General features: G+C 73.6%; 51 protein-coding genes, 1 pseudogene and 2 riboswitches (2 of these 54 running past the window's edge). Of the genes and pseudogenes, 16 read left to right on the forward strand and 36 right to left on the reverse strand.

Features of this window, described 5'->3' with window-relative positions:
- The 5 genes and pseudogenes from proB to ACRYM6_RS02625 all read right to left on the reverse strand — a co-directional run.
- Positions 1-1,029, reverse strand: partial view of a glutamate 5-kinase gene (gene proB / locus ACRYM6_RS02605; RefSeq protein ID WP_432540931.1) — the 5' portion only. Its footprint begins 117 nt before the window's first position; only the first 1,029 of its 1,146 coding nucleotides appear in the window; the start codon lies at positions 1,027-1,029; its stop codon lies beyond the left edge, outside the window.
- On the reverse strand, positions 1,026-2,540 hold the full coding sequence (gene obgE, locus ACRYM6_RS02610) for a GTPase ObgE (RefSeq protein ID WP_432540932.1): 1,515 nt from the start codon (positions 2,538-2,540) through the stop codon (positions 1,026-1,028). The genes proB and obgE overlap by 4 nt, the downstream gene beginning before the upstream one ends.
- 141 nt (positions 2,541-2,681) lie before the next feature.
- A complete protein-coding gene (gene rpmA, locus ACRYM6_RS02615) occupies positions 2,682-2,936 on the reverse strand; it encodes a 50S ribosomal protein L27 (RefSeq protein ID WP_106207788.1) in 255 nt (84 codons plus the stop codon).
- Between the two features lie 6 nt (positions 2,937-2,942).
- Positions 2,943-3,254 carry a 50S ribosomal protein L21 gene (rplU, locus tag ACRYM6_RS02620; RefSeq protein WP_106207786.1) on the reverse strand — a complete coding sequence of 104 codons (312 nt, stop codon included), beginning with the start codon at positions 3,252-3,254 and terminating at the stop codon, positions 2,943-2,945.
- Positions 3,255-3,728: 474 nt separating this feature from the next.
- Positions 3,729-5,435, reverse strand: a pseudogene (locus tag ACRYM6_RS02625) (Rne/Rng family ribonuclease); the annotation flags it as partial.
- A gap of 1,425 nt (positions 5,436-6,860) precedes the next feature.
- A riboswitch (SAM riboswitch) is annotated at positions 6,861-6,951 on the forward strand.
- A gap of 222 nt (positions 6,952-7,173) precedes the next feature.
- On the opposite strand from ACRYM6_RS02625, the gene ACRYM6_RS02630 reads away from it, so the two are divergent.
- The 6 genes from ACRYM6_RS02630 to ACRYM6_RS02655 are packed head-to-tail and all read left to right on the forward strand — an operon-like array spanning position 7,174 to position 14,086.
- Entirely contained in the window at positions 7,174-8,550 is a 1,377-nt protein-coding gene (locus ACRYM6_RS02630) for an ABC transporter substrate-binding protein (protein ID WP_432540934.1), read from the forward strand.
- Positions 8,547-9,500, forward strand: a complete 954-nt coding sequence (locus ACRYM6_RS02635) for a carbohydrate ABC transporter permease (RefSeq protein WP_432540935.1) — start codon at positions 8,547-8,549, stop codon at positions 9,498-9,500. Before ACRYM6_RS02630 ends, ACRYM6_RS02635 begins: the two co-directional genes overlap by 4 nt.
- Positions 9,497-10,315 carry a carbohydrate ABC transporter permease gene (locus ACRYM6_RS02640; protein ID WP_432540937.1) on the forward strand — a complete coding sequence of 273 codons (819 nt, stop codon included), beginning with the start codon at positions 9,497-9,499 and terminating at the stop codon, positions 10,313-10,315. Before ACRYM6_RS02635 ends, ACRYM6_RS02640 begins: the two co-directional genes overlap by 4 nt.
- Positions 10,316-10,341: 26 nt before the next feature.
- Entirely contained in the window at positions 10,342-11,721 is a 1,380-nt protein-coding gene (locus ACRYM6_RS02645; RefSeq protein WP_432540938.1) for an LLM class flavin-dependent oxidoreductase, read from the forward strand.
- Positions 11,718-12,914 carry an SfnB family sulfur acquisition oxidoreductase gene (locus ACRYM6_RS02650; RefSeq protein ID WP_432540939.1) on the forward strand — a complete coding sequence of 399 codons (1,197 nt, stop codon included), beginning with the start codon at positions 11,718-11,720 and terminating at the stop codon, positions 12,912-12,914. The genes ACRYM6_RS02645 and ACRYM6_RS02650 overlap by 4 nt, the downstream gene beginning before the upstream one ends.
- Positions 12,915-12,922: 8 nt before the next feature.
- On the forward strand, positions 12,923-14,086 hold the full coding sequence (locus tag ACRYM6_RS02655) for an acyl-CoA dehydrogenase family protein (RefSeq protein ID WP_432540941.1): 1,164 nt from the start codon (positions 12,923-12,925) through the stop codon (positions 14,084-14,086).
- Positions 14,087-14,138: 52 nt separating this feature from the next.
- Here the strand turns inward: ACRYM6_RS02655 and ACRYM6_RS02660 are convergent, their stop codons facing one another.
- Together ACRYM6_RS02660 and melA are read right to left on the reverse strand one after the other, a co-directional pair.
- Positions 14,139-15,377 (reverse strand): glycoside hydrolase family 27 protein, encoded by a 1,239-nt coding sequence (locus ACRYM6_RS02660; protein WP_432541016.1) that lies wholly within the window; start codon positions 15,375-15,377, stop codon positions 14,139-14,141.
- 26 nt (positions 15,378-15,403) lie between these two features.
- Positions 15,404-16,774, reverse strand: a complete 1,371-nt coding sequence (gene melA / locus ACRYM6_RS02665) for an alpha-glucosidase/alpha-galactosidase (RefSeq protein WP_432540942.1) — start codon at positions 16,772-16,774, stop codon at positions 15,404-15,406.
- Positions 16,775-16,857: 83 nt separating this feature from the next.
- Between melA and ACRYM6_RS02670 the strand changes: the two genes are divergently transcribed.
- Positions 16,858-17,676, forward strand: a complete 819-nt coding sequence (locus tag ACRYM6_RS02670) for a helix-turn-helix domain-containing protein (protein WP_432540943.1) — start codon at positions 16,858-16,860, stop codon at positions 17,674-17,676.
- Here the strand turns inward: ACRYM6_RS02670 and ACRYM6_RS02675 are convergent.
- The 3 genes from ACRYM6_RS02675 to ACRYM6_RS02685 are packed head-to-tail and all read right to left on the reverse strand — an operon-like array spanning position 17,657 to position 20,950.
- Entirely contained in the window at positions 17,657-19,024 is a 1,368-nt protein-coding gene (locus ACRYM6_RS02675; RefSeq protein ID WP_432540944.1) for an ABC transporter substrate-binding protein, read from the reverse strand. The genes ACRYM6_RS02670 and ACRYM6_RS02675 overlap by 20 nt on opposite strands.
- Before the next feature lie 8 nt (positions 19,025-19,032).
- Complete coding sequence (locus ACRYM6_RS02680; protein WP_432540946.1) at positions 19,033-19,977, reverse strand: carbohydrate ABC transporter permease; 945 nt, start codon at positions 19,975-19,977, stop codon at positions 19,033-19,035.
- A 25-nt stretch (positions 19,978-20,002) separates the two neighbouring features.
- Positions 20,003-20,950 (reverse strand): carbohydrate ABC transporter permease, encoded by a 948-nt coding sequence (locus tag ACRYM6_RS02685; protein ID WP_432540948.1) that lies wholly within the window; start codon positions 20,948-20,950, stop codon positions 20,003-20,005.
- A 262-nt stretch (positions 20,951-21,212) separates the two neighbouring features.
- Here ACRYM6_RS02685 and ACRYM6_RS02690 point away from each other — a divergent pair, with 262 nt between their 5' ends.
- Positions 21,213-22,379, forward strand: a complete 1,167-nt coding sequence (locus ACRYM6_RS02690; protein ID WP_432540950.1) for an ROK family protein — start codon at positions 21,213-21,215, stop codon at positions 22,377-22,379.
- Between the two features lie 24 nt (positions 22,380-22,403).
- On the opposite strand, the gene ACRYM6_RS02695 is transcribed toward ACRYM6_RS02690, so the two are convergent.
- The 5 genes from ACRYM6_RS02695 to ACRYM6_RS02715 form a co-directional block, all read right to left on the reverse strand.
- Positions 22,404-25,322, reverse strand: coding sequence for a glycoside hydrolase family 2 TIM barrel-domain containing protein (locus tag ACRYM6_RS02695; protein WP_432540951.1), 2,919 nt, complete (start codon positions 25,320-25,322; stop codon positions 22,404-22,406).
- On the reverse strand, positions 25,319-26,236 hold the full coding sequence (locus tag ACRYM6_RS02700; RefSeq protein ID WP_432540953.1) for a carbohydrate ABC transporter permease: 918 nt from the start codon (positions 26,234-26,236) through the stop codon (positions 25,319-25,321). The genes ACRYM6_RS02695 and ACRYM6_RS02700 overlap by 4 nt, the downstream gene beginning before the upstream one ends.
- On the reverse strand, positions 26,233-27,198 hold the full coding sequence (locus ACRYM6_RS02705; protein ID WP_432540955.1) for a carbohydrate ABC transporter permease: 966 nt from the start codon (positions 27,196-27,198) through the stop codon (positions 26,233-26,235). The genes ACRYM6_RS02700 and ACRYM6_RS02705 overlap by 4 nt, the downstream gene beginning before the upstream one ends.
- A gap of 10 nt (positions 27,199-27,208) precedes the next feature.
- The gene (locus ACRYM6_RS02710; RefSeq protein WP_432540956.1) at positions 27,209-28,549 is read right to left on the reverse strand and encodes an ABC transporter substrate-binding protein; all 1,341 of its coding nucleotides are present in this window, start codon (positions 28,547-28,549) and stop codon (positions 27,209-27,211) included.
- Positions 28,550-28,757: 208 nt separating this feature from the next.
- Positions 28,758-30,959, reverse strand: a complete 2,202-nt coding sequence (locus tag ACRYM6_RS02715; RefSeq protein WP_432540958.1) for an alpha-galactosidase — start codon at positions 30,957-30,959, stop codon at positions 28,758-28,760.
- A gap of 258 nt (positions 30,960-31,217) precedes the next feature.
- Between ACRYM6_RS02715 and ACRYM6_RS02720 the strand changes: the two genes are divergently transcribed.
- A complete protein-coding gene (locus ACRYM6_RS02720) occupies positions 31,218-32,327 on the forward strand; it encodes an ROK family protein (protein ID WP_432540960.1) in 1,110 nt (369 codons plus the stop codon).
- 27 nt (positions 32,328-32,354) lie between these two features.
- On the opposite strand, the gene ACRYM6_RS02725 is transcribed toward ACRYM6_RS02720, so the two are convergent.
- The 9 genes from ACRYM6_RS02725 to ACRYM6_RS02765 all read right to left on the reverse strand — a co-directional run bounded on the left by ACRYM6_RS02725 (position 32,355) and on the right by ACRYM6_RS02765 (position 39,400).
- Positions 32,355-33,149 (reverse strand): class I SAM-dependent methyltransferase, encoded by a 795-nt coding sequence (locus tag ACRYM6_RS02725; protein WP_432540962.1) that lies wholly within the window; start codon positions 33,147-33,149, stop codon positions 32,355-32,357.
- A 4-nt stretch (positions 33,150-33,153) separates the two neighbouring features.
- Positions 33,154-34,374 carry a cobalamin-independent methionine synthase II family protein gene (locus ACRYM6_RS02730; protein ID WP_432540964.1) on the reverse strand — a complete coding sequence of 407 codons (1,221 nt, stop codon included), beginning with the start codon at positions 34,372-34,374 and terminating at the stop codon, positions 33,154-33,156.
- A gap of 18 nt (positions 34,375-34,392) precedes the next feature.
- Positions 34,393-35,577, reverse strand: a complete 1,185-nt coding sequence (locus ACRYM6_RS02735) for an O-succinylhomoserine sulfhydrylase (RefSeq protein ID WP_432540965.1) — start codon at positions 35,575-35,577, stop codon at positions 34,393-34,395.
- Positions 35,574-35,972: a rhodanese-like domain-containing protein gene (locus tag ACRYM6_RS02740; protein WP_432541017.1), complete on the reverse strand. Its 399-nt coding sequence runs from the start codon at positions 35,970-35,972 to the stop codon at positions 35,574-35,576. Before ACRYM6_RS02740 ends, ACRYM6_RS02735 begins: the two co-directional genes overlap by 4 nt.
- Before the next feature lie 5 nt (positions 35,973-35,977).
- A riboswitch (SAM riboswitch) is annotated at positions 35,978-36,063 on the reverse strand.
- A gap of 74 nt (positions 36,064-36,137) precedes the next feature.
- Positions 36,138-36,635: a GNAT family N-acetyltransferase gene (locus ACRYM6_RS02745; RefSeq protein WP_432540967.1), complete on the reverse strand. Its 498-nt coding sequence runs from the start codon at positions 36,633-36,635 to the stop codon at positions 36,138-36,140.
- Positions 36,632-37,060, reverse strand: coding sequence for a Fe-S cluster assembly sulfur transfer protein SufU (gene sufU, locus ACRYM6_RS02750; RefSeq protein WP_432540969.1), 429 nt, complete (start codon positions 37,058-37,060; stop codon positions 36,632-36,634). Before sufU ends, ACRYM6_RS02745 begins: the two co-directional genes overlap by 4 nt.
- A 13-nt stretch (positions 37,061-37,073) precedes the next feature.
- Positions 37,074-38,399 carry a SufS family cysteine desulfurase gene (locus tag ACRYM6_RS02755; protein ID WP_432540971.1) on the reverse strand — a complete coding sequence of 442 codons (1,326 nt, stop codon included), beginning with the start codon at positions 38,397-38,399 and terminating at the stop codon, positions 37,074-37,076.
- Positions 38,396-39,172, reverse strand: a complete 777-nt coding sequence (locus ACRYM6_RS02760; RefSeq protein WP_432540973.1) for a DUF1684 domain-containing protein — start codon at positions 39,170-39,172, stop codon at positions 38,396-38,398. The genes ACRYM6_RS02755 and ACRYM6_RS02760 overlap by 4 nt, the downstream gene beginning before the upstream one ends.
- A gap of 120 nt (positions 39,173-39,292) precedes the next feature.
- A complete protein-coding gene (locus tag ACRYM6_RS02765; protein ID WP_432540974.1) occupies positions 39,293-39,400 on the reverse strand; it encodes a putative leader peptide in 108 nt (35 codons plus the stop codon).
- Positions 39,401-39,489: 89 nt separating this feature from the next.
- Here ACRYM6_RS02765 and acs point away from each other — a divergent pair, with 89 nt between their 5' ends.
- Positions 39,490-41,451: an acetate--CoA ligase gene (gene acs / locus ACRYM6_RS02770; RefSeq protein ID WP_432540976.1), complete on the forward strand. Its 1,962-nt coding sequence runs from the start codon at positions 39,490-39,492 to the stop codon at positions 41,449-41,451.
- Positions 41,452-41,517: 66 nt separating this feature from the next.
- Here acs and ACRYM6_RS02775 read toward each other — a convergent pair whose 3' ends face one another.
- From ACRYM6_RS02775 to ACRYM6_RS02795, 5 genes are all read right to left on the reverse strand, one after another.
- Positions 41,518-42,651 (reverse strand): NAD(P)/FAD-dependent oxidoreductase, encoded by a 1,134-nt coding sequence (locus ACRYM6_RS02775; protein WP_432540977.1) that lies wholly within the window; start codon positions 42,649-42,651, stop codon positions 41,518-41,520.
- A gap of 76 nt (positions 42,652-42,727) precedes the next feature.
- On the reverse strand, positions 42,728-43,747 hold the full coding sequence (locus tag ACRYM6_RS02780) for a Gfo/Idh/MocA family protein (protein ID WP_432540978.1): 1,020 nt from the start codon (positions 43,745-43,747) through the stop codon (positions 42,728-42,730).
- Positions 43,744-44,502: an amino acid ABC transporter ATP-binding protein gene (locus ACRYM6_RS02785; protein WP_432541019.1), complete on the reverse strand. Its 759-nt coding sequence runs from the start codon at positions 44,500-44,502 to the stop codon at positions 43,744-43,746. Before ACRYM6_RS02785 ends, ACRYM6_RS02780 begins: the two co-directional genes overlap by 4 nt.
- 53 nt (positions 44,503-44,555) lie before the next feature.
- Complete coding sequence (locus ACRYM6_RS02790) at positions 44,556-45,347, reverse strand: amino acid ABC transporter permease (RefSeq protein ID WP_432540979.1); 792 nt, start codon at positions 45,345-45,347, stop codon at positions 44,556-44,558.
- A gap of 12 nt (positions 45,348-45,359) precedes the next feature.
- Complete coding sequence (locus ACRYM6_RS02795) at positions 45,360-46,244, reverse strand: ABC transporter substrate-binding protein (protein WP_432540980.1); 885 nt, start codon at positions 46,242-46,244, stop codon at positions 45,360-45,362.
- A 175-nt stretch (positions 46,245-46,419) separates the two neighbouring features.
- On the opposite strand from ACRYM6_RS02795, the gene ACRYM6_RS02800 reads away from it, so the two are divergent.
- Entirely contained in the window at positions 46,420-47,508 is a 1,089-nt protein-coding gene (locus tag ACRYM6_RS02800; protein WP_432540981.1) for a LacI family DNA-binding transcriptional regulator, read from the forward strand.
- A 31-nt stretch (positions 47,509-47,539) separates the two neighbouring features.
- On the opposite strand, the gene ACRYM6_RS02805 is transcribed toward ACRYM6_RS02800, so the two are convergent.
- Positions 47,540-47,959: a VOC family protein gene (locus tag ACRYM6_RS02805; RefSeq protein WP_432540982.1), complete on the reverse strand. Its 420-nt coding sequence runs from the start codon at positions 47,957-47,959 to the stop codon at positions 47,540-47,542.
- Positions 47,960-48,037: 78 nt separating this feature from the next.
- On the reverse strand, positions 48,038-48,463 hold the full coding sequence (gene ndk, locus ACRYM6_RS02810; protein ID WP_432540984.1) for a nucleoside-diphosphate kinase: 426 nt from the start codon (positions 48,461-48,463) through the stop codon (positions 48,038-48,040).
- A gap of 51 nt (positions 48,464-48,514) precedes the next feature.
- Here ndk and ACRYM6_RS02815 point away from each other — a divergent pair, with 51 nt between their 5' ends.
- Positions 48,515-49,237 carry a helix-turn-helix domain-containing protein gene (locus ACRYM6_RS02815; RefSeq protein WP_432540985.1) on the forward strand — a complete coding sequence of 241 codons (723 nt, stop codon included), beginning with the start codon at positions 48,515-48,517 and terminating at the stop codon, positions 49,235-49,237.
- Here ACRYM6_RS02815 and ACRYM6_RS02820 read toward each other — a convergent pair.
- A complete protein-coding gene (locus ACRYM6_RS02820; RefSeq protein WP_432541020.1) occupies positions 49,177-49,542 on the reverse strand; it encodes a VOC family protein in 366 nt (121 codons plus the stop codon). The two genes, ACRYM6_RS02815 and ACRYM6_RS02820, sit on opposite strands and share 61 nt — an antisense overlap.
- A 90-nt stretch (positions 49,543-49,632) precedes the next feature.
- On the opposite strand from ACRYM6_RS02820, the gene ACRYM6_RS02825 reads away from it, so the two are divergent.
- Positions 49,633-49,881 carry a hypothetical protein gene (locus ACRYM6_RS02825; protein ID WP_432540987.1) on the forward strand — a complete coding sequence of 83 codons (249 nt, stop codon included), beginning with the start codon at positions 49,633-49,635 and terminating at the stop codon, positions 49,879-49,881.
- A gap of 144 nt (positions 49,882-50,025) precedes the next feature.
- Positions 50,026-51,483, forward strand: a complete 1,458-nt coding sequence (locus ACRYM6_RS02830) for a sugar porter family MFS transporter (RefSeq protein ID WP_432540988.1) — start codon at positions 50,026-50,028, stop codon at positions 51,481-51,483.
- 75 nt (positions 51,484-51,558) lie between these two features.
- On the opposite strand, the gene ACRYM6_RS02835 is transcribed toward ACRYM6_RS02830, so the two are convergent.
- Genes ACRYM6_RS02835 through ACRYM6_RS02850 form a run of 4 tightly spaced genes read right to left on the reverse strand, consistent with a single transcriptional unit; the run spans position 51,559 to position 55,096 of the window.
- Positions 51,559-53,064 (reverse strand): tripartite tricarboxylate transporter permease, encoded by a 1,506-nt coding sequence (locus ACRYM6_RS02835; protein WP_432540990.1) that lies wholly within the window; start codon positions 53,062-53,064, stop codon positions 51,559-51,561.
- Positions 53,064-53,633: a tripartite tricarboxylate transporter TctB family protein gene (locus tag ACRYM6_RS02840; protein WP_432540991.1), complete on the reverse strand. Its 570-nt coding sequence runs from the start codon at positions 53,631-53,633 to the stop codon at positions 53,064-53,066. The genes ACRYM6_RS02835 and ACRYM6_RS02840 overlap by 1 nt, the downstream gene beginning before the upstream one ends.
- Complete coding sequence (locus tag ACRYM6_RS02845; RefSeq protein WP_432540993.1) at positions 53,630-54,010, reverse strand: universal stress protein; 381 nt, start codon at positions 54,008-54,010, stop codon at positions 53,630-53,632. Before ACRYM6_RS02845 ends, ACRYM6_RS02840 begins: the two co-directional genes overlap by 4 nt.
- A gap of 54 nt (positions 54,011-54,064) precedes the next feature.
- Positions 54,065-55,096 carry a tripartite tricarboxylate transporter substrate binding protein gene (locus ACRYM6_RS02850; protein WP_432540994.1) on the reverse strand — a complete coding sequence of 344 codons (1,032 nt, stop codon included), beginning with the start codon at positions 55,094-55,096 and terminating at the stop codon, positions 54,065-54,067.
- A gap of 138 nt (positions 55,097-55,234) precedes the next feature.
- On the opposite strand from ACRYM6_RS02850, the gene ACRYM6_RS02855 reads away from it, so the two are divergent.
- Both ACRYM6_RS02855 and ACRYM6_RS02860 read left to right on the forward strand, forming a co-directional pair.
- On the forward strand, positions 55,235-56,317 hold the full coding sequence (locus tag ACRYM6_RS02855; protein WP_432541022.1) for an isocitrate/isopropylmalate dehydrogenase family protein: 1,083 nt from the start codon (positions 55,235-55,237) through the stop codon (positions 56,315-56,317).
- A 59-nt stretch (positions 56,318-56,376) separates the two neighbouring features.
- Positions 56,377-56,632: the start of a GntR family transcriptional regulator gene (locus tag ACRYM6_RS02860; protein WP_432540995.1), read on the forward strand. Its footprint extends 428 nt past the window's final position; the window shows 256 of its 684 coding nt (coding positions 1-256); it begins with the start codon at positions 56,377-56,379; the stop codon falls past the right edge of the window.

Raw genomic sequence — 56,632 nt, forward strand, 5'->3', positions numbered from 1 at the left:
GGAGTAGTTCACCAGCCCGCGCGCCCACGCGTGGCCGTTTCCGTCGACCAGGTCGACCGGGTCCCCGGCGCGGAAGCGGCCCGCCAGCCCCACGACCCCGGCCGGCAGCAGCGAGGACCGGTTCGTGCGGACGGCGCGCACCGCCCCCTCGTCCAGCACCAGCCGGCCGGCCGGGGCCGCCGCGTGCGCCAGCCACAGCTGGCGGGTGCTGCGCCGGGCCCGCCGTGAGGCCGGGACGGAGAACCACGTCCCCACGTCCCGCCCCTCCAGGGCCTCGGCCGCCCGCGCCGCCGAGGTCACCAGCGTCGGCACCCCGGCCGCCACCGCGATGCCGGCGGCCTCGATCTTCGTCGTCATCCCGCCGGTGCCCACGGCCGAACCCGCCGAGCCGACGCTCACCCCCGCCAGGTCCTCCGGGCCGCGCACCGACGCGATCCGCCGCGCGCCCGGCGTCGAGGGGGGCGCGGTGTGCAGCGCGTCGACGTCGGACAGCAGCACGAGCGCGTCGGCCCGCACCAGGTGCGCCACCAGCGCCGCCAGCCGGTCGTTGTCCCCGAAGCGGATCTCGTGGGTCGCCACGGTGTCGTTCTCGTTGACGACCGGCACGACGCCCAGGCTCAGCAGCCGCTCCAGCGTGCGCTGGGCGTTGCCGTAGTGGGTGCGCCGCACGACGTCCTCGGCCGTCAGCAGCACCTGCCCCACCGTCAGGCCCGCGTGCGCGAACGCGCGCGCGTACTCGGCCAGCAGCAGCCCCTGCCCCACGCTGGCGGCGGCCTGCTGGCTGGCCAGGTCCCGGGGCCGCTTGGGCAGGCCCAGCGGCGCCAGACCGGCCGCGATGGCCCCGGAGGAGACCAGGACGACGTCCGCACCGCCGGTGCGGCGGCGGGCCAGGACGTCCACCAGCGCGTCCAGGCGCGCGGCGTCCAGCCCGCCGGCCGCGGTGGTCAGCGACGACGACCCGACCTTGACGACGACGCGGCGCGCCCGCGCGAGGTCCTCGCGCCGCGCGACGGGGGACGTGCCGGTCATTCGCTCTCGTCGTCCGCGGTCCAGTGCCCGGCCAGGCGCTCGGCCTCCAGCTCCCCGCGCGCGGCGGCCTTGGCCGCCCGGCGCTCGCGCTCCTGCCGGCGCTTGACCTCGCGGGTGGGCCGGGAGTGGTCCTCCAGGCGCAGGTCCGAGCCGCGCTGGCCCAGGACCTCGGCGCCGGCGACCATCGTCGGCTCCCAGTCGAAGACGACGGCGTTCGCGTCGTCGCCGATGACGACCTCCGCGCCGGGGGTGGCCCCGGCCTTGAAGAGCTCGTCCTCCACGCCCAGCCGGGCGAGCCGGTCGGCGAGGTAGCCGACGGCCTCGTCGTTGGTGAAGTCGGTCTGCCGCACCCAGCGGCGGGGCTTCTCGCCGCGCACGCGGAACCGCACCTGGTCGTCGCCGTACTCCTCGCGCGTGACGCGGAAGCCGGACTCGTCGACGGCGGGCGGGTTCAGGACGATGCGCTGCGGCACCGCGGCCGGTTCGGCCGCGCGGGAGGCGGCGACGAGCTCGGCCATCGCGAACGACAGCTCCCGCAGGCCGGTGCGCGCGACGGCGGAGACGACGAACACGGGGTCGCCGCGCTTCTCGAGGTCCTCGCGGACGATGTCGGCCATGTCCCGCGCGTCGGGCACGTCGGCCTTGTTGATGACGATGATGCGCGGGCGGTCCTGCAGCGGGACGGTCCCGTCGTCGACGGTGTAGGCCGCGAGCTCCTTCTCGATGGCCTCCAGGTCGGAGACCGGGTCGCGGTCGGACTCCAGGTTCGCGCCGTCCAGGACGTGCACCAGGGCGACGCAGCGCTCGACGTGGCGCAGGAAGTCCAGCCCCAGCCCGCGGCCCTCGCTGGCGCCGGGGATGAGCCCGGGCACGTCGGCGACGGTGAACCGCGTCGAGCCGGCCTCCACGACCCCGAGGTTCGGCACCAGGGTGGTGAAGGGGTAGTCGGCGATCTTGGGCCGGGCCGCGGACAGCGCCGCGACCAGGCTGGACTTGCCGGCGCTGGGGAAGCCCACCAGCGCGATGTCGGCGAGGGTCTTCAGCTCGAGGGTGACGTCGACGACCTCACCGGGCTCGCCGAGGAGGGCGAACCCGGGGGCCTTGCGCTTGGTGGTGGCCAGCGCCGCGTTCCCGAGGCCGCCGCGGCCGCCGGGGGCGACCACGTACCGCGTCCCGGCACCGACCATGTCGGCGAGCAGGTCGCCCTTGGCGGAGCGGACGATCGTGCCGTCGGGCACGCCGATGACCAGGTCCTCGCCCTCACCGCCGTTGCGGTGGTCACCCATGCCGAAGCGGCCGTCGGGCGCGCTGCGGTGCGGCCGGCGGTGCAGGTCGAGCAGGGTCGTGACCTGGGGGTCGACCTCGAGGACCACGTCGCCGCCGCGGCCGCCGTTGCCGCCGTCGGGCCCGCCGAGCGGCTTGAACTTCTCGCGGTGCACCGAAGCGCAGCCGTTGCCGCCGTCACCTCCGGACGCGTGCAGGACGACACGGTCGACGAAGTGGGTCGACATCTCTCTCAGGACTCCTCGGCGGTGATCGTGCGGTGGAACCCAGCAAGATCACCGATTGCGGGGCAGGTCGAGGGGTGGAACGGACGAGGGGCGGACCGGATCAGATCCGGTCCGCCCCTCGTGTTCACGACTGGTGCGTCGTCACTCGCCTGCGACGATGTTGACGACCTTGCGACCACGACGGGTGCCGAACTCGACGGCGCCCGGGATCAGCGCGAACAGCGTGTCGTCGCCGCCGCGGCCCACACCCGCACCGGGGTGGAAGTGGGTGCCGCGCTGACGGACGAGGATCTCGCCCGCGCTGACGACCTGACCGCCGAAGCGCTTCACACCGAGGCGCTGAGCGGCGGAGTCACGACCGTTGCGCGAGGAGCTCGCGCCCTTCTTGTGTGCCATCTGACGTCACGCCCCGATGCTGGTGATCTTGACGCGGGTGAGCTTCGCGCGGTGACCCTGACGCTTGCGGTACCCGGTCTTGTTCTTGTACTTGAGGATGGTGATCTTGGGGCCCTTGGCCTCCTCGACCACCTCGGCGACGACCTTCACACCCGCGAGCGCCGAAGCGTCGTGGGTGACGGTCTCACCGTCGACGAGGAGGAGGGGCTGCAGCTGCAGCGTCTCCCCGCTGGCCACGGGGACCCGGTCGATGGTCAGCACGTCGCCGACCGCGACCTTCTCCTGCCGGCCGCCGGCGCGGACGATGGCGTACACCACAACGAACCCGTTTCTCTCGTCAACAACTGGAACGCCACCGAGCTGCGGATGCAGCTGGAGGCTCGCGCACGACGGCGCACCAAGGGGTAAGCGTACGGAAGGACGACCCCCGGGGTCAAAACGACGCGCTCACCCCTCCACCGCGGAGGGCTCGGCCGCGCCGGTCCCCCGTTCGGCGGCCTCGCGCTCGCGCCGGCCGGCCGCCGCGACCGCCGCGATGGCCGCCAGCACCGCGGCGTCCTTCCCGGGCTCGGACGGCTCCTGGGCGGGCTCCGCGCCGTTCTCCGGCGTCGCCGGGGCCTCCTCGGCCGCCGCGCGGTCGCGACCGCGCCCGCGCCGGCTGCGGGACTTGCCCGACCCGCCGCCCGACCCGTTCGCCGAGCCGCCGCCCGACCCTCCCGACCCGCCCCCGGAGCCGTTCTGCTGGGCCGGGGACGGCTGCGGCGCCGGGTTGGCGTCCGCGGCCGCGTCGAGCTCCTCGAGCACGGCCGCCAGGCCCTGCCCGGTGCGCTTGCGCGTCATCTGCACCAGGCCCAGGGAGGTGACCTCGGCGACCTGGTGCTTGGTCCGGTCCCGGCCCAGGCACTCCACGAGCCGGCGCAGGACCAGGTCGCGGTTGGACTCCAGGACCATGTCGATGAAGTCGATCACGATGATCCCGCCGATGTCCCGCAGCCGCAGCTGCCGCACGATCTCCTCGGCGGCCTCCAGGTTGTTGCGGGTGACCGTCTCCTCCAGGGTGCCGCCGGCACCGGTGAACTTGCCGGTGTTCACGTCGATGACGTGCATCGCCTCGGTCGGGTCGATGACCAGCGACCCGCCCGAGGGCAGCCACACCTTCCGGCCCAGGGCCTTGGCGAGCTGCTCGTCGACGCGGTGGCTCTCGAAGACGTCCCGGCCGTCGTGCTCGGCGTCCTCCCAGCGCTCCAGCCGGTCGGCGAGGTCGGGGGCGACGTCGGAGACGTACCCGTGGACGGCGTCCCACGCCTGGTCCCCGGAGACCACGACCCGGCTGAAGTCCTCGTTGAAGACGTCGCGCACCACCCGGACGGTGAGGTCCGGCTCGCCGTGCAGCAGCAGGGGGGCGTTCTTGCTCTGCGACTTGGCCTGGATGGACTCCCAGGTCGCCTGCAGCCGCTGGACGTCGGCGCGCAGCTCCTCCTCGGAGACGCCCTCGGCGGCCGTGCGGACGATGACGCCCGCGCCCGCGGGCACGACCTCCTTGAGGACCTTCTTCAGCCGCGCGCGCTCGGTGTCGGGCAGCTTGCGGGAGATGCCCGTCATCGACCCCCGCGGCACGTACACGAGGTAGCGGCCCGGCAGCGAGACCTGGCTGGTCAGCCGGGCGCCCTTGTGCCCCACGGGGTCCTTGGTGACCTGCACGAGCACGGGGTCGCCGGACTTCAGCGCGGCCTCGATGCGCCGCGGCTGCCCCTCGAGCCCGGCGGCGTCCCAGTTGACCTCGCCGGCGTACAGGACGGCGTTGCGCCCCTTGCCCACGTCGACGAACGCGGCCTCCATGCTCGGCAGCACGTTCTGCACGCGGCCGAGGTAGACGTTGCCGACCATCGTCGTCTGGGTCTGCTTGGCGCCGTAGTGCTCGACGAGGATCCCGTCCTCCAGGACGCCGATCTGGGTCGTGTCGGCCCGCTGGCGCACGACCATGACGCGCTCGACCGACTCGCGCCGGGCCAGGAACTCGGCCTCGGTGAGGATGGCGCGCTTGCGGCCGGCCTCCCGGCCCTCCCGGCGGCGCTGCTTCTTCGCCTCCAGGCGGGTGGAGCCGCGCAGCGCGGTGATCTCGTCCTCGCCGGTCCCGCGGGGGCGGCGCGGTTCGCGCACCCGGGTCACGGTGTTCGGCGGATCGTCGGTGGAGGCCTCCTCGACCTCGCCGGACCCGCCGCGGCGGCGGCGGCGGCGACGGCGGCGCGAGGAGCCGGAGGACTCCTCGGCGTCGTCGGCCTCCTCGCCCCCGTCGTCGGTGCCCTCGTCGTCGGCGTCGTCGCGCGGCCCGGCGTCCTCGCCGGAGTCGTCCCGGACCTCGTCGTCGGCGTCGTCGCCGTCCTCGGCGTCCCGGCCCCGGCTGCGCCGGCCCCGTCCGCCGCGGCGGCGACGGCGGCGCGGGCCGCCGTCCTCCTCGCGGGCGTCGTCCTCGGTGGTGTCGTCCTCGCCCTGGTCCTCCGCCTCGAGGTCGGTCGGGTCGACGTCGTCCAGGCCCTCCGGGCCGAACTCCTCGCGCTCGTCCTCGCGCTCGTCCGCGGGCCCGCTCTGGGCGGGCGGCGGGCCGGCCGGGGCCGAGGCGCGGCGACGGCGGGTGGGCGTCTCGGCGGCGGGCGCCTGGAAGAACAGGGCCGTGGCGCGGGCGGCGGCGTCGGAGAAGGACTCCTCGACGGGCTCGGCCGCCGGCGCGCGGCGGCGGCCGCGGCGGGCCAGCCCGGCGGCGCGGACCAGCACCGGGTCGTCCATGAGGTCGGTGGCGTCGGCTGGCGCGGGGTCAGCGGCGGGCTGGACGGTGGGCTCGGCGGCGGGCTCGGTGGTGGGCTCGGCGACGGGCTCGGTGGGCGCCTCGACCGGGGCCTCCTCGACGGGGGCGTCTTCGGCGGCGGCCTGCGCCACCGCGTCCGCCGGCGCGGGCTCGCCCGCTCCCGGCACCTCGGCGGCCGGCTCGGCCACGGGCTCGGCGGCAGACCCGGTCACGGGCTCGACGACCGGCTCGACGACGGGCTCGGCCACCTCGGCGGCGGGCGCGGCGACCTTGCGGGCGCGGCGGCGGCGGGGCGGAGCGACCGGCTCGGCCACCTCGGCCACGGGCTCGGCCACCTCGGCGGCGGGTTCCGGCGCGGCCTGCGGGGCGGGTGCCACCTCCTCGAGGGCCGGGGCCGGCTCGGGCGTGGTCACCGTGCGGGTCGCGCGGCGGGTCCGGCGCCGCGGCGCGACGACCGGCTCGGGCTCCACCGCGACCGGCTCGGCGACCGGCTCGGCGACCGGCTCGGCGACCGGCTCGGCGACCGGCTCGGCGACCGGCTCGGGCTCCACGGCGACCGGCTCGACGGCGGGCTCGGGCTCGGTGGGCGCCGCGACGGGCGCGGGCTCGGCGACCGGCTCGACGCGGGTGGGCGGGCCGGCGGGGCGGCTGGCGGCGCGGCGGCGGCGCGGCCGCGTCGTCGCGCCGGTCGTCGTGCCGTCGTTCTCGGGGGTCTCTTCGGGTGTCGTCGTCACGGGGTGCTCCGCATCGCCCGCAGCGTCCGCTCCACCGGTGAACCCCGCGGACGCTCGGGCGTCCTGGTCGGAATCGCCGGGCGGGTCGTCCCACGCCCGACGGAAGTCCTCGGTGCACCGGAGAGGTCGCGCGACGCGTGCTCCCCCCGGAGCCACCGTCGTCGTCGTCCGGTGAACGGGCCGGGGCGCCTGCGAGGTCCTTCCACCAGACCGCGGCGCTGCCCGGGACCCGCGCGCTGGGCGGCGGTCTCGACGGCGGACCGTGCGCCCGGTGTCGGGGAACGCTCGGCCTCGCCCAGTGTCGCACAGCCCCACCGAGGTGACCCTGCGCACTCGCCGCGGGCGTTCCATCGCCAGCGGCACCCCTCGTCCGCTACATTCGGATCAACACCATCCAGAGTGGCCGAGAGACCTGGCTCGTTGACGCCACAGCAACCACCGCGCGAGCGGCAGGTGCTCCCGCCAGGGGCGATGGAGGACTCGCAGTGGACAGCTGTACCCAGCTCACCCGGCGCTACCACGTCGACCTCGCGCGCACGGCCTCGATGGCCTGTCACCGCGGCGGGTCGATGCGCCCGGGGACGTCGCGCGCGGCCTGACCGGCCCGCGCCACCTCCCCCGAGTCCTCGAGCGAGCGCGCCGCCTCCTGCGCGCACCCCCCGACGGACGTCGCACGTCCGCCTACCCCCGGAGCACACCCATGTCCGCGCCCCGCCGCACCCCCCCGCCCACGAGCACCCAGCGCCTGCTCGCCTCGCGCCGCCGCGTCCTGTCCGGCGCCCTCGGCGTCAGCGCCCTGGCCGCCACCGGTTCCCTCGCCGCCTGCGGGGAGGGTTCCGCCGGAGCGGGCCTGGCCGCCGGGGAGGCGGTCGACCTGCGGGGCAAGACGCTCAAGCTGATGGTCAACCAGCCGCACGTGCTGGCCTTCACCGACCTGCTGGGCAAGAAGTTCGCCGAGGAGTTCGGCGGCGAGCTGCAGGTCACCGCGATCCCCTACGACCAGCTGACGAGCAAGCAGATCCTGGACGTCCAGGGCGGCGACGGCGAGTTCGACGTCTTCGACTACTTCTACTTCGGCCTCGGCGAGCTGGTCGCGGCCGACGCGCTGGTGGACCTGACCGACTGGATCGGCGCGAACACCGACATCGCCACCGACGACTTCCTGCCGTCGATCTACGACCCGTACACGCTGCTCGACGGCAAGCGCTACGGCCTGCCCTTCGACGGCGACACGCACGTCCTCTACTACAACGCCGAGGTCTTCGACCGGTACGGCGTGCAGCCGCCCACGACGTGGGACGAGTACGACGCGGCCGCGGCGAAGATCACGCAGGACTCCGGCGGCAGCGTCTACGGGGCGATCGTCGAGGCCCAGCAGGTGCCGATGATCCTGGGCTGCTCCTTCATCAACCGCCTCGCCGGCTACGGCGGGACGCTGGTGGACGGCGACGGGAAGCCCGCGTTCGCCGGCGAGGAGGGGCTGGCGGCCCTGCAGCACCTCATCGACGTCTCCCCGCACGCGCTGCCGACCCCGCTGCAGACCGGCTTCGACCAGGCCAACTCCGCCTTCCTGGCCGGTCAGGGCGCCATGCTCGACACCTGGACCGACCTCGGCCTGAAGGCCCAGGACCCGGCCAGCTCCAAGATCGTCGACAAGTGGGGCGTCGTGACGCTGCCGGTCGGGGGGGAGAACACGACGCCGCGCACGGCGCTGGACGCCGGTTTCGGCCTGGGTGTCTCCTCGGCGGGCAAGCAGCAGGACGTCGCCGCCGCCTTCGTGAAGTGGGCGACGAACGAGGAGAACAACTTCCTGCTCGCCTCCACGGCCGGCTCGGGCATCGACCCGGCCCGCAAGACGGTGCTGGACTCCGCCGAGTACGCGGCGGCGGCGGGGAAGGCGACCGACGTCATCCGCGAGGGCCTGGACGGCGACCCGCTGGCGTGGCCGTCGCAGCAGGGCTCCCCCAAGGCCCTGCAGGACCTCGTGGACCAGCTCGCGCTGGCGATCCAGGGCGAGACCGAGCCGCAGGCCGCGCTGGACCGGGCCGCGGAGAACTGGGAGAGGGCCCTCGGATGACCCAGCTCCTCGACGACCGGGGGACGCTGCCGCGCCAGCGCGGCCGCGGCGCGGCGCGGCGGGCGGTCCCGGGGCGGCACCGCCCCGGGCACGTCTCGACGTGGCTGGCGGCACCGAGCCTGGCCGGGCTGGCGCTGATGCTCGTCTACCCCACGCTGTTCGTCGTGGCGCTGGCGGTCACCAAGTCCTCCCTGGCCCGGCCGCTGCAGCGCTTCACCGGCACCGACAACCTCGTGGAGGCGTGGGAGTCCCTCGCCTTCGCCGGGTCACTGGTCCGCTCGGTCGTGTTCGCCGTCGTCGCGGCCCTGGCGGCGACGGCCCTGGGCGTGCTCCTGGCGCTGCTGCTGCACGCCCGGGGCACCCGCTTCGGGGTCGTCGGGACGATCCTGCTGCTCCCGCTGGTCACCCCGCCCGTCATGGTCGGGGTGGCGTGGAAGCTCATGCTCGCCCCGGTGGGCGGGGCGTTCGGCGGGTTGTTCTCCGTCCTCGGCTTCCCGGGGGCCAACCCGCTGGGTGACGGCGTGGGGGCCTTCTCCGCGCTGGTCGTCATGCACGTGTGGCAGTGGACGCCGCTGGTGACGCTGCTGGTGTTCGCCGCGCTGCTGGGGGTCCCCGAGGAGCTGCGCGAGGCCGCGGCGCTCGACGGGGCCGGGTCGCTGCGCGCGTTCACGAACGTGGTGTGGCCGGTCATCGCCCCGAACGTGTTCTCGGTGCTGCTGCTCGAGCTCGTCATCGGGTTGAAGGTGTTCGACCTGGTGACGGTCGTGACGCAGGGCGGTCCGGGGGTGTCCACCATCGTCAGCAGCTTCGAGATCTTCCGCACGGGCATGCGCGGCAGCTACGAGATCGGCACGGCGGCGGCCGAGACCCTGGTGTTCGGCCTGGTCGTGGGGGTCCTGACCACGGTCGTGACGCTGCTGCGGGCACGCGCCGTGAGGGCCGACCAGTGAGCGCCGGGGCGCTGCACCGCGCCGGGGTGCGCGTGGTCCTGGCCGCCGTCGCGTTCGTCGCGCTGCTGCCGCTGCTGTTCCTCGTGTCGCTGTCGCTGCGCAGCGTCGACGACATCGCCAACGGCGGCTGGCTGCCGAGCGTGTTCGTGTGGTCGAACTTCGCGAAGGCGTTCGCGACGGTGCCGCTGTCGACGATGCTGGTGAACTCGTGGGTCGTGGCGATCGGCGCGACCGTCCTGACCTCGCTGATCGCGGTGCCCGCCGCGTACGTGACGGCCCGCGCGGGGGCGCGCGGGGAACGGCTGCAGACGGTGCTGCTGGCCAGCTACTGCGCGCCGCCGATCGTCGCGGTGCTGCCGCTGTACTACCTGCTGAAGCAGGCGGACCTGACGAACTCCGCGCTCGGGCTGGTCCTGGTCAACGGGCTCGCGAACGTCCCGGTCGCGGTGTGGCTGCTGGACGGTTTCGTGCGCCGCATCCCGGTCGAGATCGAGGAGGCCGGCTGGGTCGACGGGCTGTCGACGACCGGTGGGCTGCGGCGGATCGTGCTGCCGCTGCTGGCCCCCGGCCTGGTCGCGGCGCTGCTGATCTGCCTGTTCCTGTCGTACAACGAGTTCCTGTTCGCGGTGTCGTTCTCGCAGAGCACCTCCAGCCAGACGCTGCCCGTCGGCCTGTCGCTGTTCCAGGGCGACCGCACCGTGCAGTTCGGCCAGCAGGCCGCCGCCTCGCTCGTCGGGATCGTCCCGATGTACGTGCTCGCGGTGGTGGCCCAGAAGTGGCTCGTCGGCGGCCTGTCCGCCGGGGCCGTCAAGTGACGTCCAGGAAGTTGGAGGGGAATCCCGTGACCGAGGCCCGCAGAGTGCACCTCAACGCGTTCGACATGACCTGCGTGGGGCACCAGTCCCCCGGCCTGTGGCGGCACCCGGACGACCAGTCGCACCGGTTCGACGACATCCGGTACTGGACCGAGCTGGCGAAGCTGCTCGAGCGCGGGAAGTTCGACTCGCTGTTCATCGCCGACGTCCTGGGGATCTACGACGTCTACAAGGGCGGCCCGGAGACGGCGCTGCGGGAGTCCACGCAGGTGCCGGTCGGGGACCCGATGCTGGCCGTCTCGGCCATGGGCGCGGTCACCGAGCACCTCGGGTTCGGGGTCACCGTCTCGCTGACGTACGAGCAGCCGTACTCCTTCGCCCGCAAGATGGCGACGCTGGACCACTACACGAACGGCCGGGTCGGCTGGAACGTCGTGACGTCCTACCTGGAGTCGGCGGCGAAGAACCTGGGGCTGTCGACGCAGATCTCCCACGACGACCGCTACGAGCTCGGCGAGGAGTTCATGGAGGTCGTCTACGAGCTGTGGGAGGGGTCCTGGGAGGACGACGCCGTCGTCCGCGACGCCGAGGCCGGGGTGTTCACCGACCCGGCGAAGGTGCACCCGGTGGCGCACCACGGACGGTTCTTCGACGTCCCGGGCATCGGGCTGACGGCCCCGTCCCCGCAGCGCACGCCGGTCATCTTCCAGGCCGGCGCCTCCCCGCGCGGCATCGCCTTCGCGGCCCGGCACGGCGAGGCGATCTTCAACACGGCCACCCGGCCGGAGGTGATGCGCCCGTGGGTGGACCGGTTGCGCGCCCAGGCGGCCGAAGCCGGCCGCGACCCGCGCAGCGTCAAGGTCTTCACGCTCGTCACGATCGTCACCGCGCCCACCGACGAGGAGGCCCGGGCCAAGTACGAGGACTACGCGCAGTACGTCAGCTACGACGGCGCGCTGAACCTGTACGGCGGGTGGAGCGGGCTGGACCTGTCGAGCTACCCGCCGGACGAGCCGCTGGAGTACGCCGAGACGCAGGCCGTGCGCAGCGCCGTCGAGGCGTTCTCGACGGCCGACCCGGACCGGAAGTGGACCCCGCGCGACATCGCGAACTGGGTCGGCATCGGCGGCATGGGCGCCGTGATCGTCGGGTCGCCGGCCACGGTGGCCGACGAGCTGCAGCGCTGGATGGAGGTCGGGGACGTCGACGGCTTCAACTGCGCGTACGCCATCACCCCCGGCACGTTCGAGGACGTCGTCGAGCTCGTCGTCCCCGAGCTGCAGCGGCGCGGGGTCTACCCGACGGAGTACGAGGGCGAGACCCTGCGCGAGACGATCTACGGCAAGGGGCAGGTCCACGTCCGCGACGACCACCCGGCCGCGCGGCACAAGCGGGTGGCCCGGTGAGCGCGCACGTCATCGCCGACGCCGCGGAGGCCCTCGCCGTCGCGCGGCAGTTCGGCGCGGAGCTGGCCAAGGGCGACGCGGAGCGGGACGCCGAGCGGCGGCTCCCGCACGCCGAGGTCGCGGCGCTGGCGCGGTCGGGGCTGCTGGGCCTGACGGTCCCGCGGGCCTTCGGCGGCGCCGGGCTGGGTGCCCGCGACCTCGGGGACGTGTTCGTGGAGCTCGCCACGGGCGACTCCAGCGTCGGGCAGGTCCCGCAGAACCACTACTTCTTCGTCGACGTCGTCCACCACGTCGGCACGCCGGAGCAGCAGGAGTTCTTCTACGGGGAGGTCCTGGCGGGCCGGCACTTCGCGAACGCGCTGTCCGAGCGCGGTTCGAGGACGGCGTGGGAGTACGACATCCGCTTCGAGCGGCAGCCCGACGGCCGCTACCTCGTGGACGGGGTGAAGCACTACGGGACGGGGACGCCGTTCGCGCCGTGGATCCCGATCTACGCCACCGACCGCAGCGAGGACCCGGCGGGCCGGCTGGTGGCCGCGTGGGTCGAGGCCTCGCACCCGGGCGTCACCGTGGAGGACGACTGGATCGGCATGGGGCAGCGGACCACCGGGTCCGGCACCGTCCGGTTCCGGGAGGTCCTCGTGGACGCCGACCGGGTGATGCCGGCGGGGACGATGTTCGAGCAGGCCGAGACGTTCGGCGCGTTCGGCAACTTCCTGCACGCCGCCATCGACGTCGGGATCGCCCGGGCCGCGCTGCGCGACGGTGCCGAGCTGGTGAGGACCGTCGCCCGGCCGTGGCCGGAGTTCGGCGCGCCCAGCGCGGCGCAGGACCCGCTGGTGATCCAGGAGTTCGGTGACCTGGTGCTGCGCACCCGGGCGGCGCACGCGCTGCTGCGCGAGGCGGGGTCGGCGATCGACGCCGCCCGGGCGGACCTGACCGAGGAGTCGGCCGGTGAGGCGTCGCTGGCCGTGGCCGCGGCCCGCGCCGCCGCCGACACCGCGGCGGTGTCGGTGTCCTCGGACGTGTTCGCCCTGGTGGGGACCCGCGCGGCGGCCAAGCCGCTGAACCTGGACCGGCACTGGCGCAACGCCCGGACCCACACCCTGCACGACCCCCGCCGGTCCAAGCTCCAGCACCTGGGCCGGCACGCCCTGCTCGACGTCTTCCCGCCCGCGAACGGGTGGGTGTGAGGAGAACCATGACCACCCGTGACCAGGTCCTCGACGCCGCCCGCGACGTCGCGAACCACCTCGCCCTCGACGCGCTCGACCGCGACCGCGCCAACGCCGAGCCCTTCGCCGAGGCCGAGCTGCTGCGCAAGGCCGGGTTGCCGGCCGTCCTGCACCCGACGTCGGTCGGCGGCGCGGGGCTGCCGTGGTCGGTGGCGCTGGAGGTGGTGCGCGAGATCGCCCGCACGGACGGGTCGATCGCGCAGCTCATCGCCTACCACTACGTCAACGCCCACAACCTCGTGTGGGTGGCCGACGACGCCGGCCGCGCCCGCTGGGGCGTCCCCTCGGCCGAGCAGCAGTGGCTGTGGGGCGACTCGGTGAACCCGGTCGACCCGGACCTGCACCTGGCGCGGGACGGGGACGGCTGGGTGCTGAGCGGCACGAAGAACTTCTCGACCGGCGCCAGCGTCGGGGACGTCACCCTCGTGGGCGGGGTGACCGACGACGGGCGGGACCTGCTGGTCCTGGTGCCGCGCGAGGCGCCCGGTTTCGTGAAGAACGGCGACTGGGACAACCTCGGCCAGCGGCTGTCGGCGTCGGGGTCGGTCCGGTTCGACGACGTGCGCGTCGAGCCGGACGCCGTCCTGGGGTCGGCCTCGACCAGCGGCGCGTTCGGCTCGCTGGTGACCCCGGCGATCCAGGCGGCGTTCGGGCACTTCTACCTGGGGGTGACGCGCGGCGCGCTGGAGGCGGCCTCGGAGTACACCCGCACGACGTCGCGGCCGTGGCTGCTGTCGGACGTGGAGCGGGCCGTGGAGGACCCGTACGTCCTGGCGACGTACGGGCGCCTGGTGGCGCGGTTGCGGGCGGCGGAGGCGCTGGGCCGCAGCGTGGGCGAGTCGCTGTCGCAGGCGCACGAGCGCGGCGCGGACCTGACGTGGGCCGAGCGGGGCGAGGTCGCCGAGGAGATCGCGGCGCTGAAGGTGGTCTCCTCCGACCTCGCGGTCGAGGCGACGTCGGCGATCTACGAGGTGACCGGGGCCCGGGCGTCGGCGAACAAGCACGGCTTCGACCGCTTCTGGCGGAACGTGCGGACGCACACGCTGCACGACCCGGTGCAGTACAAGGCGAGGGAGGTCGGGAACCACTTCCTGACCGGCGCCCACCCGGAGTTCACGCTCTACACCTGAGGTGACCGGGCGGGGCCCCGGTGGTCGACGACCACCGGGGTCCCGCCGCCGGTCAGGGGGTGTGGCGCAGCAGGACGCTGCCGTGCGGTTCGAGGGTGACCGGGATCGCGGTGCTGCCGGGGGCGACGCCGCGGGTGGCGTCTTCCTGCGCGCTCACCGGCACCGTCCCGACCGGTTCCCCGGTCCACAGGTCCCGGACGGTCCCCAGCCGGGCGGGCAGGTCGACGTCCCGGCTGTCGAGGGCGACGGACAGGGGGTCGTCGCCCAGGTTGAACGCGGCGACGTGGCCGCCCTCGGCGGTCCACAGCACCAGCGGCCCCTCCCGGAACACCTCCCGGCTCCAGGTCGCGTCGAGCACCGCGAGCACGTCGGCGTTGGTGAACAGCGCGACGGTGGCCGGGTCCGAGCTCGGCAGGTCCCCGCCGATCATCAACGGCGACCGGGCCACCACCCACAGCGTGAGGAGGGTGCGCCGCTCGGCCGGGGTGAGCCGGTCGTGCCGGGGCTCGCCCCGTTCGGCGCGCAGGCCGATCCGGCCCAGCGGGAGCATGTCGCCGTCGGGCCAGCCCTGCGGCCCGGCGTGCGGGGCCCACCGCGCGAACCGGGCGAAGTTGGCCTCGACGTCCTCCCACCGGTCCCACAGGTCGTCGCAGACCCGCCACATCGTGGCGTGCCGGCGCAGGTGCTCGAGCCGGGACAGCGACAGGTCCCGCCCCGGGGACAGGCTCAGCGCGATGTCGCGGCCGGACCGCTCGATCGCGCGGGCGTACGCCTCGACGTCGGCGGCCTGGTACGGCCACAGCATGTCGTCGGCCTTGAGGAAGTCGACCCCCCAGGACGCGTACAGCTCCAGCGTCGAGTCGTAGTACGCCTGCGCCCCGGGGTGGGTGTGGTCGAGGCCGAACATGTCGGGGTTCCACTCGCACACGTTGGTCCGGTCGACGAACGGGGTGTCGTCGGTGACGGCCCGGCGCGGGACCCCGCGCATGACGTGGATCCCGAACTTCAGCCCGAGGGCGTGCACCTGGTCGGCCAGGGGCGCGAACCCCGCTCCCCCGGCGGAGCTGGGGAACCGGCCCGGGTCGGGGACCAGCCGCCCCAGGTCGTCCAGGCACAGCGGCGCGTCGGCGTTGTAGCCGTGCGCGCGGGCGGTGGGGTCGGACCAGTCGATGTCGACGACGACGGTGTCCCAGCCGAACTCCAGGAGGTGCTCGGCCAGGAAGCGGGCGTTGGCGAGCACCTCCTCCTCGGTCACGCCGGTGCCGTAGCAGTCCCAGCTGTTCCAGCCCATCGGCGGGCGGGCCGGCTTCGCGACGCTCACGGGCGCAGGTTCTCCGGCAGCCGCTCGGCGTGCGCGGCCAGCAGCTCGTCGGTCATGGCGCGGGCCTGCTCCAGCGTGAGCAGGGCCGCGGTGAGCGGGTCCACCGCGACGGCGTGGTGGACGTGCTCGCGGTCGCCGGTGAGGGCGGCGCGCACGGCCAGCGTCTGCACGTTGACGTTGGTGCGGTTCAGGGCGGCCAGCTGCAGCGGCAGCTCCCCGATGGCGGTGGGCTGGACGCCGTTCTCGTCCACCAGGCAGGGCACCTCCACGCAGGCGTCGGACGGCAGGTTGGAGATGACGCCGACGTTGGGGACGTTGCCGTAGACGACGCTGGGGACGCCGGTGACGACGGAGTTCACGATGGAGGCGCCGTACTCCACGCTGGGCGCCAGGTCCTCCTTGAGCTTGTCGAGCTGGGTGTCGATGTCGCCCTGGTCGTCGTGGTTCACGCAGATCTCGTAGTAGTCCCAGCGCTCGGGGATGTACTCCCGGATCATCTCCGCGTTCTTGCGGAAGTAGGGCAGGTACTCCGAGGCGTGGTGGCTGGACTCGGTCTCGAAGTAGCCGAACGCGTTCATGATGGTGGTGCGGACCTGCTCGTTGCCGCCCTCGTAGGTGCTGGCGGCCTGCGCGGCCCCGCTGTGGTCGCCGTCGTCTCCGGCGAGCTCGCCGGCGGCGCGGCCGACGACGTGCTTCTCGTTCATGACCTGGCGCAGCCGCGGGTAGAGGTCCTCGGTGCCGTGGCGGAACCTCAGGATCCAGGCCTGGTGGTTGATGCCGGCCGAGAGGTAGTTGACCTCCTCGTAGGGGACGCCGAGGGTGCGGGCCAGCATGCGGGTGGTGCCCTGGACGCTGTGGCACAGGCCGACGGTCTTCAGGCCCTTGGCGTTGAGGAACGCCGTCGCCATGGCCATCGGGTTGGCGTAGTTGATGAACACCGCGTCCGGGCAGACCTCGTGGGCGTCGGCCGCGATGGCCTCGTAGGCCGGGACCGAGCGCAGGAAGCGGAACACCCCGCCGGGGCCGACGGTGTCGCCGACGGTCTGGTCGATGCCGTACCTGCGGGGGATGAGGACGTCGTCCCGGTACGCCTCGACCCCGCCGACCTGGAAGGTGATGATGACGAAGTCGGCTCCGTCGAGGGCGGCGCGGCGGTCGGTCGTCTCCTCGACCTGCGCGTCGAAGCCGTGGTGCGCGACGAGCTTGCGGGCCGCGTCGGCGACCGGCCCCAGCTTGTCGGGGCGGACGTCCATGAGGCACAGCCGGGCCGACCGCAGGGCCGGGAAGCTGAGGATGTCGCCGATCAGCCGGAACGGGAAGACGAAACCACCGGCGCCGATGATGGTGATCTTGGGGCTCTGCGTCATGCCCCCAGGCTAGGCACCGGGCGCGTCCGCAGACCTCCGGAGAACCCGGCGGAGTGTCCAGCATCCTCAGGTAGTCTGAGCGCGTGGAGATCGCGGCACCGGCGTTGTGGGTCCACCGCGGTGCGGTCCCCCCGATGCGGGAGTTCCACCGCCACGACGACCTGGAGATCAACGTCGCCGTCCGCGGCGGGCTGGAGTACCTGCTCGCCGGGGAGCGCGTCAGCGTCCCGCCGGGGCACACCGCGATGTTCTGGGCCGCCGCCCCGCACCGGCTCCTCCCAGCGCAGACGCCGCAGGACAGCGACATCTGCTGGATCCACCTGCCGTTGACGGCCGTGCTGCGGTGGTCGCTGCCCGAGGAGTTCTCCGCCCGGGTCATGTCGCACGGCACGGTGGTGGTGCCGACGGCCGCCCTGGGCGGCCACGTCGAGGCGCAGTTCGCCACGTGGGAGCGCGACGTCGCAGTCGGTCGGCACACCGAGACCGTCCTGATGGAGGCGAACGCCCTGGTGCTGAGGATCCTGGCACACGGGGGTTCCTCCCCGGCGTCCCGCGCCCGGCCGGACCTGCGCCCGGTGGCGCGGATGGCCCGGTTCGCGGCGGAGAACTTCCGGGCCGGGGTGTCCGCCGCCGACGTCGCCCGGGCGGCGAACCTGAACCCCAACTACGCCACCACCCTGTTCCGGGAGGCGACGGGGGTGACCCTCGGCGAGCAGCTGCTGCGGCACCGGATCGCCGAGGCCCAGCGGCTGCTGCTGACGACCTCGATGACGACGGCGGCCATCGCGCACGCCGCCGGGTTCGGGTCGGGGAGCAGCCTGTACGCCCACTTCTCGAAGGCGTGCGGCTGCTCCCCCGGCGCCTACCGCGCCACCCGGTCCGTCACTCCGGCGGGGCCGTGAAGAGGGCGTTGACCTTGTCGTTCGCGGCGTCGAGGGCGTCGACGTCGGCGTTGAAGGCCATGACGTTGTCCATCGCCGAGGCCATGATGCTCTGGAACTCGGCGCCGTTCAGGACGGCCGGGTAGGGGAACGTCGTCCCCTGCTCGACCTGGTCGGTGAAGGCGCTGACGTCGAACCCGGTCTCGCCCAGGGAGCGCTTGGAGGTCTCGACCGTGCTGGCGATGGCCGGCATGACCACCCCCGCCTCCGCGACGACCGACTGGCACTCCTCCGAGGCCAGGTGCTGCACCCACTTCCACGCCGCCCCCTTCACCTTCGAGGAGGTCGAGATGGAGTCCGCGAGGGAGTTCTGCATGGCCGCCCGCTGCCCCGACGGCCCGATCGGGGTCGGGGCCAGCGCCAGGTCCACCCCCTGCAGCTTCCCGTAGTTGGCGGTCTGCCAGGACCCCTCGCTGACGATGGCGTACCGGCCGGCCTGCATCTGCTGGTCCGGCGCCCCGCCCTCGGTGAGGGCCAGCGGCGGCATGTAGCCCTTCTCGATGAGCCCGCGCCACCACGAGTACGTCTCCTGGAACCGCGGGTCGTCGTAGTTGAACGTCGTCCCCCACATCTCCTGGTCGGCGTACGTCCAGCCGGTGGTCATGGCCAGGTAGGACCACTCGACCTGGCCGAACGGGGCTCCGGAAGAGCCCAGGCCGAGCCCGTAGGTCTTCACCTTGGACTTGTCGAAGCCCGGTTCGTCGCCGCGCACGCCGTTCTCGTCGACGGTCAGGCGGGCGATGACGTCCTCGTAGGTTCCGCCGTCCTGCGGGTTCCAGGTGAGGTTCCCCATGTCCTGCGCGGAGATGCCGGCCTCGGCCGTCATGGCCTCGTTGTAGAACAGGCCGATGGTGTCGAAGTCCTTGGGCAGGCCGTAGCGCTTGCCGTCCGGGCCGATCCACAGGTCCGTCGTCCCCTCGACGTACGCGTCGAGGTCGATCCCGGCCTCCTCGACCTGCTCGTCGATGGGCACGATGAGACCGCGCTCGGCGAACTCGCCGTAGCGCTGGGTGTGGTCGGCGAAGACGTCCGGGGCGGAGTTGGCGACGAAGCCCGTGAAGAGCTTGTTCCAGTAGTCGTCCCAGCCGAACTGCTCGATCTGGATGTCGATGTCCGGGTTCTGCGCCTGGAAGTCGTTCGCGCACTGCTGGTACGCCGGCAGCTGGGCCGACTCCCACAGCCAGTAGGTGACGGTGCCCGTGTCGCCGTCGGCGCCCGGGTCGACGCCGTAGGTGCCGCAGGCCGACAGCATGAGCGCGGCACCGGCGAAGGCGATCGAGGTGCGGATCCTCTTCTTCGAGCGTTTCACAGCCGTCCTCACTTGATGCCGGAGAAGCCGATGGAGTTGACGACCTTCCGGCTGAAGATCGCGAACAGGACGATGACGGGGAGCGCGGCCAGCAGGGTGGCGGCCATCAGGCCGGCCCAGTCGGGAGCGCCCTGCGGGGTCTGGGAGCGGAAGATGCCCAGCGCCACGGTCAGGACGCGGTGGTCGCGGTCGGAGGCGACCAGCAGCGGCCAGAAGTACTCACCCCAGGCCTGGATGTACTGCAGGATCGTCAAGGTCACCAGCGGGCCGGAGGCCATCGGCAGGATGACCCGGAAGAACCGCCCGACCGCCGAGGCGCCGTCCAGGCGCGCGGCCTCCTCGACCTCCCGCGGGATGCCCAGGAAGAACTGGCGCAGGAAGAAGATCGCGAACGGCGTCATGAAGAAGAAGGGCAGGATGATCGCCGCGTAGCTGTTGAGCAGCCCCAGGTCGCGCATGAGCAGGAAGTTCGGGAGCTGGGTGAAGATCGGCGGCACCATGAGTGCGGTGAGGAAGAGGAAGAACACCGCGTTGCGGCCCGGCCAGCGCAGCCGCGAGAACGCGTAGGCGGCCAGCGCGCCGAAGAAGACCTGGCCGGCGGTGATGAACGAGGCCACGAGGACGGAGTTCAGCAGCGAGCGGAACAGGCTGACCGACGCGCCCGACCCGCCCTGGGCCTGCGCCTCGGCCGTCGTCGCCAGGCCGAACACGCGCTCGAAGGCCCCCGTGGTGGGCTCGACGGGCAGCAGGTTGGTCGGCTCGGTCGCCAGGAACGCGCCGTTGGAGAACGCGGTGCGCAGCATCCAGTAGAAGGGGAACAGCGTCACCAGCATGATGATGCCGAGCGTCGTCCAGGCCAGGACCCGGCCGAGACCGGGGCGACCGCGACGGGCGCCTCCGGTGGGTTTCGAGACCGCGACGGCCTCGTCGAACGTGGTGGCGGTGGTGGCCACGACGCCTCCTTGGATCTCTGGTCGCTCAGGCGACGTCGGACTCGTCGGCGCGCATCAGCCGGAGCTGGACGAACGCGACGACGGCGAGGATGAGGAAGAGGACGACCGAGACCGCCGAGGCGTACCCGAACTGGTAGCGCTGGAAGGCGAGGTCGAAGATGTAGTACTGGATCACGCGGGTCGCGTCCCCGGGACCACCGGACGTCGTGACCGCGACGGTGTCGAAGGCCTGGAACGAGCCGATGACGGTGATGACCAGCACGAGGGCGAGGATCGGGCGCAGCAGCGGCAGCGTGATGCGCCAGAACATCTTCCACTCCGAGGCCCCGTCCACGCGGCCGGCCTCGTAGACGTCGCCGGGGATCATCAGCATCCCGGCGAACAGCAGCAGGGCCGTGTAGCCCAGGTGCCGCCAGGTGTTGATGAACGCGATGGTCGGGATGGCCCAGTTCTGGTCGCCGAAGAACGGGACGGCGTCGATGCCGATCCAGCCCAGGAACTGGTTGGTGATGCCGATCTGCGCGTCGAGCATCCAGTAGAAGACCAGCGCCACGACGACGTTCGAGATGAGGTAGGGCAGGACGATGATGCTGCGGACCAGGATCGAGCGGGTCAGCCGGTGCAGCAGGACCGCCAGCAGCAGCGCCAGCACCGTCTGGGTGCCGATGTTGATGACGACGTACTGCAGCGTCACCTTCATCGCGTTCCAGAAGATCGCGTCCTGGAACAGGGCGGTGTAGTTCGCCAGCCCGACGAACTCCGGCCGGTTGAAGACGTCGTACTCGGTGAAGCTGAAGTAGATGCCCCGCAGGGTGGGCCAGAAGTAGAAGACGACGAACCCCAGCAGGGCCGGGGCGATGAACGCCAGCGCCGTCAGCCGTTCGCGGGTGCTGCCGTTGACGTCGGGGCGCAGCTGCTGCCCGGTCACGGAGGCGCTGCTCCCCGTCCGGGCGTTCCTGCTGGTGAGCGCCATGGCTCAGGCCTTCCGGGGGTGGGCGGGCGGCGGGGGAAGCGTGGGATGCACTTGATCTCCGTGGACACGTCGTCGTGGGCCGGGCTTCTCGTGTGGGTGAGTTCTACGGCAATACCCAGTGGACCGTCAACGGGCACGCGGGACCCGGTCCAGGATCGTGACGTCCTCGAGACACGCCGCACGGCCGCGGTCCGGCTTCCGTCGCGGAAGTCAGGTACGGTGCCGCCGGCAGGTCGACGCAGATGTCGCGAGGAGGTCGCAGGTGAGCGCGGACACCGCACCCGGTCGACGGTCGACGTGGGCACCGCTCACGGGCGCCGCGCACAGCATCGCCCTGGAAGTGCTCCTCGACGGACCGCTGCCCCGCAGCGAGCTGGCGCGCCGGCTGGACCTGTCCGCGGGCAGCCTGACCCGCCTGTCGAAGCCGCTGCTGGACTCCGGGCTCCTCGTCGAGACCCGCGGCGTGCCCGACCCCGCGACCGGCCGCCTGACCCGCCCGCTGGACGTCGACGACTCCCGCGACCGCTTCGTCGGGGTCAAGCTCACCGCCGACACGGCCCACGCGGTCCTGACGACGCTGCGGGCCGAGGTCGTCGCCTCCGGCGAGGCCGCTCTCGCCGACCGCTCCCCCGCGCACGTCGCGCGGACCGTGGCCGGGCTCGTCCACGGCCTCCCCGGGGACGAGGCCGGGTCGGTCCGGGCGGTGGGCGTCAGCTTGGGCGGCAAGGTGGGCCCGGACGGCGTCGTGGACAGCGCCCGCTACCTCGGCTGGGAGGACGTGCCCCTCGGGGCGTCGCTGCAGGACCTGCTCGGCCTGCCGGTCGTCGTCGACAACGACGTCCTGTCGCTCACCCGCGCCGAGCAGTGGTTCGGGTCCGCGCGCCGCTGCGGCCACTTCGCCGTCGTCGTGGTGGGGGTGGGGATCGGCTACGGGCTCGTCGTCCACGACCAGGTGGTGGACCGGCCCGACTCCGGTGTCGGGCTGCTGGGGCACCACCCCCTGGACCCGCACGGCCCGCTCTGCCCGGCGGGGCACGTGGGGTGCGCGGAGGCGGTGCTGTCGACGGAGGCGCTCGCGGCGCGCGCCGGGCTGGCGCTGCGCCGGCCCGTCGGCGTGGAGGAGGTGCTCGACCTCGCCGAGCGGGGGGAACCGCTGGCCCGCAGGGTGGTCGACGACGCCGCCCGGGCGCTGGGGACCCTGCTCGCGGCGGTGGGGAACTTCACCATGCCCGAGCGGATCGTGGTCTCCGGGGAGAACGCGCGACTGGCCGAGGTCGGCCGGGACGCGCTCGACGCGGGGTTCGGCGCGGGCCGCAACCCGCTCGCCGGCCCGATCCCCGTGGACGTGCAGCTCACGGGGTTCGAGGAGTGGGCCCGGGGGGCCGCGGTGACGGCGATCCGGACGTTCGTCCTCGGCTCGCGCCGCTGACTCCCGCCCGGACCGCCGGCCGGCTCAGCCCAGGGGTTCGAGGACCAGGCCGAAGCTCACGGGCCCGGCCTGGAGCCGGTACCGCGGCAGCGCGCCGGGCCCGCACGACCCGGACCCGATCCCCTGCTGGGCGTGGTCCAGGTGCAGCCAGACCCGCCCCTCGTCGTGCAGCGCGGACGTGTGCGTCGCGGCGTCGAGCGCCTCGGTGCTCCACGGCCGCACGGTCACCCCGAACGGCGTGGTGCTGCGGACGCGCAGCCCGCGGCCCGCGCCGTCGGTGAGGTCGGCCCAGCGGACCCCGGCCCGCTGGCCGTTCTCCTGCGGCCGGACGTACGGCGTCTGCAGCTCCTCCACGGTCGCCGAGAACCGGCTCGTCCACGTCGCCGACCCCGTGTCGGGGTAGGCCTCCCCCGGCCCCTGCCCGAACCACGTCAGGTGGCGCAGCTCGCGCGGCAGCGCGAGCCGGACCCCGACCCGCGGCAGCGGGACGTCGAGCCCGCCGGGCGTCTCGGGCCCGACGTCGACGCGCAGGTGCACGGCCCCGCCGGCCAGCGGGGTCCAGCGCCACGTCGTGACGAACCCGGTGTCCGTGCCGGCCGGCGCGCTGCGGCCGGAGACGACCACCTCGGCGTCCGTGCGCTCGACCCGTCCCGTGCGGTGCCGGAGCCGTTGCAGGCCCAGCGCCCGCCACGTCGGGGCGAGGGGTTCGCCGAAGTCGCCGCGGTCGTTGTCCGTGGGGGCGCGCCACAGCGCGAGCTCGGCGACCTCGACGGGCACCGGCCCGACCCGCCGCAGCCGGCCGGTCCGCGCGTCCAGGACGGCGGGGCCGACGAGGAGGTCCGGACCCCGCAGGACGGGGGCGTCCCCGGCGGGCGGGAGCGGCGCGGTCGCGGCGTCGAGCTGCACCTGGCCGCGGCCCAGCTCGTGCCCCGCCCGCGCCCAGGAGGTGGCGGCCGCGAGGTGCGCGGTCACCGTGAACCAGCGCTCGCCCGTCGCCGGCCCCAGGGCCGCGACCTCGTCGGGCAGGTCGAGCAGCGTCGAGGCCCGCGGCGCCAGCTCCGGCGTCGGCAGGGTGCCGGAGGTCACCGGGACCCCGTCGTCCTCGACCGACCAGCGCAGCGCGACGTGGCCGAGGCCGACGACGTCGTGGTGGTTGGTCAGCCGCAGCAGGTCCCCGGACGGGGTGGTCTCGGGCCGCAGCCGCACCTGGGCGATGACGGCCGCGTAGTCGCGCAGGCCCGGTGAGGGCGTCCGGTCGGGGAAGACGAGCCCGTCGGCGACGAAGGCGCCGTCGTGGACGGGTTCGCCGAAGTCGCCGCCGTAGGCGAAGCGCTCGACCCCGTCGGGACCGGTCTGCCGCAGGCCGTGGTCGATCCACTCCCAGACGAACCCGCCCATGCACCGCTCGGAGGACTCGAACAGCTCCTGGTACTCCACGAGGCCGCCGGGCCCGTTGCCCATCGCGTGCGCGTACTCGCACTGCACGAAGGGCATGGCCCGCCGGCGCGCGTCGGCGGCCGGGTCCTCCAGCGGTTCCTCCGCGCGGCGCGCGACGGCCTCCACCTCGGCGTGACTGGCGTACATCCGCGAGTAGACGTCGGCGTACGGCACCGCCCAGTCGTGCTCGTAGTGCACGGGCCGGGAGGGGTCGCGGTCCTTGACCCACGCGGACATCGCGGCGAGGTTCTGCCCGGTGCCGCTCTCGTTGCCGAGGGACCACAGGACGATGCTCGGGTGGTTCTTGTCCCGCTCCACGGTGCGGCGCGCCCGGTCCAGGTACGCCTCGCGCCAGCGCGGGTCGTCCGAGGGGTTGCCGCGCCAGTCCAGGAGCCAGAACCCGTGCGTCTCCAGGTCGCACTCGTCGACCACCCACAGACCGTGCTCGTCGCACAGGTCCAGGAAGCGCGGGTGCGGCGGGTAGTGGCTGGTCCGGACGGCGTTGACGTTGTGCCGCTTCATGAGCAGCACGTCGGCCAGCATCTCGGCGTCGGTGACGGCGCGGCCGCGGTCGGCCGACACCTCGTGCCGGTTGACGCCGCGCAGCTTCACGGGCGCGCCGTTGACGGTGAACACCCCGTCGACGATCGCGACGGTCCGGAAGCCCAGGCGCAGCCGCACGTGCTCGCCGGCGCCCACCACCTCGGCGTCGTACAGGCGCGGCACCTCCGCCGACCACGGCTCGACGCCCGGGACCTCGACGTCCTGCCCGCAGGGCACGTCGATCCCCAGCTCCGGGACGAGGAGCCGCGCCGGGGACGGGGTGTCCACGCGCAGCGACCCGGACCCCGTCACGTGGTCGTAGCCGGCGTGGACGAAGACGTCCTCGACGGCACCGGCGGGCCGCGCCAGCAGCGTGACGTCGCGGAAGATCCCCGACAGCCACCACATGTCCTGGTCCTCGAGGTAGCTCGCGGACGACCACTGGTGCACGCGCACGGCGAGCAGGTGCTCGACCGCCTCGCCGTTCCCCGCGCCGGCGAGGGCGTCCGTGACGTCGAACTCCACGGGCAGCCGGGACCCGACCGAGCGCCCCACCTCGGTGCCGTCCACCCACGCCGTGAAGGCGGAGTCGACGCCCTCGAAGCGCAGCACGGCCCGGGCCCGGTCGTCGAGGAAGCCCGCGGGCAGCACGAAGGTGCGGCGGTGGTCGCCCGTGGGGTTCTCGTCCGGCACGAACGGCGGCTCGACCGGGAAGGGGTAGGTGATGTTCGTGTACGCGGGGGCGCCCCATCCCTGGAGCTGCCAGTGCCCGGGCACCTCGATGCGGTCCCAGCCGGTGTCGTCCAGTGCGGGGTCGGCGAGGTCGGCCGGGGTGTCGGCGTGCTCGGCGTACCGGAACCGCCAGCTCCCGTTGAGCGGGAGCGCGGGTGCGTCCGAACGCACCCACGCCCGCGCGGGGAGGGCACCCTGCGCGGGCGTGAAGTCCTCGAACCAGTGGTTCATCCCTTGGTCGCTCCCAGCGTGAGACCGGACACGAACTGCTTCTGCAGCGCGAAGAACACGACGAGCACCGGGAGGGCGACGAGCACCGAGCCGGCGGACAGCAGGTTGTAGTCGGTGAAGAACTGGCCCTTGAGGTTGTTCAGCGAGCTCGTGATCGGGAACTTGTCCCCCGACTGCAGCAGGACGGTCGCCCAGAAGAACTCGTTGTAGATCCAGGTGATCTCGAGCACCGCGAGGGCGGCCAGGGCCGGCCGGCACAGCGGGAGCGTGATCTTCCAGTACTGCTTGAAGACGCTCAGGCCGTCGACCTGGGCCGCCTCGTACAGCTCGTAGGGCAGCGTCTTCATGTAGTTGCTGAGCACGAAGGCGCAGAAGCCGGTCTGGAAGGCCGTGTTGACGATGATCAGCGCCCAGTAGCTGTCGAGCAGCGAACCGGAGTAGCTGAACCAGTACGGCACCTCGATCGCGCGGAACAGGCGGTACAGCGGGATGAGGAGGGCCTGCGGCGGCAGCAGGTTCGCGGCCGTGAACAGGCCCAGCAGGGCCAGGTTCAGCTTGAAGCTGAAGCGGGCCACGACGAAGGCGACCATCGAGGCCAGCAGCAGCGCCAGCACGACCGACGGGACGGTGATGACGACCGAGTTCAGGAAGTGGCGGCCGAAGTCACCCTGCTCCCACGCGTTCACGTAGTTCATGAACGTGAACCCGCCGAAGGACGCGTACCCGTTGGCCTGGGTGTAGCCGTAGTCGCGGAAGGAGTTGAACACCGCCCACAGCAGCGGGAACAGCCACAGCACCGACGAGGCGATGAGGAAGACGTACAGGGCGATCCGCGCCGGCGGCGTCCGGTGCGGTGCCGAGGGGACGCCGGCGGCGGTGCGGCCGCCGACACCCCCGATCGTGCTCGAGCTCATCGTTCGTCCTCCCGCATGACGACCCACAGGTAGATGCTGATGAACACCAGCGAGATCACGAGCATGATCGTCGCCAGGGCGGAGCCGAAGCCGATGCGGCTGGCCTCACCCACGATGTTCGCGGTGACCAGGGTCGCGATGAGCTCGAGGCCGTTGCGCCCCTGGTTGATGACCCAGACCAGGTCGAAGGCGCGCAGCGACTCGATGACCGTGATGACCAGGACGATGATGTTGATGGGCCGCATGACCGGGAAGACGATCCGGAAGAACGTCTGCACCTGGTTCGCGCCGTCCATCTGGGCGGCCTCCTTGAGCGAGGCGTCGACCCCCTTGAGGCCGGCCAAGTACAGGAGCATGACGTACCCGACCTGCTTCCAGCACGTCGCGAAGAGCGCGGCCCAGATGTTCCACCGCGGGTCGCCGTAGAAGTCCACCTGCGTCCCCAGCACGGCGTTGACGAGCCCCTGGTCGCGCGAGTACATCAGCTGCCAGATGAACCCGACGAGGGCCAGCGACAGGACGACCGGCAGGTACAGCGCCGTCTGGTAGAACCGGCTGCCCTTCAGCTCCTTGTCGATGAGGACCGCGAAGAGGATGCCGAGCGGTGTCGCCACCACGAACATCACGACGAGCCACAGCAGGTTGTGCTCGACGGCCGGCTTGAAGGGCGGGTAGTTCGTGAGGACGTTGGTGTAGTTCTCCACACCGATGACCTTCACGTCCGCCAGCGATCCGACGCCGTTCCAGTTCGTGAACGACAGCAGCACCGAGGCGAGGGCCGGCAGCCAGATGAGGCCGACGACCACGAGGGTCGGGACGGCGACCATGAGGACGACGGCCACGCGGTCGCGGCCGGTCAGGCGGCGGACGCGTTGGTTCTTGCCGGTGCCCTCGTGGGACCCCGCGGACGGCGCGGTGTGCGCCGTCTGCGGGGACACGAGCGGCAGGTCGGGGGACGACACGGGCGCTCCTTCAGGAGGTGAAGATGCTCTTCTTCTGGTTCTCGATCTCGGTGCAGAGCCCGTCGATGTCGTTCGGGTCCTGGATGAACTTCTGCAGCGACGGGATCATGACGGTCGAGGCGAAGTCCGGACGGGTGTCGCGGTCCATGAACTGGGAGATGGACTTCGCGCTCGCCACGAACTCGGCGCACTTCTTCTGCAGCTCGGTGTAGTGCGACTGGTCGGACTTCGTGTTCGCCGCGATGCCCGAGGGGTCGTTCGTGGTCTGGACGACGCCGTCGTCCGGCGACCCGAAGTACTCCAGCAGCTTCCTGGCCCCGTCCTCATTGCGGGGGCGCTTGGACATCATGAAGCCGTCGATGGGGGCCTCGACCGCGTCGGCGCCGATGGTGGAGTCGACCTCGGGGAAGTTGAAGAAGTCGATGTCCTCCTGGTCGGCCTCCTCGAACTGCTGGCCGATGAAGGAGCCGATGACCATCATCCCGGACGTCTTGTTGACGATGCCGCTGGCCGCCTCCTGCCAGGTGCGGCCGAGGGAGTCGGTCTGGTGGAACGGCAGCAGGCCCTTCCAGGTGTCGAAGACCGTCTTGACCTTCTGGTCGGTCCACGACTCCTCGCCGGCCATCAGGTCCACGTGGAACTGGTAGCCGTTGATGCGCATGTTGAGCTGGTCGAACGTGCCCATCGCCGGCCAGCCCTCCTTGTCGGCGAAGGCGAGCGGGACCAGACCGTCCTGCTGCATCCGGGTGGACAGGGCCCGCATCTCGTCGAGGGTCGCGGGGGCCTCGTAGCCCCGCTCCTGCCACAGCGACTTGCGGTAGAAGACGGCCCACGGGCCGTAGGTCGTCGGGACGAAGTACTGCTTGCCGTCCTCACCCGTGGAGGCCTTCTTGAAGGCGTCGGTGTAGTTCGCACCGATCGTGCCCCAGATGTCGGAGATGTCCGACGCCAGGCCCTGGGCCGCGAAGAACTGCATGCGGTACCCGGCGAACCAGGAGAACACGTCGTCCGGGCTGCCCTGCAGGTAGTTGTTGATGTTGTTCTGGAAGGTCGTGTGGTCGACCGTGTTGAGCTTGATCGAGATGCCCTGCTTCTCCTGGGCGTCCGCGACCATGGCCTCCATGGTCTTCAGGGGGACCTCGTCGGAGAAGTTCGAGCCGAGGGTGACCTGGTCCCCTCCCCCGCCACCGTTGCCGGACCCGCCGCCGTTCCCGCAGGCGGCGAGCAGGGCGGGGATCCCGGCGGCGAGCAGCGACCCGCGCAGCATCGACCGGCGGCTGAAGCCGTGGCGGCCGGCGGACGCGGGCACGAGGCCGGCGAGGTACTCGGATTCGGTGGCGGGACGGTTCATCGCGACTCCTTCGTCGGCGTCCGGGACCGGACGCGGCGCGCAGCGCTGCCGGCCGTGGTCACGGCGGTCAGTCCCTGCGAGCGTGTGCTGGGGTTTCATCGGGTGTCGAGCGGTCCGGGGGGGACCCCGGGGGGACTACCTGGACTGCTCCCCGCGCGGCAGGGGGCCTGCGGCGCGGGGGTTCTGGACCACCTCGGGGACCGGGTGGTCAGACGCGACGCGCCCGCAGCAGCAGGAGCTGCTGCGGCTGCATCGCCGGTGCGGCCACCCCGGCCGCCTCGAGGGCGCGGCCGGTCAGCCGGACCCCCGCCGCGAGCCACGGCAGGTCCCGTCCTCCGCGCACGGCGGGGTCGTGCCCCGGCTCCTGCGCGGTGACCTCGTACTCCGCCTGGGGCAGCAGGCCGGGCAGGCGCACCCGGCCGGGGACGGAACCGTCGGGGGTCCCCGTCTGCACGACCGCGAACAGCGCGTCCGAGCCGTCGGGCGCGACGGTCCCGTGGACGCGGAACGACGGGTCGACGTCGTCGGCCCGGACGAGCGTGCCGGTGTGCAGCAGGCCGCGGACGTCCTTGTAGAGGGCGACCCAGCGGGTCAGCTCCTCCCGTTCGCCCGCGGTCAGCTTCGTGAGGTCGGTCTCGATGCCGAACGAGGCGAACAGCGCCGTGCCCGCCCGGAACGACAGGTCGCTGGCCCGGTGGGTGGTGTGCGACGGGGAGGCGCCGACGTGCGAGCCGATGAGCTCGGGCGGCAGCAGCTGCGCCGTCCAGCGCTGGATGTCCTGCCGCTCCAGCGGGTCGATGCAGTCGCTGGCCCACACCCGGTCGGTGTGCTCCAGGACCTCCAGGTCGACGCGCAGCCCGCCCGAGGAGCAGGACTCGATCTCCACGCCGGGGTGCCGGCGCCGGAGCTCGTCGAACAGGCGGTAGACCGCGAGGGTCTGCGCGTGGACGCCCGGCGCCCGGACGGGGCCGGACCCCGCCTCGACGAGGTCCCGGTTGTGGTCCCACTTGAGGTAGGAGATCTCGTACTCGGACAGGACGGCGTCGAGCCGTTCCAGGACGTACGCGTAGGCGTCGGGGTTCCCCAGGTCCAGCACCTGCTGCTGCCGCGAGGCCGGCGGCAGCCGGTCCCCGCCGCGCAGGATCCAGTCCGGGTGGGCGCGGGCCAGGTCGGAGTCGGGGTTGACCATCTCCGGCTCGACCCACAACCCGAACTCCAGGCCCAGCGCGCGGACCCCGTCGACGAGGGGGTGCAGACCCTGCGGCCACACGTCCTCGTCGACGTACCAGTCGCCGAGGCCGGCGTCGTCGGAGCGGCGGTGGCGGAACCAGCCGTCGTCCAGCACGTACCGCTCGGCACCGACGTCGGCCGCGGCGCGGGCCAGTTCCAGCAGCTTGCCGAGGTCGAGGTCGAAGTACACCGCCTCCCACGTGTTCACCACGACCGGGCGCGGGGAGCTCGGGTGGTGCGGCCGCGAGCGCAGGTGCTCGTGGAACCGGGCCGCGACCCCGTCGAGGCCGTCGGCCGACCAGGCACCGAACACCCACGGGGTGCGGTAGCTCTCGCCGGTGGCCAGGCGCACCTCGCCGGGCAGCAGGAGCTCGCCCCCGGACAGCGTCGTCGCGCCGCTGCTGAGGCGCTCGACGACGGAGCGGTGGTTGCCGCTGAAGGCCGTGTGCTGGGCCCACACCTCGCCGCGGCGGAACCCGAAGCCCTCGGTCCCCACGGCCAGGACGAGCGGGGCGTCCGGCCCGGTGCGGCCCCGCCGGTTCTCCCGCACGTGCGAGCCGAAGGTCAGCGGGCGGCGCTGCGGGAGGCGTTCCTTGGCCCAGCGGCCGGCGAGGTCGAACAGCTCCGTCGCCACCACGGGGACGGGCAGGCTGAGGGCGAGGTCGGCCACCTCGTAGGGCTGCGCGCCGGTGTTGGTCACCGTCGCGCGGTGGCGCAGGAGGCCGGAGGGCAGGAGCTCGAGCTCGAGGGTCAGCGCCAGCGCGGCGTCGTCGTCGGTGCACTCGACCTGCAGCCGCCCCCCGGCCGCCGCCTCGTCGAGGTGCACCGCGGTCGGCACGAAGCGGGTGGACCAGGCGGCTCCCGCGCGGTGCCCGCTCAGCCCGGGCCGCCCGGCCCAGCCCCAGGACTGCTCGGGCAGCAGGCGCACGGGCTGCGGCTCGTCGACGTCGTTGTTGGCGCGGGCGGTGCGGCCGGCGGTGACGAGGTCGGCCAGGGAGCGCTCGGACAGGTCGCCGAGGTCGGCGCCCCAGTGCACGACGACCGGGACGGACGTCGCGGGGACGTCGACGACGAGGCTGACGCCCGCGGCCCGCAGGTGCAGGGTCCGACCCGCCACGGCGCCGGTCCCGACGGCGGGGCCTTCGGCCGGGGCGAGGGGGGTGGGGTCGTGCTGGGTCACGGTGGCTCCGTCGGTACGTCGGCGTACTGGACAGGGAGAGTTGTACGCCGAAACTCCCACGCCGTCAAACACCACGGGTCACGACACCCGAGGGGGTGAAGTTCCGGAAGTGGGTTCCGCACCAACACTCCCAGGCGTACGATCTGGCTCCGACGAAGGAGGCGGACCATCGACGCTCCCGCACCCGGCGCCCCCACCGCGCCGACCGCCGCGGCCTGGACACCACTGACGGGCACGGCGCACAGCATCGCCCTCGAAGTGCTGCTGGACGGGCCGCTGCCGCGCAGCGAGCTGGCCCGCCGGCTCGACCTGTCCGCCGGGACGCTGACCCGGTTGTCCCGGCCGCTGCTCGACTCCGGCCTGCTCCGGGAGATCGGCGAGGCCCCCGACCCCGTGACAGGCCGGCCCACCCGTCCCATGGACGTCGACGAGAACTCGCACCTGTTCGTGGGGGTGAAGCTGACCGCGACGACCGTGCACGTCGTCCTGACCTCGTTGCGCGCCAACGTGCTGCGCAGCACCGAGGCCGTCCTGCCCGACTCCTCCCCCGACGCCGTGCGCGCCACCGTGGTCCGGCTCGCGCGGGCGGTCGTCGAGGAGCACGGGCACCGCGCGACGGCGCACGTGCGCGCCGTCGGGGTCGCCCTCGGCGGTCTCGTCGGGGAGGGCGGGCACGTCCTGAACGCCAGCTTCCTGGGCTGGCAGGACGTCCCCCTGGGCCGCGACCTCGAGGCCGAGCTCGGCCTGCCGGTCGTGGTCGACAACGACCTGCTGTCCTTCACCCGCGCCGAGCAGTGGTTCGGGTCGGCCCGCCGCTGCGGCCACTTCGCCGTCCTCACCATCGGCGAGGGGCTCGGGTACGGCCTCGTCGTGCGCGACGAGGTGCTCGACCGCCCGGACGCCGGGGTCGGTCTGCTCGGGCACTTCCCCCTGCTGCCCGGCGGTCCGCTGTGCCCCGAGGGGCACCAGGGGTGCGCCGACGCGCTGCTCACCGTGGCGGCCGTGGAGTCCCGGGCCTCGGCGGCCCTGCGCCGCCCCGTGCGGTACGAGGACGTCCTCGACCTCGCCGCCGCCGGCGACCGGCTGGCCCGCCGCGTCGTCGACGACTCCGCCTACGGCCTCGGCGTCCTCGTCGCGGCCATCGGCAACCTCACCATGCCCGAGAAGGTCATCCTCTCCGGCGAGGGGATCCGCCTGGCCGTCGTCGGGCAGGACGCGCTGCACCGCGGGCTGCACGAGCACCGCAGCCGGTACGCCAGCGCCCTGGACCTGGAGGTGCAGCCGACCGGGTTCACCGAGTGGGCCCGCGGCGCGGCCGTCACCGCGATCCAGACCTTCGTCCTCGGCAGCCGCCGCACCACCAGCTGACCCCGGACCCGCGGGGGTCGTGCGGGGTCAGCGGCGCCGGCCCGCGAGCAGCCAGTACCGGGCCGTCCCGGCGAACTGGGGCCGCGCGCTGAGCTCGACCTCCAGCTCCTCCAGGTCGGCCACGACCCGGTCGTCCTCGCGCCGGGCGTCCTCCAGCAGCGCCGTGACCGCGAGGACGCCCGCGCGGCCCGCGACGTCGCAGCCGGCGGCGGCCAGGGCGTCCTCGACGAACTCCGGGGACAACCGCAGCGCGGTGTGCCCGGTCGCGGGGTCGCCGGCCCGCTCGGCGTCGAGGGCGACCCACGCGGCGGCGGGCCCCTGGCCGAGGACGGTCGCCAGGACGTCGGCGGGCGGGTTCGGGGCCAGCAGCGACACCAGCCCGCCGGGGCGCACCGACGACACGAGCGTCGCGACGTCCGCCCGCACCTGCTGGTGGGAAGCCCGGTGCTGCAGGACGTCGTGGCAGAACACCACGTCGAAGGACCCCGAGCCGCCCTCGCGGTGCCGGGTCAGCGCCGCCAGGGCCGTGAGGTCCTCCAGGTCGGCGGCCACGGTGTGGACGCGGTCGGCGACCCCGGCCGCCGCGGCGGCCGCGCGCGCCAGGGCGAGCATCTCCGGCGACCGGTCCAGGACCGTGACGTCGTGGCCGGCGAGGGCGAACGGCAGCGCGTCGCGCCCGTCCCCGCCGCCGGCGTCGAGCACCCGCAGCCCCGGTCCCAGGTCCTCGGTCCAGGACCGCAGGAGCCGGGCGACGACGTGGTACCGCAACCGGCCCCACGGCGAGTCCTGCCACAGCGCCCAGGCCGCCTCCCCCGCCGCCATCAGCTCACCCGAACAGCCGCGAACCCGCGATCCGGGCGCCCTCACCCAGGGCGGCGAGCTTGGCGACCGCGATCTGCGGGTGGATGCGCCCGCCGAGGCCGCAGTCGGTGGAGGCGACGACGTTCTCGGCGCCCACGACCGAGGCGAACCGCTCGATCCGGTCGGCGACGAGCTCGGGGTGCTCCACGACGTTGGTGGCGTGGCTGACGATGCCGGGCACGATCGTCTTGCCCTCGGGCAGCTGCACGTCCCGCCAGACCTTCCACTCGTGCTCGTGGCGCACGTTGGCCGCCTCGAAGGAGTAGGACCCGGCGTCGATCTCCAGCATGAGGTCGACGATGTGCCTGAACTCGACGTCGGTGGTGTGCGGGCCGTGCCAGGAACCCCAGCACAGGTGGAACCGGACCTGCTCGGTGGGCAGGCCGCGCAGGGCGTGGTTGAGGGCCTCGACGCGGATCCGGGTGAACGCGCGGTAGTCCTCCACGGAGGGCTCGGGGTTGATCTGGTCCCAGTTCTCCGCGATGGACGGGTCGTCGATCTGCACGATCAGCCCCGCGTCGGTGACCGCCTTGTACTCCTCGCGCATCACCTCGGCCCACGCCCAGATGTGCTCCTCCTCGGTCGCGTAGTACCGGTTGGCGATGCGCGCGCCGCTGCCCGGGGACAGCGAGGTGATGAACCCCTGCTCGACGCCCGCGGCGGCCAGGCCGGCCTTGAGGTTGGCGATGTCGGAGGCGATCGCGTCGTGGCCGGTGTAGGACAGCGGGCCGGTGGTGGCCGGGAACGCGGTGGCGTTCTTGCCCGTGGAGATGCCCGACGTCGGGTCCTGGTAGGCCTCGCGGAACCGCACCCAGTCGCGGCGGTCGGGGAAGCTCGTCAGCCGGACCTCCCCCGGTGCCGAGCGCACGACGGGCTGGGTGAACAGGTCCTCGCCGGTGACCTCCAGACCGGCGACGCGCTGGAACGAGTACGACCACCAGGCGCCGTAGTCGACGGCGCTGGACATGGCCTTGCCGTACTCGCCGTCGCCGACGATCGTCACGCCGAGGTCGCGCTGACGCCGCACGAGGTCCACGACGGCGTCGGTGAGCAGGGCCTCGAACTCGGGGGTGCGCTCCAGGGTGAACCCGTCGTCGGCGACGCGGCGCGCCTCGTTGGCCGCGATGAGCTCGGGGGTGCGCGGCAGGCTGCCGGCGTGCGAGACGTGGATCTGCTTGCTGGACAAGGGACTCCGATCGGGGTTTCAGGAGAGGGCGCGGGTGAGGTCGTCGAGCAGGTCGTCGGGGTCCTCCAGGCCCACGGACAACCGCAGCACACCGTCGCCCAGGCCGATGGCGGCCCGGCCCTCGGCGCCCAGGCGCCGGTGGGTCGTGGTGGCGGGGTGGGTGGCGAGCGACTTGGCGTCGCCGAGGTTGTTGGAGATGTCGACGGTCCGCAGCGCGTCCAGCACCCCGAACGCGCGTTCCTTGCCGCGTCCTGCCGGGGCGTCGAGCTCGAACGTGAGGATCGTCCCGCCGAGGTCCATCTGCCGCTTCGCCAGGTCGAACTGCGGGTGGCTGGGCAGCAGCGGGTAGCGGACCCAGCGGATCCCCGGGTGCTGCTCGAGGTGCTCGGCCAGCCGCAGCGCGGTGGCCGCCGAGTGCCGCACCCGCAGGCTGAGGGTCTCCAGGCCCTTGGCGAGGGTCCAGGCGTTGAACGGGCTGAGCGTCGGGCCGGTGTGCCGGGTGAGTTCCCGGAACCGGCCGTCGATGAACTCCGCGGTCCCCAGGACGGCGCCGCCCATGACCCGGCCCTGCCCGTCGATGTGCTTGGTCGCCGAGTAGACGACGACGTCGGCCCCGAACTGCAACGGGTGCTGCCCCACGGGCGAGGCGAAGGCGTTGTCCACGACGACGGTCGCGCCCGCCGCGTGCGCGAGCTCGGTGACCGCGGCGATGTCCACCAGCGTCTGCATGGGGTTGGCGGGCGTCTCGAAGAACACGGCCTGCGTCGGCTGCGCGAGCGCGGCCTCCCACTGGGTGAGGTCCTCGCCGTCGACGAACACCGTCTCCACGCCCCAGCGCGGCAGGATCTCGTCGAGGACCACGAAGCAGGAACCGAACAGGCTGCGGGCGGCGACGACGCGGTCCCCGGCGCCGAGCAGCGCGGCGAGGGCGTAGAACACCGCGGACATCCCGCTGGCCAGGCCGTAGCAGGCCTCGGCCCCCTCCAGCTGCCGCAGGCGCTCGGTGAAGACCGACACCGTGGGGTTCCCGTAGCGGGAGTAGACGAACCGGTCGACGTCGCCGGTGAACGCGGCCTCGGCGTCGGCGGCGGTCTCGTAGACGTAGCCGGAGGTCAGGTACATCGCCTCGGCGGTCTCCTCGAACGGCGACCGGGCCAGACCGCCGCGGACGGCGGTGGTGTCCGGCCGCCAGTCCCGGCTCACGACTGCTTCCAGGGCAGCCCGGCCGCCCGCCACCCCGAGCCGCCGCGGTGGCCGTCGGCGTCCAGCGGTCCCTCGAAACCCTCCAGGACGTTGAAGCTGGTGATGCCCGCGGCGGTGGCCGTCTCCGCCGCGGCGACCGACCGCTGCCCCGAGCGGCACAGGAAGACGGCCGTGCGGCCGGCCTGCGGGGTGATGCCCGCCGCGGACAGCTCGGTGAGGAACCGCCCGGGGTCGACGGGCAGCCACGAGACGAGGACGGGTTCGGCGCCCGGGCCGGCCGGGACCCCCACGAACCGCCACTCGGCCTCGGTGCGGACGTCCACCAGGACGGCGGCCGGGTCGTCCCGGACGAGTTCGAAGGCCTCACGCGGGGTGAGGTCGCCGGCGTAACCCACTGTTCCTCCCATCGGTCCTGGCATGAGCACCCCCGTGCGGGGGTTGCTGCGGCGTCGACGAGCCAGGTCTCTCGGCCGCTCTGGATGGTCCGGTCAGCGTAGGGCATCGACGGCGGCGGCCGTGACCGGACGACCACGGCCGGTCCGGGGAAGCGGGGTCGGGGGTCAGAGGAAGCGGTGCATGACGTGCAGGCCCACGTACCCGTGCTCGGGGTGGTCGAAGGCCTGCGGCACGGTGCCGACGACGCGCATCCCCAGCGACTGCCACAGCGCGACGGCGGCGGTGTTCGTCTCGACGACCGCGTTGAACTGCATGGCCAGGAACCCCTGGTCCCGCGCCCAGCCCAGCACGTGCTCCCCCAGCGCGCGGCCCACGCCCCGGCCCCGCGCGGCGGGGGCGACCATGAAGCTCGCGGTCGCGACGTGGGCGCCGCGGCCCGGGCGGTTCGGGCCCGACCGCGCGGTGCCCAGGACCACGTCGCCGTCGACCGCGACGAACGTCGCGTCCGGCGGCGGCGTCACCCACAGCCGCCGGGCCCGCTCGCCGGTCAGGCCCGCGGGGTAGGCGTACGTCTCGCCGTCGGCGACGATCTCGTCGAAGAACGGCCAGATCTGCGCCCAGTCGTCGTCGGCGTGCTCGCGGATCCGCACGGCGCCGCTCACGCGGCGGGGGTCCGCAGCAGCGCGTCGGCCAGCGCCGACCAGGACAGCAGCGCGCACTTGACCCGCGCCGGGTACTTCGCGACCCCGGCGAGGGCGACGGCGTCGCCGAGGACGTCCTCGTCGCCGGGGTCGGCGCCGCGGCTGGTGAGCATCTGCTGCACGGCCTCGCGCAGCGGGCCGACCTCCTCGACGGGCCGGCCCACGACGAGGTCGTGCAGGACCGACGCCGAGGCCCGGCTGATGGAGCAGCCGGCCGCGTCGTAGGAGACGTCGGCGACCTGGTCGCCCTCGACCTGGACGCGCAGGGTGATCTCGTCGCCGCAGGTCGGGTTCACGTGGTGGGCCTCGGCCCCGAACGGCGCGCGCAGCCCCTCGCCGTGCGGCCGCTTGGAGTGCTCGATGATCAGCTGCTGGTACAGGTCCACGGGCCCCACCGTCTCACGCGAAGAGGGCCCGGACCCGGTGCAGACCGCGCAGCACGGCGTCCACGTCGGAGGCCTGGTTGTAGGGCCCGAAGCTCACCCGGGTCGTCGCGGCGACGCCGAACCGGCGGTGCAGCGGCCAGGCGCAGTGGTGCCCGACGCGGACCGCCACCCCCTCGTCGTCGAGCAGCTGCCCGACGTCGTGGGCGTGGACGTCCTCGACCGTGAAGGACACCAGCCCCACCCGGTCGGCGGCCTCGGCCGGGCCGAGCACCCGCACCCACGGCAGCTGCGCCAGCTCACCGAGCAGCAGCCGCGTCAGGGCGCGCTCGTGGGCCTCGACGCGGGCCATCCCGGACCCGCCGGGCCCCAGCCCGCGCAGGTAGTCCACCGCGGCGCGCAGCCCGACGGCCTGCGCGGCCATGGGGACCCCGGCCTCGAACTTCTGCGGGGCGGGCGCGTACGTCGACCGCTCCATCCGCACCAGCTCGATCATCGAGCCGCCGGTGAGGAACGGCGGCATCGCGGCGAGCAGGTCCGCGCGCCCCCACAGCGCACCGACCCCCGAGGGCCCGAGCATCTTGTGCCCGGAGAACGCGGCGAGGTCCACGCCGAGGGCGGGCAGGTCGACGGGCAGGTGCGGGACGGACTGGCAGGCGTCGAGCACGACGAGGGCGCCGACCGACCTCGCGGCCGCGACGAGCTCGGCGACGGGGGCCACGGCGCCGAGGACGTTCGAGGCGTGCGCGAACGCGACGACCTTCGTGCGCGCGGTGATCAGGGCCGGCAGGGCCGAGAGGTCCAGGAGGCCCTCGTCGGTGACGGGGACCCACCGCAGCACCGCGCCGGTGCGGGCGCACAGTTCCTGCCACGGCACGAGGTTGGCGTGGTGCTCGGCCTCGGTGACCAGCACCTCGTCGCCCTCGGCCAGGACGAACCGGGGGTCGACCACCTGCCCGTCCGGGGCCGTCCCGCGGGCGGCGTAGGCGGTCGTGGTGCTGAAGGCGTGCGCGACGAGGTTCAGCGACTCGGTCGCGTTCTTCGTGAACACCAGCTCCTGCGCCGGCACCCCGACGAACCCGGCGACGGCGGCGCGGGCGGCCTCGAAGTCGTCGGTGGCCTCCTCGGCGAGCTGGTGCGCGCCGCGGTGCACGGCCGCGTTGCGCGTGGTGTAGAACTCCCGTTCGGCGTCCAGGACGGCCAGGGGTTTCTGCGACGTCGCCCCGGAGTCCAGGTACACCAGGGGTTTCCCGGACCGGGTGGTGCGGGACAGGATCGGGAAGTCGGCCCGCAGCGCGGCGAGCTCGGCGTCGGTGAAACCCTCGATCGCGGTGGTGGTCATCGGGGATCCCTCTCCCCCGCCGCGACGGGGACCGCCAGGCGGTTCTCGGCCGGCGGGACCGGGCAGGTGGCGTGGTCGGTGAACGCGCACGGCAGGTTCTGCGTGCGGTTGAGGTCCAGGACGACCGGGCCGGGGGTCGTGTCGACCCGCACCGACCGGGTCGTGGCCGTCGTCGTGACCCCGCTGGTGGCGTCCCGGAACAGGACCGTCCCGCCCCTGAACACGGTGAGCTGCTGCGGGCCGTCGAGGTCGAAGCGCACGACGCCGACGGCCTCGTAGTGGTGCTCCAGGCCCTCCTTGACCGCCCCCACGACGGCGGCGCGCGCCTGCTCGAACGGCACGAACTCGGCGTCCAGGACGAACCGCTCGTCGAAGTCGAAGACGGGGACCCCGGTGAACGCGGCCAGCGGGGGGGCCTGCGGGTCCCGCACGCGCAGGGCGTGGGAGCCGGTGCGCTGGATCACCTCCACGCGCAGGTCACCGATCTCGACGAGCACCCCGGGGGCGCCCTCGACGGTCTCGACGGTCACGGTGCCGTCGACGGGCTCTCCCCCGACGACGATCCCGTCGGCGGCCGCGGCGGTGACGGCGACCCCGCCCTCGACCGAGCCCCACGTCCCGGGCAGGCCCTCGACGGGCGCGGGGGTGGTGTCCAGCCACGTCAGGCTCGTGAGGCTGAGCCAGCCGTGCGGCCGGCTGAGCTCGGCGGTGCGGGCCGCGCGCCAGTCCTCGAAGGCGGTGCGGGCGGCCTCGACGTCAACGGTGGTGGTCACGGTGGGCTCCTCGGTCGGTGGCGCGGGCGGACGGCGCCGCGCCCGGTGGGGCGGGCGGCGCGGGGCCGCCGCACGACGGCGGCGGGAGGGCCGGTCGGTCCCGGCGGGCGGCGGAGCGGGTCAGCGACAGGCCGCGGAGCGGGTGCGGCAGAGGTCGACGTGCCGCCGCTGCACGGCGAAGAACGGGCGGGCGGCGGGCGTGCTCCCGCTCGTCCCGGCGCTGTCCACGGGTCGAGGGTACGGCGCGGCTACTCTGACGGCCAAGCCGGCCACGGGCCGGTCGTCCCGGACCGCCCGCGCCCCCGTGAGGACCCTCCTTGACCACCACCGCCCCCGGCCCCGGCCCCGGCGACGGCCTCGTCGTCCACCCCTCCCCCGAGTTCGCCGCGCAGGCGAACGTCGGCGCCGGCGAGCACGCCCGCGCGGCCGCCGACCCGGAGGCGTTCTGGGCCGAGCAGGCCCGGCGGCTGCAGTGGGACGAGCCGTTCCACACCGTCTTCGACGGGTCCACGCTGCCGACGGCGCAGTGGTTCACCGGCGGGAAGCTGAACGTCGCGGTGAACTGCGTGGACCGGCACGTCGCCGCCGGGCGCGGCGACAAGGTCGCGCTGCACTGGGAGGGCGAGCCGGGCGACGCGCGGACGATCACCTACGCGCAGCTGCGCGACGAGGTGTGCCGCCTCGCCAACGCCTTGGAGGAGCTGGGCGTCGGGCACGGCGACCGCGTCGTCCTCTACCTGCCCGTGCTGCCCGAGACGATCGTCACGACGATGGCGTGCGCCCGCATCGGCGCCGTCGTGTCCCTGGTGTTCGGGGGTTTCTCGGCCGAGGCGCTGCGGTTCCGGGTGGAGGACACCGGCGCGAAGCTCCTGGTCTGCACCGACGGGCAGTTCCGGCGGGGCACCGCGGTCGCGGTGAAGGGCGCCGCGGACGCCGCCGTGGAGGGCCTCGACCACGTCGAGCACGTGCTGGTGCTGCGCCGCACGGGCGAGCAGACCCCCGACGTGCCCTGGACCCCGGGCCGGGACGTGTGGTGGCACGAGCTCGTGGACCGGCAGTCGGCCGAGCACGAGGCGCCCAGCTTCGACGCCGAGAACCCGCTGTTCATCATCTACACCTCCGGCACCACCGGGAAGCCCAAGGGCCTCGTGCACACCAGCGGCGGCTACCTGACGCACACGTCGTGGTCGCACTGGGCGGTGTTCGACGTCAAGGACGACGACGTGTACTGGTGCCAGGCGGACCTGGCGTGGGTGACGGCGCACTCGTACGAGATGTACGGGCCGCTGTCCAACGGCGTGACCCAGGTCATCTACGAGGGGTCCCCGCTGACCCCGCACCCCGGCCGCCACTTCGAGGTCATCGAGAAGTACGGGGTGACGATCTACTACACCGCCCCGACCCTGGTGCGGACGTTCATGAAGCACGGCCCCGAACTGCCCGCCCGGTTCGACCTGTCGTCGCTGCGGCTGCTCGGCTCGGTCGGTGAGGCCATCAACCCCGAGGCCTGGTCGTGGCTGCACCGCGAGGTCGGCGGCGGGCGCTGCCCGATCGTGGACACCTGGTGGCAGTCCGAGACGGGGGCCGCGGTCGTCGCGCCGCTGCCCGGGGTCACGCCGCTCAAGCCCGGGTCGGGCACCGTCCCGCTGCCGGGGCTGTCGGCCACCGTCGTGGACGAGGCGGGGGACGAGGTGGGGCCCGGCGAGCAGGGCGTCCTGGTCATCACGAAACCCTGGCCCGGCATGGCCCGCACGGTGTGGCGCGACCACGAGCGGTTCGTCCGGAGCTACTGGGAGCCGTACGCGGACCGGGGGTACTACCTCGCCGGGGACGCCGCGACCAAGGACGCCGACGGGTACATCTGGATCGGCGGCCGCATCGACGACGTGCTGAACGTCTCCGGCCACCGGCTGTCGAGCATCGAGCTGGAGTCGGCGCTCGTCTCGCACCCGCGCGTCGCGGAGGCCGCCGTCGTGGGGGCGCCGGACGAGACCACGGGCCAGCGGATCGTGGCGTTCGTCATCCTGCGCGGCGACGGCCCGGCCGACGTCGCCGCCGAGCTGCAGCGGCACGTCGCGCACGTGGTCGGGCCCGTCGCCCGGCCGCGCGACGTCGTCGTCGTCCCGGACCTGCCGAAGACGCGCTCGGGGAAGATCATGCGCCGGCTGATGGCCGACCTGACCGCTGGCCGCGGCGGCGGGGACGTGACCTCGCTGCAGGACGAGACGGCCCTGGCCGCGGTCGAGACGGCCTGGGCGCAGTACGTGAACTCCCGCTGACCGTCCCCACCCCTCCGTGATCGGGCACTCCCCTCCCGGAGCGCTCGATCACGGAGGGGTCGGGGGTCAGAAGCGGGCGGTGAAGCGGCCGGGGCGGAACGGGGCCAGCAGCGGGTTCGGCCGCCCGGTGAGGACCTCGCGGGCGGTGAACTCCCCCAGGACCAGGCCCAGGGTGGCGCCGCTGTGGGTGAACAGGACGTGCAGGCCCTCGACGCCGTCCACGGCGCCGACGACGGGTTCGCCGTCCCCGGGGATCGGCTTGCGGCCCACGCCGTAGCCGTCGAGCTGCAGCCCGGGGTTGCCGGCCAGGACGCGGGAGGCCTCGGCCAGCAGACCCTCCAGCGTGCTGTCCTTGACCTCGTAGTCGCCCTCGCCGTGGATCACGACCTCCTCCTCCGACCACGCCGAGTCCAGCACCAGCGCCCCGCCGGGCGCCGGGCGCACCGCGACGCGCGGGGTGTTCAGGACCGCGCGCAGCGCCACGTCGACGGGTCCGGTGCGCAGCAGCAGCGAGACCGGGGAGTCGTCGGGGACGGTGAGGCCGAGCTCGGCCACGTCGCGCGGGACCCGCGGGCCGGTCGCCAGCACGACGGCGTCGGCGGCGAAGGTGGCCCCGGAGTCGGTCGTCACACCGGTGACGCGCCCGCCCTCGACGACGGGGTGGGCCCGGCCGGTGCCGGTGTGCAGACGGCCGCCCGCGGCGCGGAACCCCGCCAGCAGCACCCCGGCAGCCAGCGGCAGGTCCACCCAGCCCTCCCCCGGGTTGAAGACCGCGCCCTCGGCGGCCACGGCGGACGGGTCGACGCCCGGGGTCCAGGCGGCGACCTGCTCGGGGGCCAGCCACACCGAGTCGTAGCCGATGGCGAGCTCGTGGGCGTGGCGCTCGCGGAAGCTCTCCCCCGGGGCCGCCCAGGTCAGGCCGCCGTCGAAGCGCAGGCCCTCCCGCAGGCCCCCCTCGTGACCGTGGCGGGCGGCGAAGGTGTGCCAGCGGTCGATGCCGACGGTGCGCAGCAGGTGGTAGGCGTCGCTGCGGGCCCCGGCGGAGTTCAGCCACGACAGCGACCGGCCGCTGGCCCCGGAGGCGACGTCGGCCTCGGTGACGAGGTCGACCGACGCCCCGGCGCGGGCCAGGTGGGCGGCCGTGGAGGCGCCGAGGATGCCGGCGCCGACGACGACGACCCGGGCGGTGGAGGTGCTCATGGTTCTCTCTTCCGATCGTGGAGCGGGGTCCGCTGGGTGCGGGGTCCGCTGGGTGCGGGGTTCGGTGGGGGCGGGCTCAGGCGGCCGCGCGCACCCGGTCCAGGACGTCGAGGACCGCCACGGCGTCGGTGGGGACGACGGGCAGCGGTGCCCCGCGCAGCAGGCTGTCGGCCAGCCCGCGGTAGAACGCGGGGTAGTCGCCGGGGGCCACCGGGACCTCGGCCGGGGCGTCGACGGTCCCGCCGCGGGCCGGGGCGCTGCGCACCCCGTACCCGGGGGCACCGGGGGTCAGCCCGGCGGCCAGCTGCTGCTCCTGCGGGTCCAGGCCGTCGACGCCGAACGCGCCGCGCTCGCCCAGCACGTGGAACCGCGGGCCGGGCAGCGCCGCGACGGCGCTCATCCACAGGTGGGAGCGGACCCCGCTCGCGTGGTGCAGGGCGACGAAGGCGTCGTCCTCGGGGCCGTCGCCGGGGCGGCGCCGGTCGAGCTCGGCGGTGACGGAGTCGACGGGACCGAACAGCTGCAGGGCCTGGTCGACGAGGTGGGTGCCGAGGTCGGCGAGGATCCCGCCGCCCTCGGCGACGGGGGCGTCCATCTTCCACGCCTTGCCGCCGGACGGTTCCCACCAGGTGAAGCGCGAGGTGAAGCGGTGCACCCGGCCCAGGGTGCCCTCGGCCAGCAGCCGGCGCAGGGTCAGGAAGTCCCCGTCCCATCGGCGGTTCTGGAACACCGTGAACGGCGTCCCGGTGGCGCCGGCCACGTCGAGCAGTTCCCGGGCGCCGGCCGCGTCCACGGCCAGGGGCTTGTCGACGACCGTGGCGAGCCCCGCCCGCAGCGTGCGGGTGGCGAGGTCGACGTGGGTGGCCGGCGGGGAGGCGAGCACGACGAGGTCGAGCTCGCCGCGACGGGTCAGGACCTCCTCGGGCGAGGCCACCACGGCCACCCCGGGCAGGGCGGCGCGGGCGGCGGCCGCGCGGGCGGGGTCGCGGGTGACGACGACGTCGACGGAGAAGTCCGGGTCGGCGGCCAGCAGCGGGCCGTGGAACACCGACCCGGCGGTGCCCCAGCCGACGACGGCGGTGCGCAGCGCGCTCACAGGACCTCCGCCAGGAAGCGGCGCAGGCGCTCGCTGCGGGGCTGCTCGAACAGCTGCGCGGGCGGGCCGGCCTCGACGACGCGGCCCTCGTCCATGAAGACGACCTGGTCGGCGACGCGGCGGGCGAACCCCATCTCGTGGGTCACGACGACCATCGTCATGCCCTGCCGACCCAGGGTCGCCATGAGGTTCAGGACGCCCTTGACCAGTTCGGGGTCCAGGGCGCTGGTCACCTCGTCGAAGAGCATGACCTCGGGGTCCATCGCCAGGGCGCGGGCGATGGCGACGCGCTGCTGCTGACCGCCGGACAGGTCACGGGGCCGGTGGTCGGTGCGCTCGGCCAGCCCCACCTCGGCGAGGCGGGCGTGCGCGCGGCGCAGGGCCTCGGCCCGCGGGACGCCGGCGACGGAGCGGGGGGCCAGTGCCACGTTCTCCAGGGCGGTGTGGTCGGGGAAGAGGTTGAAGTGCTGGAACACCATGCCGATGCGCCGGCGCAGCCGGTGGGGCTGCTGGCCCAGGGTGCTGGTGCCGGCGAGCAGGACGTCGCCGCCGCTGGGTTCGTGCAGCCGGTTGATCCCGCGCAGCAGGGTCGACTTGCCCGAGCCCGAGGGGCCGATGACGCAGGTGGTGCTGCCGGCGGGGACGGTGAACGTCACCCCGCGCACGACCTCGACCGGGCCGTAGGACAACCGCACGTCGCGCAGGTCCAGGGCGGAGCCGGCGTAGGTGCGTTCGGGGGCGGCGGTGTCCTGCACGACAGGCCCTCCGGCGGTGGGGGTCTCGACGGTGGGTTCCTCGGCGGTGGGTCTCACAGACTGCTCCCGCGGGGTCCGGCGGGCGCGGAGGGCGCCAGTTCGGCGACCTCGTCGAGCCCGCTCCTGGGCGGTGTGGGGACGCGGCGGCCGGTGCGGAACCGGGCGTCGACGACGTTGACCACGTGGGTCAGCGGAACGGTGATGACGAGGTAGAACACGCCGGCCAGCACCAGCGGGGACAGGTTCCCGGACAGCACCGCGGCGTCCTGGCCGACGCGGAACAGTTCCCGCTCGGAGGTCAGCAACCCCCGGAAGTACACGAGGCTGGAGTCCTTGACGATGGCGATGAACTGGTTCACCAGGGCGGGCAGCACCCGGCGCACCCCCTGCGGCACGACGACCAGGCGCATGGCCCGGCCGTAGCTCATGCCGAGCGCGCGGCAGGCCTCGAGCTGACCGCGGTCCACGGCCTGGATGCCGGCGCGGAAGATCTCCCCGAGGTAGGCGCTGGAGATGAGGGCCAGCGCGATGATGCCCAGCGGGTAGGGCGAGGGCCCGAACACCGACTGGCTGAACCGGGCGAAGCCCTGGCCGATGAGCAGGATGGTGAGGATGGCCGGCAGCCCGCGGAACACGTCGGTGTAGACGCGGGCCGGCACGCGCAGCCACCGCGACGTCGAGATCCCCATGAGGGCCACGACCATCGCGAGCACGGTGCCGATGACGGTGGCGGCCACCGAGATGACCAGCGTGTTCTTCAGGCCGGTGGCCAGCAGCTGCGGCAGGACCTGCAGCATCGCGTGGCCGTCGAGGAACGTCCGGGAGATGGTGTCGAACCAGGTCACGAGCCCGTCCCGTCAGGAGGCCGACGGCGTGCCGGACGGTGCGCCGGACGCAGTGGGCGAGGCGGTCCGCTCAGCGCTGGGCAGGTACTGCTCGGGCATCGGCGACCCCGGGAACCACTTCTCGTACAACGTCTTCCAGGTGCCGTCCTCCATGGCGGCGCGCAGGTTCTCGTTCAGCGCGTCGCGCAGGGCCGTCTTGCCCTTGGCGATCGCGAAACCGGCGGGGGCGTCGAAGCTGGGGATGTCCTCGGCGTCGACGAGCCCGAACTGCTGCACGTAGGACTTCGCGGCCTCGTGGTCGAGGAAGTGCGCGTCGACGCTGCCGCCGTTGAGGGCCGACACGGCGGCGTTGTTGTCCGGGAAGCGGACGAGGTCGGCGTCGGGGAAGTTCTTGGCGGCGTAGGCGTCCTGCAGGGTGCCCTGCACGACGCCGAGGCGCCGGCCGGCCAGGCTCTTCGCCGAGGTCACGCCGGAGGTGGGCGTGGTCAGGACGCTGAGGTACCCGGCGAGGTAGCCGTCGCTGAAGTCGACGGTCTGCCTGCGCTGGTCGGTGACGCCGATGGCGGCGACGCCGGCGTCGAACTGGCCGTTGGCCACGCCGGGCAGGATCGCGGTGAAGTCCTGGCCGGTGAAGGTGACCTCGGTGATCCCCATCCGCTCCGCGACGTCGCGGAACAGCTCGACGTCGAACCCGGTGAACTCCCCCGTCGCGTCGGTGAACGTGTACGGCTTGGCGTCGCCGAGGCTGGCCACCCGCAGGGTGCCCGGCTGGATGAGGCCGTAGGGGTCGTCCTCCGTGGCGGAGGACGGGCCGGAGGAGCTGCAGGCGCTGACGGCGAGCCCTGCCGCGGCGAGCGCCGAGGCGAGGACGGCCCGTCGGGTCGTGTGGCGTGTCATGGGTCGACCGTTCCGTGAGGTGGGCGAGGAGCTTTGAGACCGGTCTCAAACAGCTGCGTATGAGACCGGTCTCAATGGGGAACGTCAGTAACGTAGGCTTCCCGCCGACGGCTGGTCAACCCCCCGCGTTTCCTCCGTGTTAAGAATTCCCCGTGCCCCGCCGAGGAGACCGACGATGACCGAGCCCCCCCGACGCCGGGAACCGACCACCGCCGACGTGGCCCGCCGCGCGGGGGTCGCCAAGGCCACCGCCGCCCGCGCCCTCGGCGGGTACGGCTCGGTGAGCCCGGAGGTCCGCGAGCGCGTCACCGCCGCCGCGCGGGCCCTGGGCTACCGGCCCAACGAACTCGCCCGCAGCATGGGCACCGGGCGCTCGCGCACCATCGGCCTGGTCGTCGGCGACATCGAGAACAGCTACTTCGGGCTGGCCACCCGCGCGATCTCCGAGGTCGCCCACGCCGCCGGGTACGAGGTCGTCCTGGTCAACACCGCCGAACGGCACGCCGACGAGGCCGACGCGGTGCGGCTGCTGCTCGACAAGCGCGTCGACGGGCTCGTCGTCGTCCCGGCCGCCTCCTTCGACGCCGGCCACCTGCGCGCCGCCTGCGCCACCGGGCGTCCCGTCGTCCTGCTGGACCGCCGCCGCGACGACGTCCCGGCGCTGTCGGTGGGCGTCGACGTCGTCCCGGCCGTGCGGGAGCTGACCGGGGCGCTCCTGGCGGCCGGGCACCGCCGCATCGCCTACCTGACGTCGCTGGAGCCGGAGTTCGACCACCCCGACCTGGAGCTCATCAGCTCCCCCATCGCCGACCGCCTGCTCGGGATGCGTCAGGCCTTCGCGGCCGCGGGAGTGCCCTTCGCCGACGACCTGGCCCTCTTCGGCGCCCACTCCCCCGCCGCGACCGCCGCCCTCGTCGACCGCGCGCTGGAGGGCCCCGACCCGGCCACGGCCGTCGTCTCCTCCGACGCGGTCATCGCCCTCGACGTCCTCACCCGGCTGCGCGAACGCGGCGAGGACCTGCCCGAGCGCCTGTCCTTCGCCAGCTTCGACGACGCCCCCTGGGCGCCCCTGGTGGACCCGGCCGTGACCGCCGTCCAGCAACCCATCCAGCAGGTCGGTGCCGAGTGCGCCCGCCTGCTGCTGGAGCAGGTCCGCAGCCCCGGCGACGGGCCGGACCCCGGCGCGGCCCCGGTCGTCCGGTCCTTCCCGGCGCGCGTGGTGCACCGCGCCTCCATCGGCCCCGCACCCGGCCCCCGCCGCTGAGGCGGGCGACCGGCGCACGGGTGCGCACGGGTCAGGCCGGGTCGGTACCGCCGGCCTGCGCGGCCGCCTCGAGGTCCATCCAGCTGGTCTCCCAGATGTGGCCGTCGGGGTCGAGGAAGCTCGTCCCGTACATCCACCCGAAGTCCACCGAGGGCGCGTACTCGGCGCCGCCGTTGGCCAGGGCCCTCGCCTTGAGCGCGTCGCACTCCTCGCGGTCGGCGCAGGAGAGGGCGAGCATGAACTCGTTCGAGCCCTTCGGCGCCGGGTCGGTGTGCAGGAACTGCTTCCACTTCCCCGGCTCGTGCACGAGGACGATGACGTTCTCCTCCAGCACGACGCACGCGGTGGTCTCGTCCTCGAACTGCGGGTTCAGGGAGAAGCCCAGGGCCGTGAAGAACGCCTTGCTGGCCTCCTTGTCGGCGACCGGCAGGTTGATGAAGGCCATGCGCATGATCGACTCCCCGTCGTCCGGGCCGGTCCTCCGGCCTCCCTGCCCCTACCGACCCGGCCGAACCGGGGAAGTCATCGGTCAGAGGTTCGGGAACCAGAGCCCGATCTCGCGCGCGGCCGACTCCTCCGAGTCCGACCCGTGGACGAGGTTCTGCTGGACCTTCAGGCCCCAGTCGCGGCCCAGGTCGCCGCGGATGGTGCCGGGGGCGGCCGTCGTCGGGTCGGTGGTCCCGGCCAGCGACCGGAAGCCCTCGATGACGCGGTGCCCCTCGACGACGACGGCCAGCACCGGGCCGGAGAGCATGAACTCCACCAGCGGCTCGTAGAACGGCTTGCCCTCGTGCTCGGCGTAGTGGCCGGCGAGGAGCTCGCGGGTCGCGGTGCGCAGCTCCACCGCGACCAGGGTGTAGCCCTTGGCCTCGATGCGCCGCAGCACCTCCCCGGAGAGGTTGCGCTTGACACCGTCGGGCTTCACGAGGACCAGGGTCCGCTGCGTCTCAGTCACACGGGCGACCCTAGCGGGACGGCTCCCGCCGTCGGGGTGTGCACTGGACCCGTGCACCGCGAGCGCCCGTCCCGCGTCCGGGGCGCGGTCGTGTGGACGAGCACGCCGACCGGCCCCGGCTCCGGTCTCGTGCTGCCCGACGGGTGCGTGGACCTGCTGTGGCGCAGCGACCGCGAGGAGGTCCTGGTGGCGGGGCCGGACACCGGGGCCAAGGCCGTGGAACCGGTGGCGGGGGTGACGTGGACGGGGTTGCGGTTCGCTCCCGGGCACGCCCCGGCGGTGCTGGGCGTCCCGGCCGCGGAGCTGCGGGACGCCCGCGTCGCGCTGGCCGACCTGTGGGGAGCGGCGGCGGCGCGGCGGGTGGCCGAGCAGGTCGCGGCGGCCCCCGGCGCCGGGCTGGAGGCGCTGGCCGCCGGGATCGACCCGGACCCGTCCCTGACCCGCGCCGCGAGGCTGCTGGCCTCCGGGCGGGCGGTGGCCGACGTCGCCGACGCGCTGGGCGTGGGGGTGCGGCAGCTGCACCGGCGCAGCCTGGACGCCTTCGGGTACTCCCCGCAGCTGCTGGGCCGGGTGCTGCGGTTCCGGCGGGCGGTCGCCGCGCTGCGGGCCGGGACCCCTCCCGCGCAGGTGGCCGCGCAGGCGGGGTTCACCGACCAGGCGCACCTGTCGCGCGAGGTCCGGGTCTTCGCGGGGACGACCCCGGGGGCGCTGCGTCAGGCCAGCTCGGCGAACAGGTCCACCGACCCGCCGTCGGGGTCCAGCACGGTCGCGTAGCGCTGCCCCCAGGGCGCGTCGAACGGGGCGAGGTGGGCGCCGGCGCCGTCGGCGGTGAGCTCGGCGAACAGCGCGTCGACGTCGGCGGGGCGCTCGCAGCGGAACGCCAGGCCGATCCGGTTGCCGGCGGTCTCCCGCGCGTACGACGGGTCGAAGCCGCGGACGGTCTCCTCGGTGTCCCAGGCCAGGCGCAACCCGCCGGGCAGGGTCGTCTCGACGTGCGGGGCGGTGTCGGCGTCGGCGGGCACGTCCAGGCCGAGGCGGCGGTAGAAGGCCAGCGAGGCCGCCATGTCGACGACGACCATCCCGATGAGGTCCAGCTGCGGTGTGGGCACGACCCCAGCCTGGCCCACCGGGGCGTGCGGGGTCTTGGACGGATCGGACAGGATGGGCCGGTGCGTCACGACCGCGAGGACACCGCCGCCCAGGAGACCGCGCTGCGCCGGGCGCGGGAGGAGGCCGCGAGCGTGCTCGCGGAGCTGGCCGCCGAGGCGAAGGCGCTGTCGCGGGCGTACGCCGGGCGCAGCGCCCGCACCCCGGACGGGTCGGCGCTCGCGGGGCTGGTCGACGCGGCCCGCCGGGCCGAGGAGGCCGTCGACATGGCCGCGCACGACCTGGCCACGGCGCGCGGCGAGGACGCCTGACCGGTTCCGTGGCCGGGCCGTGACGCGCTGTGGATGACCCTGTCGGGGCCGGGTCCCGATGTGCGGTGATCGCGGAGCGGGTGGGACCATCGAGGACGGGCTCCGGCAGACCGGGGCACCACCGGTTGTTCCAGGAGGCCCGTGATGAGTCAGGACAGGTCGCACGACGTCGGAGCGGGAGCCGACGCCGACGACGGCAAGCGCACCACCACCAAGGTGGTGATGATCTCCGTGGTGGCCGCGATCGGCGGTTTCCTCTTCGGGTTCGACACCTCGGTGGTCAACGGGGCGGTCGACGCGATCACCGGCCAGTTCTCCCTGTCGGAGGGCCTGTCCGGTTTCGCCGTGTCGTGCGCCCTGCTGGGTGCGGCGGTCGGCGCCTGGTTCGCCGGGCGCATCGCGGACCGCTTCGGCCGCAAGGCCGTCATGATCATCGGCGGTGTCCTGTTCGCGGTCAGCGCGGTCGGGTCGGCGTTCGCGTTCGCCGTGTGGGACCTCATCCTGTGGCGCGTCGTCGGCGGGGTCGGCGTGGGCGTCGCCTCCGTCATCGCGCCCACCTACATCGCCGAGGTCGCCCCGGCCCACGTCCGCGGCCGGCTCGCCTCGCTGCAGCAGCTGGCCATCACCGTCGGGATCTTCGCCGCGCTGCTGTCGGACGCGTTCATCGCCAACACCGCCGGCGGCGCCGCGAACACGACGTGGCTGGGCTGGGAGGCGTGGCGGTGGATGTTCGTCGTCGGGGTCGTCCCGTCGGTCGTGTGGGCGCTGCTGGCGCTGTCCGTGCCGGAGTCCCCGCGGTACCTCATCGCCAAGGGCCACACCCAGCGCGCCGGTGAGGTGCTGCGCGAGGTGCTCGGCACCAAGAGCCTGGACGCGGTGCAGCGCAAGGTCACCGACATCAAGAACTCGATGCGGCGCGAGCACGACCCGAGCCTGCGCGACCTGCGCGGGCCGCGGTTCGGCCTGCTGCCGATCGTGTGGGTCGGGATCCTGCTGTCGGTGCTGCAGCAGGGCGTCGGCATCAACGTGATCTTCTACTACTCCACCACGCTGTGGCAGGCCGTCGGGTTCCAGGAGTCCGACGCGTTCACGACGTCGGTCATCACCTCGGTGACGAACGTGGTCGTGACGTTCATCGCGATCGCGATGGTCGACAAGGTCGGCCGCAAGCCCCTGCTGACCGTGGGGTCGGCCGGGATGTTCGTCTCGCTGCTCGTGATGGCCATCGCGTTCTCGCAGGCCGGCGGCACCACCGAGAACCCCTCGCTGCCGGACCCGTGGGGCCCGATCGCGGTGGTCGCGGCCAACGTGTACGTCATCTCGTTCGGGGCGACGTGGGGCCCGGTCGTGTGGGTGCTGCTGGGTGAGATGTTCCCCGGCAAGATCCGCGCCGCCGGGCTGGCCGTGGCCGCCGCCGCGCAGTGGCTGGCGAACTTCGCGATCTCGACGAGCTTCCCGGCGCTGGCCTCGCTCGGGTTGCAGTTCGCCTACGGGCTGTACGCGCTCATCGCGCTGCTGTCGTTCGTCTTCGTGCGCAGGGCCGTGCAGGAGACGAAGGGCCGCGAACTGGAGGAGATGGGCGAGGAGCCCGCGAAGGCCTGAGGCACCCGCACGCACGACGGCGCCCCCCGGCTCGTGGCCGGGGGGCGCCGTCGTGCGTGCGGGGTCGGTCCGGGGTCAGACGTCCCGACCGGCCCGCTGGCGCACGTTGCGGTAGACGACGAAAGCCAGTACCAGGAGCAGCGCTCCGTAGATGGTGACCGAGATGCCGCTGCCGACGAGGGCCCCGTAGTCCCCGCCCGAGGACAGCAGCGCGTTGCGCAGACTGGTCTCGGCCAGCGGACCGAGGACGACGCCGATCATCACCGGTGCCAGCGGGAAGCCGAACCGCCGCAGCAGGAAGCCGATGAACCCGACGCCCAGCACGAGGAGCAGGTCGGTCACGGCCGCGGACGTCGCGTACACGCCCAGACCGCAGAAGACGGCGATCCCGGCGTACAGGTAGTGGCGCGGGATCTTCGTCAGCTTCGCCCACATCGGCGCGAACGGGAGGTTGAGGACCAGCAGCACCACCAGGCCGATGAACAGGCTGGCCAGGAGGGTCCACACGAGGTCGGCGCTGCGGTCGAACAGCAGCGGGCCGGGCTGCAGGCCGTACTGGCGGAACGCGGCGAGCATGATGGCCGCGGTCGCCGACGTGGGCAGGCCCATGGCCAGCAGGGCCCCGATGGCGGTGCCGGCGGTGGCGTTGCCGGCCGCCTCGGGGGCCGCCAGGCCGCGGATGGCGCCCTTGCCGAACTGCGGGTCGACCCGCCGCCGGTCCAGGACCCGTTCCCCGCCGTAGGCCAGGAAGGTGGGGATCTCCGCCCCGCCGACGGGGATGACGCCGAACGGGGCGCCGATCCCGGCCCCCCGCAACCAGGCGGGGGCGGCCTCGCGCACCTCGGCCCGCGACAGGTAGGGCCGCCCGGTCAGCTCGTGCAACCGGCCCGGGCGGGTCCGGTGCACGCGCGAGGCGACGTGCAGGACCTCCCCCAGGGCCAGGACGCCCACCGTGATGACGATGATGCTGATCCCGTCGAAGAGCTGCGGCGCACCGAAGGTGAAGCGCTGCGCCCCGGAGATGCCGTCGATGCCGACGACGGCGAAGCTCAGCCCCAGGAACAGGCTCGTCATCCCCTTGACCATCGAACCGCCGACGACGGAGGCGGTGGCGACGAAGGCCAGGACGGACAGAGCGAGGTACTCCGCGGGCCCGAACTCGACGGCGAGGTCAGCCAGCTTCGGGGCGAACAGCACGACGATCACGCAGGAGATCAGGCCTCCGGTGAAGGCACCGATCGCCGCGGTCGCCAGCGCCTGGGGAGCCCGGCCCGTCAGGGTCATCCGGTGCCCCTCGAACGTGGAGGCGATCGCCGTGGAACCCCCGGGGGTGTTGACCAGGATCGCCATCGTCGAGTCGCCGAACAACCCGCCGAAGTACACGCCGGCGAACATGATGAAGGCGGCCGTCGGGTCGAGGGTGAAGGTCACCGGTAGCAGCAGGGCCACGGCCATCGACGACCCCAGGCCCGGCAGGACGCCGACAGCGGTGCCCAGGAGGGCCCCCACGACGACCCAGAGCAGGTTCATCGGCGTGAACGCCTGCGTGAGCCCGCCCGCGAGCAGTTCGAGCGACTCCATCAGAGCACCCCTCCCAGGATCCCGGCGGGCAGGTGCAGGCCGAGGCCGGCGGAGAAGGCGACCTGCACGGCGCAGGACAGGACGAGGGCGATCCCGACGTCCTTGAGCGGGGACCCGGACCCCATGGCCCAGGCGATCACCCAGAACATCAGGGCGGCGGACAGGATCCAGCCGAGCGGGTTCAGCAGCAGAGCGAAGGCGAGGAACCCGGCGAGCACCAGACCCACGGTCCGCCAGTCGGTGAAGGTCGACGCCCGGCGCCGCCCCGGGCCGCCGGTCCCCTCGACCTGCTCGACCTCCTCGACCCCGTCGGTGTCCGACGGCGGTTCGCGGTGGCGCAGGTAGTGCACGGTCAGCAGGACGGCCAGCGCGTAGCAGCCGACCGCCAGCAAGGTGGGGAAGAACTTCGGCCCGGGGGGTTCGGCGCTGGCCGGCACCGTCATGGTCGCGAGGCCGACGGTCAGGTAGACCGCGAACGCCAGCACCAGGACCGCGACGACGAGGCCGCTGCGCCCGGCACCGGGACGGGAGCCGGCGGTGGTGGGGGGGTGCTCGGTCGCCGACGTCATCGCCCGCTCCCCCCGGCCTTGACGGCCACCACCGGCACCGAGGCACCTAGGAGGATGCTCTGGGCCTGCGAACCCATGAGGAACTTGCCGACGGGCGACCGGCGACGGACCCCGACGACGATCATCGCGACGTCGAGCTCCTGCGCGGTGTCGAGGAGGTCCTCCGCGGGTGCGGGCGCGGAGGCGGGCGGCCCGACCCAGCGCTCGTCCTCCCGCGCGATCCCGTGCGGCGGGGTGAGGTGACGGTCGTCGCCCGTTGGACGGCCCTCGAGGTCGAAGACGACGACGGGGTACTGGAGACGGGCCGCGAGGTCGCGGCCCTGCTCCAGCGCCGCCTCGCCCTCGGCGGTGCGGCTGTAGGCGACCAGAAGGGTCACGGGTTGCTCCTCGCTGTGCGTGCGGAGTGGTCGTGGGGAACGGGGTGACGCCGGTCAGTAACCCAGGCCGGTCCAGATGCGGTTCACCGTCTCGGTCTGGGCCGCCAGGTCGTCGCGGAACTCCTGACCGACCATGAACGTGTCGGTCCACTGGTTGCGCTCCAGGGCCTGCCGCCACTCCGCGGACTCCACGACCTCGGTGACGATGGCTTCGAGTTCCTGCCGGGCGGTGTCGCTCAGACCGGGCGGGGCGACGATGCCGCGCCAGTTGGTGAGGGTGACGTCGTACCCCTCCTGCCGCAGGGTCGGTACGTCGATGAAGTCGACGGGTTCGGTGGCCGAGACCGCGAGGGCCTTCAACCGACCGGCCTCGACCTGGTCGGAGAAGTCCGCCCAGCCGCTGACCGAGGCCGCGATGGTGCCCGACAACAGGGACGTGGCGAGCTCACCGCCGCCGGAGTAGGCGACGTAGTTGACGTCGAGCGGGTCGATGCCCACGGCCTGCGCGAGCTGGGCGATGATCATCTGGTCGACGCTGCCGAGGGAGCCGCCGCCGAAGGCGAAGGCGTTCGGGTCCTGAGCCCAGGCGGCGACGAGGTCGCCCACCGAGTCGTAGGGCGAGTCGGCGGGGACGACGACGACGTCGTAGTCGTCGGTGAGCCGGGCGATGGGGGTGACGTCGCCCAGCGTGCGGGGGGAGCTGTTGACGCGGATCGCGCCGAGCATCGTGATCCCCATCATCATCAGGGTCTGGGTCTCGCCGTCCATCTGGGCGAGCTCGTTGAGCCCGATGGTCCCGCCCGCGCCGGGGATGTTGAGGACCTGGCTGTTGTTGACGATGCCGTCGGCCCGCAGCACCTGCTGGATCTCCCGCGCGGCACCGTCCCAGCCGCCCCCGGCCGCGGCGGGGGCGATGAGGTTGAGCTGCGCGCGCGCGGTCGCCCCGGTGTCGCCGGAGGCGGCGTCGCGGACACCGGCCACGACGAGCGCTGCACCCACGGCGACGGCGAAGCCGCGGAGCACCCGAGCCCGGGTGGGGCCGGTGGTCGTGGGCGGTGGGGGGACGGAGGTCACGTCGGTCGGCACTGGGGTTCTCCTCGTCGAGAGCGTGCTCATAACCTATAGCGACATGGTGGACTTGGCCCCACACCACGTCAAGCGGGGCGGAAGAGGGCTGCACGGGCCCGTGCGCGAGGACACAGGCCATAAGCTGCAAGCGTGAAGGTGACGAGCGACCGGATCCTGCGGTTGGGCGTGCTGCACGGCGACGGCATCGGGCCCGAGATCGTGCCCGCAGCCGTGCGCGTCGTCGACGCGGCCGCTGCGGCGATCGGCTCCCCCGCTCCGCGGTGGCAGGAACTACCCATGGGGCACCGCGCTCTGCAGGAGGAGGGCGAGCCGCTGTCCGAGGCGACCCTGGAGGTCCTGGCCGGTCTCGACGGCTGGGTCCTGGGTCCCCACGACAGCGCTTCCTACCCCCCGCCGCACCGGTCCCGGCTCAATCCCAGCGGCCGGATCCGCAAGCACTTCGACCTCTTCGCCAACGTCCGTCCCGCGCGGGCGCTGCCCGGGGGCGACCCCGTGGTGCCCGGTACGGACCTGGTCATCGTGCGCGAGAACACCGAGGGCTTCTACGCCGACCGCAACACCTTCGCCGGCACCGGCGAGATGATGCCGACCCCCGACGTCGCGATCGCGCACGGCATCGTCACCCGCGCCGGGACCGAGCGGATCGCCCACGAAGCCTTCCGGCTGGCCCGCACGCGGCGGCGGCACGTCACCGTCGTCCACAAGGCGAACGTGCTGCCCCTGACCACCGGCCTGTTCCGGGACGTCGTGCGCGAGGTCGGCCTGTCCTACCCCGACGTGCAGTTGGACGACCTGCACGTGGACGCGGCCGCCGCGCGCCTGGTCCGACGAGCCGACGAGTTCGACGTGATCGTGACGGAGAACATGTTCGGCGACGTCCTGTCCGACCTGGCCGGCGAGGTGGCCGGGTCCCTGGGCACGGCCTCGTCGATCAACTGCTCGCGCTCCCGGGCGATGGCACAGGCGGCGCACGGGTCGGCCCCGGACATCGCCGGGCGCGACCTGGCCAACCCGACCGCCGTGATCCTGTCCACGGCGGCGCTGCTGCGCTGGCTCGCGGCCCACCACGCGGACGCCGCGAGCGCTCGGACCGCCGACCGGGTCGAGGCCGCGGTGCTGCGCACGATCGCGACCGGGACGTCGACGCCCGACCTGGGCGGGCGGTCGGGCACCGCCGCCTTCGTCGAGGCGGTCGTGACCGCCACGCGCGAACCCTGACCGCACCCACCCCGGCGCGGCGGGTCGTGACCGTCGCCCCCGAGCACAGGAGGAGCCCCGTGGCCCCCGAGCAGGAGCTGTTCGCGACCAAGAGCGATTTCGCCTACCGGGCGGTGCGGCACCGCATCCTGGGCGGGGAGGTCGAACCGGGGCAGGTCCTGAACCAGGCCGCGCTGGCCAAGGACCTGGGGATCAGCACGACGCCGCTGCGCGAGGCCCTGCGCCGGCTGCGCTCGGAGGGGCTGGTGGAGCTGGAGTCCCACCGCGACGCCCGGGTGACGCCGCTGAGCGCCGGTGAGGCTCAGGACCTGCTGG

Origin of the sequence: Kineococcus rugosus (assembly GCF_050871975.1) — a bacterium.
Lineage (GTDB): Bacteria > Actinomycetota > Actinomycetes > Actinomycetales > Kineococcaceae > Kineococcus.

What these genes read in the sequence shown, in the direction of transcription:
- obgE (WP_432540932.1), bottom strand. Translation starts at nt 2,540, where the DNA reads ATGTCGACCCACTTCGTCGACCGTGTCGTCCTGCACGCGTCCGGAGGT.
- rpmA (WP_106207788.1), bottom strand. Translation starts at nt 2,936, where the DNA reads ATGGCACACAAGAAGGGCGCGAGCTCCTCGCGCAACGGTCGTGACTCC.
- ACRYM6_RS02630 (WP_432540934.1), top strand. Translation starts at nt 7,174, where the DNA reads ATGTCCGCGCCCCGCCGCACCCCCCCGCCCACGAGCACCCAGCGCCTG.
- ACRYM6_RS02635 (WP_432540935.1), top strand. Translation starts at nt 8,547, where the DNA reads ATGACCCAGCTCCTCGACGACCGGGGGACGCTGCCGCGCCAGCGCGGC.
- ACRYM6_RS02655 (WP_432540941.1), top strand. Translation starts at nt 12,923, where the DNA reads ATGACCACCCGTGACCAGGTCCTCGACGCCGCCCGCGACGTCGCGAAC.
- ACRYM6_RS02660 (WP_432541016.1), bottom strand. Translation starts at nt 15,377, where the DNA reads ATGGGCTGGAACAGCTGGGACTGCTACGGCACCGGCGTGACCGAGGAG.
- melA (WP_432540942.1), bottom strand. Translation starts at nt 16,774, where the DNA reads ATGACGCAGAGCCCCAAGATCACCATCATCGGCGCCGGTGGTTTCGTC.
- ACRYM6_RS02685 (WP_432540948.1), bottom strand. Translation starts at nt 20,950, where the DNA reads ATGGCGCTCACCAGCAGGAACGCCCGGACGGGGAGCAGCGCCTCCGTG.
- ACRYM6_RS02695 (WP_432540951.1), bottom strand. Translation starts at nt 25,322, where the DNA reads ATGAACCACTGGTTCGAGGACTTCACGCCCGCGCAGGGTGCCCTCCCC.
- ACRYM6_RS02700 (WP_432540953.1), bottom strand. Translation starts at nt 26,236, where the DNA reads ATGAGCTCGAGCACGATCGGGGGTGTCGGCGGCCGCACCGCCGCCGGC.
- ACRYM6_RS02710 (WP_432540956.1), bottom strand. Translation starts at nt 28,549, where the DNA reads ATGAACCGTCCCGCCACCGAATCCGAGTACCTCGCCGGCCTCGTGCCC.
- ACRYM6_RS02725 (WP_432540962.1), bottom strand. Translation starts at nt 33,149, where the DNA reads ATGGCGGCGGGGGAGGCGGCCTGGGCGCTGTGGCAGGACTCGCCGTGG.
- ACRYM6_RS02755 (WP_432540971.1), bottom strand. Translation starts at nt 38,399, where the DNA reads ATGACCACCACCGCGATCGAGGGTTTCACCGACGCCGAGCTCGCCGCG.
- ACRYM6_RS02775 (WP_432540977.1), bottom strand. Translation starts at nt 42,651, where the DNA reads ATGAGCACCTCCACCGCCCGGGTCGTCGTCGTCGGCGCCGGCATCCTC.
- ACRYM6_RS02795 (WP_432540980.1), bottom strand. Translation starts at nt 46,244, where the DNA reads ATGACACGCCACACGACCCGACGGGCCGTCCTCGCCTCGGCGCTCGCC.
- ACRYM6_RS02800 (WP_432540981.1), top strand. Translation starts at nt 46,420, where the DNA reads ATGACCGAGCCCCCCCGACGCCGGGAACCGACCACCGCCGACGTGGCC.
- ACRYM6_RS02805 (WP_432540982.1), bottom strand. Translation starts at nt 47,959, where the DNA reads ATGCGCATGGCCTTCATCAACCTGCCGGTCGCCGACAAGGAGGCCAGC.
- ACRYM6_RS02820 (WP_432541020.1), bottom strand. Translation starts at nt 49,542, where the DNA reads ATGGTCGTCGTCGACATGGCGGCCTCGCTGGCCTTCTACCGCCGCCTC.
- ACRYM6_RS02830 (WP_432540988.1), top strand. Translation starts at nt 50,026, where the DNA reads ATGAGTCAGGACAGGTCGCACGACGTCGGAGCGGGAGCCGACGCCGAC.
- ACRYM6_RS02835 (WP_432540990.1), bottom strand. Translation starts at nt 53,064, where the DNA reads ATGGAGTCGCTCGAACTGCTCGCGGGCGGGCTCACGCAGGCGTTCACG.
- ACRYM6_RS02840 (WP_432540991.1), bottom strand. Translation starts at nt 53,633, where the DNA reads ATGACGTCGGCGACCGAGCACCCCCCCACCACCGCCGGCTCCCGTCCC.